This window comes from uncultured Microbulbifer sp. (assembly GCF_947498635.1).
Lineage (GTDB): Bacteria > Pseudomonadota > Gammaproteobacteria > Pseudomonadales > Cellvibrionaceae > Microbulbifer > Microbulbifer echini.
Genome location: NZ_CANMKV010000022.1, coordinates 1 through 57,671, shown reverse-complemented (window position 1 = coordinate 57,671; position 57,671 = coordinate 1). Strand labels below are relative to the sequence as shown.

Annotated in this window: 54 protein-coding genes, 3 tRNA genes and 1 pseudogene (1 of these 58 running past the window's edge); 18 read left to right on the top strand and 40 right to left on the bottom strand. The window is 50.3% G+C overall.

Translation table 11 applies throughout. The features are described from left to right. The 10 genes from Q1A69_RS12715 to Q1A69_RS12670 all read right to left on the bottom strand — a co-directional run. Positions 1-415, bottom strand: partial view of a GMC family oxidoreductase gene (locus tag Q1A69_RS12715; protein WP_299585850.1) — the 5' end (the start) only. The gene continues 1,382 nt to the left of window position 1, outside the view; only the first 415 of its 1,797 coding nucleotides appear in the window; the start codon lies at positions 413-415; its stop codon lies beyond the left edge, outside the window. A gap of 256 nt (positions 416-671) precedes the next feature. Next, complete coding sequence (locus Q1A69_RS12710) at positions 672-1,583, bottom strand: TIM barrel protein (protein ID WP_299585848.1); 912 nt, start codon at positions 1,581-1,583, stop codon at positions 672-674. Beyond that, positions 1,580-1,810, bottom strand: coding sequence for a twin-arginine translocase TatA/TatE family subunit (tatA, locus tag Q1A69_RS12705; protein ID WP_299585846.1), 231 nt, complete (start codon positions 1,808-1,810; stop codon positions 1,580-1,582). Before tatA ends, Q1A69_RS12710 begins: the two co-directional genes overlap by 4 nt. Positions 1,811-1,813: 3 nt before the next feature. Further along, complete coding sequence (locus tag Q1A69_RS12700; RefSeq protein WP_299585844.1) at positions 1,814-2,452, bottom strand: DUF1080 domain-containing protein; 639 nt, start codon at positions 2,450-2,452, stop codon at positions 1,814-1,816. Positions 2,453-2,602: 150 nt separating this feature from the next. Beyond that, complete coding sequence (locus Q1A69_RS12695; protein WP_299585842.1) at positions 2,603-3,610, bottom strand: LacI family DNA-binding transcriptional regulator; 1,008 nt, start codon at positions 3,608-3,610, stop codon at positions 2,603-2,605. Positions 3,611-3,666: 56 nt separating this feature from the next. Beyond that, complete coding sequence (locus Q1A69_RS12690) at positions 3,667-4,989, bottom strand: MFS transporter (RefSeq protein WP_299585840.1); 1,323 nt, start codon at positions 4,987-4,989, stop codon at positions 3,667-3,669. Positions 4,990-5,069: 80 nt separating this feature from the next. Further along, positions 5,070-6,131 (bottom strand): sugar phosphate isomerase/epimerase, encoded by a 1,062-nt coding sequence (locus Q1A69_RS12685; protein WP_299585838.1) that lies wholly within the window; start codon positions 6,129-6,131, stop codon positions 5,070-5,072. 222 nt (positions 6,132-6,353) lie between these two features. Further along, a complete protein-coding gene (locus tag Q1A69_RS12680) occupies positions 6,354-7,517 on the bottom strand; it encodes a Gfo/Idh/MocA family oxidoreductase (protein WP_299585836.1) in 1,164 nt (387 codons plus the stop codon). 293 nt (positions 7,518-7,810) lie between these two features. Next, positions 7,811-9,070, bottom strand: a complete 1,260-nt coding sequence (locus Q1A69_RS12675) for an FAD-dependent oxidoreductase (RefSeq protein ID WP_299585833.1) — start codon at positions 9,068-9,070, stop codon at positions 7,811-7,813. A gap of 70 nt (positions 9,071-9,140) precedes the next feature. Continuing rightward, the gene (locus Q1A69_RS12670) at positions 9,141-9,416 is read right to left on the bottom strand and encodes a hypothetical protein (protein WP_299585831.1); all 276 of its coding nucleotides are present in this window, start codon (positions 9,414-9,416) and stop codon (positions 9,141-9,143) included. A gap of 235 nt (positions 9,417-9,651) precedes the next feature. On the opposite strand from Q1A69_RS12670, the gene Q1A69_RS12665 reads away from it, so the two are divergent. After that, positions 9,652-10,194: a lipocalin family protein gene (locus Q1A69_RS12665; RefSeq protein ID WP_299585829.1), complete on the top strand. Its 543-nt coding sequence runs from the start codon at positions 9,652-9,654 to the stop codon at positions 10,192-10,194. 179 nt (positions 10,195-10,373) lie between these two features. Here Q1A69_RS12665 and Q1A69_RS12660 read toward each other — a convergent pair whose 3' ends face one another. Beyond that, positions 10,374-11,039 (bottom strand): tRNA-dependent cyclodipeptide synthase, encoded by a 666-nt coding sequence (locus tag Q1A69_RS12660; protein WP_299585827.1) that lies wholly within the window; start codon positions 11,037-11,039, stop codon positions 10,374-10,376. Positions 11,040-11,650: 611 nt separating this feature from the next. Here Q1A69_RS12660 and Q1A69_RS12655 point away from each other — a divergent pair. The 6 genes from Q1A69_RS12655 (at position 11,651) to arsJ (ending at position 17,977) form a co-directional block, all read left to right on the top strand. Beyond that, on the top strand, positions 11,651-13,750 hold the full coding sequence (locus tag Q1A69_RS12655; RefSeq protein WP_299585825.1) for a carboxy terminal-processing peptidase: 2,100 nt from the start codon (positions 11,651-11,653) through the stop codon (positions 13,748-13,750). A gap of 91 nt (positions 13,751-13,841) precedes the next feature. Continuing rightward, positions 13,842-14,657 (top strand): exodeoxyribonuclease III, encoded by an 816-nt coding sequence (gene xthA, locus Q1A69_RS12650; RefSeq protein WP_299585823.1) that lies wholly within the window; start codon positions 13,842-13,844, stop codon positions 14,655-14,657. A gap of 98 nt (positions 14,658-14,755) precedes the next feature. Next, positions 14,756-15,175, top strand: a complete 420-nt coding sequence (locus Q1A69_RS12645; RefSeq protein ID WP_299585821.1) for an arsenate reductase ArsC — start codon at positions 14,756-14,758, stop codon at positions 15,173-15,175. Between the two features lie 19 nt (positions 15,176-15,194). Further along, positions 15,195-15,539, top strand: coding sequence for a metalloregulator ArsR/SmtB family transcription factor (locus tag Q1A69_RS12640; RefSeq protein WP_299585819.1), 345 nt, complete (start codon positions 15,195-15,197; stop codon positions 15,537-15,539). 106 nt (positions 15,540-15,645) lie between these two features. Next, the gene (locus tag Q1A69_RS12635) at positions 15,646-16,653 is read left to right on the top strand and encodes an ArsJ-associated glyceraldehyde-3-phosphate dehydrogenase (RefSeq protein WP_299585817.1); all 1,008 of its coding nucleotides are present in this window, start codon (positions 15,646-15,648) and stop codon (positions 16,651-16,653) included. A gap of 79 nt (positions 16,654-16,732) precedes the next feature. Beyond that, on the top strand, positions 16,733-17,977 hold the full coding sequence (gene arsJ, locus Q1A69_RS12630) for an organoarsenical effux MFS transporter ArsJ (RefSeq protein ID WP_299585815.1): 1,245 nt from the start codon (positions 16,733-16,735) through the stop codon (positions 17,975-17,977). 380 nt (positions 17,978-18,357) lie between these two features. Here the strand turns inward: arsJ and Q1A69_RS12625 are convergent, their stop codons facing one another. The 8 genes from Q1A69_RS12625 to Q1A69_RS12590 all read right to left on the bottom strand — a co-directional run bounded on the left by Q1A69_RS12625 (position 18,358) and on the right by Q1A69_RS12590 (position 25,101). Then, entirely contained in the window at positions 18,358-19,131 is a 774-nt protein-coding gene (locus Q1A69_RS12625; RefSeq protein WP_366525580.1) for a polysaccharide deacetylase family protein, read from the bottom strand. A gap of 96 nt (positions 19,132-19,227) precedes the next feature. Further along, positions 19,228-19,818 carry a cytochrome b gene (locus Q1A69_RS12620; RefSeq protein WP_299585811.1) on the bottom strand — a complete coding sequence of 197 codons (591 nt, stop codon included), beginning with the start codon at positions 19,816-19,818 and terminating at the stop codon, positions 19,228-19,230. A gap of 140 nt (positions 19,819-19,958) precedes the next feature. Next, on the bottom strand, positions 19,959-20,621 hold the full coding sequence (locus Q1A69_RS12615; protein ID WP_299585809.1) for a hypothetical protein: 663 nt from the start codon (positions 20,619-20,621) through the stop codon (positions 19,959-19,961). A gap of 205 nt (positions 20,622-20,826) precedes the next feature. Beyond that, positions 20,827-21,252 (bottom strand): hypothetical protein, encoded by a 426-nt coding sequence (locus tag Q1A69_RS12610; protein WP_299585807.1) that lies wholly within the window; start codon positions 21,250-21,252, stop codon positions 20,827-20,829. 99 nt (positions 21,253-21,351) lie between these two features. Next, on the bottom strand, positions 21,352-22,641 hold the full coding sequence (locus Q1A69_RS12605; protein ID WP_299585805.1) for a DSD1 family PLP-dependent enzyme: 1,290 nt from the start codon (positions 22,639-22,641) through the stop codon (positions 21,352-21,354). 81 nt (positions 22,642-22,722) lie between these two features. Beyond that, a complete protein-coding gene (locus Q1A69_RS12600) occupies positions 22,723-24,114 on the bottom strand; it encodes a D-arabinono-1,4-lactone oxidase (protein WP_299585803.1) in 1,392 nt (463 codons plus the stop codon). A gap of 6 nt (positions 24,115-24,120) precedes the next feature. Continuing rightward, positions 24,121-24,510, bottom strand: coding sequence for a c-type cytochrome (locus Q1A69_RS12595; protein ID WP_299585801.1), 390 nt, complete (start codon positions 24,508-24,510; stop codon positions 24,121-24,123). A 246-nt stretch (positions 24,511-24,756) separates the two neighbouring features. Next, complete coding sequence (locus Q1A69_RS12590; protein WP_299585799.1) at positions 24,757-25,101, bottom strand: hypothetical protein; 345 nt, start codon at positions 25,099-25,101, stop codon at positions 24,757-24,759. Between the two features lie 494 nt (positions 25,102-25,595). Between Q1A69_RS12590 and Q1A69_RS12585 the strand changes: the two are divergent. Then, a pseudogene (locus Q1A69_RS12585) lies at positions 25,596-25,712 on the top strand (IS110 family transposase); the annotation flags it as partial. Positions 25,713-25,753: 41 nt separating this feature from the next. Here the strand turns inward: Q1A69_RS12585 and Q1A69_RS12580 are convergent. Continuing rightward, positions 25,754-26,137, bottom strand: coding sequence for a hypothetical protein (locus Q1A69_RS12580; protein ID WP_299585797.1), 384 nt, complete (start codon positions 26,135-26,137; stop codon positions 25,754-25,756). A gap of 126 nt (positions 26,138-26,263) precedes the next feature. Between Q1A69_RS12580 and Q1A69_RS12575 the strand changes: the two genes are divergently transcribed. Then, a complete protein-coding gene (locus tag Q1A69_RS12575) occupies positions 26,264-27,205 on the top strand; it encodes an IS110 family transposase (protein WP_299585795.1) in 942 nt (313 codons plus the stop codon). Between the two features lie 38 nt (positions 27,206-27,243). Here Q1A69_RS12575 and Q1A69_RS12570 read toward each other — a convergent pair whose 3' ends face one another. Next, positions 27,244-27,492, bottom strand: a complete 249-nt coding sequence (locus tag Q1A69_RS12570; RefSeq protein WP_299585793.1) for a hypothetical protein — start codon at positions 27,490-27,492, stop codon at positions 27,244-27,246. Positions 27,493-28,017: 525 nt separating this feature from the next. Next, entirely contained in the window at positions 28,018-28,863 is an 846-nt protein-coding gene (locus Q1A69_RS12565; RefSeq protein ID WP_299585791.1) for a S1/P1 nuclease, read from the bottom strand. A gap of 235 nt (positions 28,864-29,098) precedes the next feature. Between Q1A69_RS12565 and Q1A69_RS12560 the strand changes: the two genes are divergently transcribed. Continuing rightward, positions 29,099-32,236: a TonB-dependent receptor gene (locus Q1A69_RS12560; RefSeq protein ID WP_299585790.1), complete on the top strand. Its 3,138-nt coding sequence runs from the start codon at positions 29,099-29,101 to the stop codon at positions 32,234-32,236. A gap of 72 nt (positions 32,237-32,308) precedes the next feature. Here the strand turns inward: Q1A69_RS12560 and Q1A69_RS12555 are convergent, their stop codons facing one another. From Q1A69_RS12555 to Q1A69_RS12480, 16 genes are all read right to left on the bottom strand, one after another. Then, on the bottom strand, positions 32,309-34,519 hold the full coding sequence (locus Q1A69_RS12555) for a response regulator (RefSeq protein ID WP_299585789.1): 2,211 nt from the start codon (positions 34,517-34,519) through the stop codon (positions 32,309-32,311). 45 nt (positions 34,520-34,564) lie between these two features. Continuing rightward, the gene (locus Q1A69_RS12550) at positions 34,565-34,768 is read right to left on the bottom strand and encodes a DUF2788 domain-containing protein (RefSeq protein ID WP_152453643.1); all 204 of its coding nucleotides are present in this window, start codon (positions 34,766-34,768) and stop codon (positions 34,565-34,567) included. Positions 34,769-34,876: 108 nt separating this feature from the next. Beyond that, positions 34,877-35,149 carry a hypothetical protein gene (locus tag Q1A69_RS12545; RefSeq protein ID WP_020412888.1) on the bottom strand — a complete coding sequence of 91 codons (273 nt, stop codon included), beginning with the start codon at positions 35,147-35,149 and terminating at the stop codon, positions 34,877-34,879. Positions 35,150-35,394: 245 nt separating this feature from the next. Continuing rightward, positions 35,395-35,880 (bottom strand): type II secretion system protein M, encoded by a 486-nt coding sequence (locus Q1A69_RS12540; protein ID WP_299585787.1) that lies wholly within the window; start codon positions 35,878-35,880, stop codon positions 35,395-35,397. A 44-nt stretch (positions 35,881-35,924) separates the two neighbouring features. Continuing rightward, complete coding sequence (gspL, locus tag Q1A69_RS12535) at positions 35,925-37,253, bottom strand: type II secretion system protein GspL (protein WP_299585785.1); 1,329 nt, start codon at positions 37,251-37,253, stop codon at positions 35,925-35,927. Positions 37,254-37,266: 13 nt separating this feature from the next. Further along, the gene (gene gspK / locus Q1A69_RS12530; protein WP_299585783.1) at positions 37,267-38,280 is read right to left on the bottom strand and encodes a type II secretion system minor pseudopilin GspK; all 1,014 of its coding nucleotides are present in this window, start codon (positions 38,278-38,280) and stop codon (positions 37,267-37,269) included. After that, positions 38,280-39,053, bottom strand: a complete 774-nt coding sequence (gspJ, locus tag Q1A69_RS12525) for a type II secretion system minor pseudopilin GspJ (protein WP_299585781.1) — start codon at positions 39,051-39,053, stop codon at positions 38,280-38,282. Before gspJ ends, gspK begins: the two co-directional genes overlap by 1 nt. 5 nt (positions 39,054-39,058) lie before the next feature. Continuing rightward, the gene (gspI, locus tag Q1A69_RS12520) at positions 39,059-39,442 is read right to left on the bottom strand and encodes a type II secretion system minor pseudopilin GspI (RefSeq protein ID WP_299585779.1); all 384 of its coding nucleotides are present in this window, start codon (positions 39,440-39,442) and stop codon (positions 39,059-39,061) included. Further along, complete coding sequence (locus Q1A69_RS12515; protein ID WP_299585777.1) at positions 39,432-40,019, bottom strand: prepilin-type N-terminal cleavage/methylation domain-containing protein; 588 nt, start codon at positions 40,017-40,019, stop codon at positions 39,432-39,434. Before Q1A69_RS12515 ends, gspI begins: the two co-directional genes overlap by 11 nt. Before the next feature lie 21 nt (positions 40,020-40,040). After that, positions 40,041-40,469 carry a type II secretion system major pseudopilin GspG gene (gene gspG / locus Q1A69_RS12510; protein WP_299585775.1) on the bottom strand — a complete coding sequence of 143 codons (429 nt, stop codon included), beginning with the start codon at positions 40,467-40,469 and terminating at the stop codon, positions 40,041-40,043. A 269-nt stretch (positions 40,470-40,738) separates the two neighbouring features. Next, positions 40,739-41,956, bottom strand: a complete 1,218-nt coding sequence (gene gspF / locus Q1A69_RS12505) for a type II secretion system inner membrane protein GspF (RefSeq protein WP_299585773.1) — start codon at positions 41,954-41,956, stop codon at positions 40,739-40,741. Between the two features lie 2 nt (positions 41,957-41,958). Further along, entirely contained in the window at positions 41,959-43,455 is a 1,497-nt protein-coding gene (gene gspE, locus Q1A69_RS12500) for a type II secretion system ATPase GspE (protein WP_299585771.1), read from the bottom strand. After that, positions 43,452-45,473 carry a type II secretion system secretin GspD gene (gene gspD / locus Q1A69_RS12495; RefSeq protein WP_299585769.1) on the bottom strand — a complete coding sequence of 674 codons (2,022 nt, stop codon included), beginning with the start codon at positions 45,471-45,473 and terminating at the stop codon, positions 43,452-43,454. The genes gspE and gspD overlap by 4 nt, the downstream gene beginning before the upstream one ends. A gap of 57 nt (positions 45,474-45,530) precedes the next feature. Beyond that, positions 45,531-46,220, bottom strand: coding sequence for a type II secretion system protein N (locus Q1A69_RS12490; protein ID WP_299585767.1), 690 nt, complete (start codon positions 46,218-46,220; stop codon positions 45,531-45,533). Positions 46,221-46,440: 220 nt separating this feature from the next. After that, the gene (locus Q1A69_RS12485; RefSeq protein ID WP_299585765.1) at positions 46,441-47,370 is read right to left on the bottom strand and encodes an FAD-binding protein; all 930 of its coding nucleotides are present in this window, start codon (positions 47,368-47,370) and stop codon (positions 46,441-46,443) included. Continuing rightward, positions 47,370-48,119 carry an electron transfer flavoprotein subunit beta/FixA family protein gene (locus Q1A69_RS12480; RefSeq protein ID WP_299585764.1) on the bottom strand — a complete coding sequence of 250 codons (750 nt, stop codon included), beginning with the start codon at positions 48,117-48,119 and terminating at the stop codon, positions 47,370-47,372. Before Q1A69_RS12480 ends, Q1A69_RS12485 begins: the two co-directional genes overlap by 1 nt. Positions 48,120-48,472: 353 nt before the next feature. Between Q1A69_RS12480 and Q1A69_RS12475 the strand changes: the two genes are divergently transcribed. Further along, positions 48,473-50,110 (top strand): electron transfer flavoprotein-ubiquinone oxidoreductase, encoded by a 1,638-nt coding sequence (locus tag Q1A69_RS12475; protein WP_299585762.1) that lies wholly within the window; start codon positions 48,473-48,475, stop codon positions 50,108-50,110. 657 nt (positions 50,111-50,767) lie between these two features. Here Q1A69_RS12475 and Q1A69_RS12470 read toward each other — a convergent pair. Both Q1A69_RS12470 and Q1A69_RS12465 read right to left on the bottom strand, forming a co-directional pair. After that, a complete protein-coding gene (locus Q1A69_RS12470) occupies positions 50,768-51,334 on the bottom strand; it encodes a DUF1285 domain-containing protein (RefSeq protein WP_299585760.1) in 567 nt (188 codons plus the stop codon). Next, the gene (locus Q1A69_RS12465; protein WP_299585758.1) at positions 51,327-52,004 is read right to left on the bottom strand and encodes a TetR/AcrR family transcriptional regulator; all 678 of its coding nucleotides are present in this window, start codon (positions 52,002-52,004) and stop codon (positions 51,327-51,329) included. Before Q1A69_RS12465 ends, Q1A69_RS12470 begins: the two co-directional genes overlap by 8 nt. 386 nt (positions 52,005-52,390) lie before the next feature. Between Q1A69_RS12465 and Q1A69_RS12460 the strand changes: the two genes are divergently transcribed. The 7 genes from Q1A69_RS12460 (at position 52,391) to Q1A69_RS12430 (ending at position 57,597) form a co-directional block, all read left to right on the top strand. Beyond that, positions 52,391-53,239, top strand: coding sequence for an acyl-CoA thioesterase II (locus tag Q1A69_RS12460; protein ID WP_299585756.1), 849 nt, complete (start codon positions 52,391-52,393; stop codon positions 53,237-53,239). Between the two features lie 68 nt (positions 53,240-53,307). Continuing rightward, positions 53,308-53,384 (top strand) — tRNA-Pro (locus Q1A69_RS12455). Positions 53,385-53,728: 344 nt separating this feature from the next. Continuing rightward, complete coding sequence (locus Q1A69_RS12450; RefSeq protein ID WP_299585754.1) at positions 53,729-54,178, top strand: phosphate-starvation-inducible PsiE family protein; 450 nt, start codon at positions 53,729-53,731, stop codon at positions 54,176-54,178. A 345-nt stretch (positions 54,179-54,523) separates the two neighbouring features. Next, the gene (locus Q1A69_RS12445) at positions 54,524-55,738 is read left to right on the top strand and encodes a hypothetical protein (RefSeq protein ID WP_299585752.1); all 1,215 of its coding nucleotides are present in this window, start codon (positions 54,524-54,526) and stop codon (positions 55,736-55,738) included. A 492-nt stretch (positions 55,739-56,230) separates the two neighbouring features. After that, positions 56,231-56,304: transfer RNA gene (locus Q1A69_RS12440), tRNA-Cys, on the top strand. Between the two features lie 94 nt (positions 56,305-56,398). Next, a tRNA-Leu gene (locus tag Q1A69_RS12435) sits at positions 56,399-56,485 on the top strand. 215 nt (positions 56,486-56,700) lie between these two features. After that, complete coding sequence (locus tag Q1A69_RS12430; RefSeq protein WP_299585750.1) at positions 56,701-57,597, top strand: hypothetical protein; 897 nt, start codon at positions 56,701-56,703, stop codon at positions 57,595-57,597. Positions 57,598-57,671 lie beyond the last annotated feature (74 nt).

The following is a 57,671-nucleotide window of genomic DNA, read 5'->3' as shown; positions in this document are numbered from 1 at the left end:
CGAAACCGAGTCCATCCCGTGAATGGGGCTTAAAATCGTACTCCCCCATACGCAAGGAGATACGCCCCCAGTGATTGGTGCGGCCTCCAAGCATACGCGCGCGCCACCAATCGAAACGCCGACCTCGTTCGTTGGATGCCTGGGTGTAGGGCTCACCAGGCACCTGCCAACCACCGTCGACTGTCGCATCATAAAAACCAAACGGCTTTTCCGGTGTACTACCTCCGCGTAGAGGTGCGTCTTTGGGCAGATTGAACATAGGGGTTTCCTTGACTGGGTCATAGGATCGTCCCGCCTCCAGCATCAGTACTTTTAATCCTGCTGTCGCCAGTACATAGGCCGCCATACCGCCACCTGCGCCAGAGCCCACAATCAGCACGTCATACTCTTTTTTCTCGAAGTCATCCTTCGGCATCGCCTCTCTCCTACTTCCTAAATTATTTTTATATTGTCCGGTGAATTTTAATTATTACTCAAGATAAAAGTGTAACCGGTTACATCGAAGGCCATATTATTTGTCAATTTTTTTCATTTGTTGTGAATTCGTTGAATAATTAATAGTTATTCGCTGACTTTTCGACTTAAACGTATAAATTGCAACCGTAACCCCTCAATATTGACTATCATCCTAAAGTAACCGGTTACACTAAAAATCAACTTATATCTATTATTTAAGACAAGGCCGGCTCAATCTGTTGCGATAAGCGCAGTAGCAACTTTTGCGTGGCCTTAATTCCATACTCCTCATCACTGGAACCCTCGTACTCAATGCCGATATATCCCTTGTAACCGGCATCTCGTATTATCCGTAGCATCCGGGCAAAGTCCGTATTGACCTCGTTACCCCTCTCATCGAAAGAAAAACTCTTTGCGCTGATTCCGCGAGCAAAAGGCATTAGTTGCTGCACCCCGAGATAACGGTCGTAGTTACCGAAGTTGCCAAAGTCCGGTAGGCTACCGCAGTTCGGCATGTCCACTTTCCGCAGTAACTGAGATAGCCAAAGTCCGCTTGAGGAATAACCACCGTGATTCTCCACCACAATGTCGATATCAAAGTCCTGAGCAAATTCTGAGAGCCCGCGCAGCCCCTCTGTACACGCGGAGCCGACTTCCTCACTACTGCCCTGCCCCCCAGCATTTACCCTGATCGCGTGACACCCCAAGTATTTGGCGGCTTCAACCCATTTGTAATGATTCTCTACGGCTTGAAGTCTCTCGCGCTTGTCTGGATTACCGAGGGCTCCTTCGGCATCTACCATTATCAAAAGGCTCTTTACGCCGTGATCTACCGCGCGATCTCTCAACGCCGTCAGGAATTTTTGATCCTTGGCTTTATCGGCAAAAAACTGGTTTACATACTCCACCGCATCAATGGCAAAGGCTTTTTTTGCCTTGACGGGGAAGTCCAGTACCTTGAGAACACCACTGCGCAGCTGTCGATGTAGGGACCACTGGGCGAGGGAAATTTTGAAGAAGCCCCCCTTATCAGTACCGATGCTATGTCCACTGCTGCCAAATGAAGGGGTCGTCAAGGTAGCTGCGGCCAGGCCGGCACTGGCCTGTAAGAAAGTTCTACGCTTCATTCCTGTTCTCCAGCGTGCTCTCCAGACTGAATCAAATTACCAGAAAGATCGCTCTGAAATCCTACAGTCGATGTTGCCTTATCGCACTCCCGCAACGATCGGCGGAAGCCGCTGATTGCCCCACCGAGATCCTCACCCATGCGACGGATTTTACCGCTGCCAAACAACAGTAGCGCCAGTCCAAGGATAATTAGAATCTGCCAGATGCTCACGCCGGAAATCCCCATGGCCTACAGCTCCCGGATTCGGATATTGCGATACCAGACTTTGTCTCCGTGATCCTGAAGGGCGATAAAGCCGCTCTCGCTACGGGCAAAATCTGGATAGGCAGAAAACTTGCTGTTGGCCAGACGCCTATCCCAGTCTTCAGACCAGAGTTCATAGCGCACAACCATGCTGCCATTTAGCCAGTGCTCAACTCGGCCATCCTCAACACGAATACGGGTTTTATTGAACTCACCCGCCGGTTTCACCTCATCTTCTTTGGGGGCGTACATATCGAATACCGATCCCGCCGTGTGGCTGAGCTTCTCCAGATCGGGAAAGGCGCTGTTATCCAATACCTGATATTCCATACCAGACATCCAGACCGGTGCATTGCCACCCGCTACCCTATAAATAATGCCGCTGTTCCCCCCCTCAGAGATCTTCCACTCCAGCTCGAGTTCAAAGTCAGAAAACTGATCCGCAGTCACAATATCCCCAGCCCCGCCGGCGGTGAGCACCAGGTTGCCATCTATGACCTGCCAGGCTTCTCCCACCGGAGACCCACTTGCAGCAACCCAGCCCTGCAAGGTTTTACCATCAAACAAATATCGCCATTGCTTTTCGGCTTGGAAGCCACCGTGGGTATCCGTTTTTTCCGGCACCCTCTCACAGCCTCCCAGAGGGATTAGCAAAACTGCTGCTATGAGAAGTGAATATGGTTTTGTCTCTGTGAGTGTTTTCATCGTTATCATCTCCACATGAAATGGTCGTTATCTGTTCGGGGTATTACTGGTTTTACCGCCGAACTCCTGTCAATCCTGGTAGCGGTCCGTACTTCCACGTACGACCAGATCAAACGGCAAAATGGTCCGACTCGATTTCATTGGTTTCCCATCAATAATCTGGCGCAGGGTTTCCATCGCATATCGGCCTAGTGCTTCTGCTGGCTGGTCAACTGTGGTCAGGGGGGGATCGGTAAATTGCGAAAACTCGATATTGTCAAAACCCGCCACGGATACATCTGTGGGAATTTGTAGCCCCATCTTTTTCGCTTGATGTATGGCGCCAATAGCCATTTCATCATTCATACAAAAAATGGCGGTAGGCGCACTGATAGAAGAAAGTAGCTTTTGTGCGCCCTCGGCACCTGATGGCATAGTGAACTCTCCGTTGACAACTAGTTCCGTATTCAATGTAAGGCCATGTCTTTGCATTTCTTCTTCGAATCCGGCTAAACGATCACGCACAATTGGACTTTTCATTGGACCGGTAATCACGCCTATTCGGCGGTGGCCAAGCCCTATTAGATGTCGAGCCAGCGCCTGTGCTGCACCGCTGTTATCCAGCTCAACGACTGGATACCGGTCATCTTCAGCAATCCGCTCACAGGCATTCACCATCGGAACCGACGCTGCCAGGGCCGCATCTTTTTCCGCAAACGGATAACAACCACCCAGCTGTATCAAACCATCTGCCTGATTTGTCAGTGCCATGCCCGCATAAAATTGCTCGTGAGCGGTATCGCCCTTGGTATCCCCCAGTAACACTGAGTAACCCTGATCTTGAGCAGCTTTTTCTATTCCCCGGATAACCTTGGAAAAAAAGGGATTGGCGATATTTGGGACCAGTACCATCACCGCAAATGACTTACCAGAACTGAAGTTTCTCGCCAGTTGGTTGGGCCGGTAACCGGCCTCCTCCACGGCCTTCAACACCCGCTCTCTAGTTCGCGGAGAAACCATTTGCGGGTCTTTCAGAGCCCTGGACACGGTCGCGACCGAAACACCAGAGCGACGTGCAACTTCGCGAATGTTTGACATATATTCCTGCTAATTTTCGACTGGAAGTGGACTATTTTCGCACAGATCGAAACCATCTACGGGTTCCCCACTGTAATCACACTCTCTGTTTTACTGGCAGCCTGCCGGCGATCCCAAAGCCAGATAAACGCAAAAATGGGTAACAAAATGAGAGGGACCACTGCCAGCGATTGGAAGGACTCAACCGAGGCGGTTGCCAGTACTGCATCCAGTTCATCACCAGATAATTTTTCGAAGGCTTCCAGACCACCTGCAGCCTCGATCTTGGCATTGTCGAAAATGACTCCGAGTTTCGGCAGGACAAATTGGATAGACATACCACCGGCAAAACCCAGTAGCCCCAAAAAAAGCGCCCCGCCGCGCACAAAGCGTTCAGACACAGTGGCGAGCATGGTCGGCCACATATAACAGACACCAATGCCCCAGACAGTAGCTGCCAGGAGCGCCGTGACCGGGGTCCTGGCCATACCCAGGCTGTAGAGCCCTACCGCTGCAAGCAGACTGCTTAACCACAAAAGCCCAACAGAGGACAACTTCTTCGCTAACTGTCCAGCAAAATGACGCATCACAAACATCAACATGCTGACGTACACCAGGATAAGAATGCCCTTCATACCGACAACCCTTGAGAGGGTCAGATCCACCCATTGGCCCGGCGCCAGCTCTGTTGCAGCCGTCAGCCACATACACACCCACAGAAGGATAAACATGGGCTGTTTAAAAACTTCCTTAAGCATTTCGCCGTAACTGATACCGGAAGAAACGCGTTCAGTTACCGGGAAATCTGTTACGGCAACGAGCCAGGCCATGACTACTGCAGGTAAGGCGAGGACGATCAGATTCAACTGCCAGGGAAACTCGAGGGCAGAAATTGCCAGCCCTAATAGCCCTCCCACCACGATGCCCGCGGGCCACCAAGCATGCAGCACGTTTAAACGGTGTGTCTTATTCTCTGGATCGACAGCGGCAACCATCGGATTACTGGCGGCCTCCACTGCCCCCCAACCCAGTCCTGTGAGGAGCAGTCCAGCCATGACCAGATTTTCCACCCCCTCTCCCGGGGGCACCATGGAGGCTGTGATAATGAGCAGGCTGCCCATCACATAACCAATTGATGAAAGCAACAGCATTCTCTTGATGCCGACTAAGTCCACCAAGGCACTGCCAAACAGTAAGGTGAGTGCAAAACCGGTAAATGTGAAACCCAAGGCTTCCCCCAGCATGGCGGTGGAGTTGGCAAGGTCAATATGATCGTAAATATCAGACTGTAAGTTACCGGCAATCGAGGCCCTGACCGCGAATCCAAGGCCGATCATAAAGATCGAGAGATTGCCTACCAGGAAGATATTCCTGTGCAGGGTCTTTGTCTGTGTTTCCATTTATCCGGTCTCCGCATCAATTATTGTTATCGGTTGTGCAATGACATCAATCTCAGTTCAATTTCACCGGTTTACCATGGCTAATCCAGCCCTAGTATTCGGCGATTTCTGGCGCGATCTGTTTGCCCTCCAGCGAAATCATCAAAGGCCTTCTCGGCCACTGTGATCAGATGATCCCGAATAAACGGCGCACCCTCACTGGCGCCTTGATGCTGATCCTTGATACAGCATTCCCACTCCAGAACTGCCCAGCGGTCGTAGCCATACTGGGTCAGCCGGCTAAAAATTCCTCGAAAATCCACTTGGCCATCACCCAGCGAACGAAAACGGCCAGGCCGATCAATCCAGGGCGCATAACCGCCGTAAACACCGGCCCGCCCACTCGGGTGGTATTCCGCATCCTTCACGTGGAAGGCCTTGATACGCTCGTGGTAAATATCGATAAAAGCCAAGTAGTCCATTTGCTGTAAAAGCAGGTGGCTGGGATCGTAGAGAATATTCGCCCTTGGGTGATCCTCCACTTCGTGGAGAAAACGCTCGAAGGTCAGTCCATCGTGGAGGTCTTCACCCGGATGCAGTTCGTAGCAAACATCGACCCCTGCATGGTCAAATGCATCCAAAATGGGGCGCCACAAACGACCTAATGCTTGAAACCCCTCCTCCACTAACTGTGCGGGGCGCTGAGGCCAGGGGTAAAAAGTGTGCCAGAGTAATGCACCAGAAAAGGTTGCATGCGATTTGAGCTTCAGATTGGCACTGGCTCTGGCCGCCAAAACCAACTGGTTGCTCGCCCACTCAGCTCGGGCCGACAGGTCGCCGCGCAAGCTCTCCGGAGCAAAAATATCCAACATTTCCTTGTACGCAGGGTGTGCAGCTACGAGCTGTCCCTGTAAATGGGTGGACAGCTCAGAGATTTGCACGCCTGCGCTATCGCAGATTCCCAACACATCATCACAGTAAGCTTGGCTAGTGCTGGCCAGCTCCAAGTCAAAAACACGCTTGTCCCATGTGGGTACCTGTACACCCCGGTAGCCGAGCCCCGCCGCCCAACGCACCATCGACTCCAACGTTACTGGCTCTTTCGCAGGCGGGAGAAACTGGGCGAGAAAAATTCCGGGCCCCTGAATTGTGGGTGCCTTCATTATTGTTATCCTTTTTACTGCTGTACTTATGAACTCTGTTTAACTCTGCAATCCCTATGGAAATTTCTTGCGCTCGTCGAAAGGTGGCTGGCACTTGGCCGGCACCGGTACTTCCCTGTACCGTACTATCCGCCGTACTACCCACCCTGCCAGGGAACTTCCTACATCAGAGTTACCACGTATAAGAGGTGCTTGGTTTATAGAAAAAAGTACGTGTTTCTCTCACTCCCAATAAGGTGCCAACGTTACCCAGGAAGATTGCTGACAACTGCTTTCCAGGGCTCCGCGCACAAATGCCATTGCGCGAACACCTGCATCGATCCCCCCAACACAGTTACCACTCTGTACCGGAAAATCTCTCCGTTGGCTCCGCACCATCTGTGCAAAGTCCCGGTATATGTTGGCAAATGCTTCTATATAGCCCTCTGGGTGGCCCTGCGGAGTTCGACATAGGGCTCGAACCTTTTTATCCAGATATTCGCAATCAACACCAGCTTGAAGAGTGGCCTTCGGTTTTCCCCGGTATTTGATTTGCAACTGGTTTGGAGATTCCTGCTCCCAAAACAGCGATCCCCGCTCACCGTAAATGCTGATATTGAGGTTATTGCTTTCGCCTCCACAAACCTGACTAGCCGTCAAAGTACCGCGCCCCCCCCCTGTCAGTTTGAACAAAGCAGCACCATCATCATCCAGTGCCCGTTCATCGACTACTGACTGCAAATCTGCACAAACCTCAGAAATTCTTTCGCCAGTAACAAATTCCACTAAATAGTGAGCATGGGTACCGATATCGGTAAAGCAGCCACTTTCACCTGAGCGTTTAGGATCTGTCCGCCAGCCCGCCTGCTTACTGCCCTTCGTGTCATCCGCCAGGGCCAGCCAGCCTTGAGGATAGGTGACTGTGACCCGGCGAATGTTCCCAAGCTCCCCTCTGCGAAGAATCTCCTTTGCTTGAACCACCATCGGATAGGCCGCATAAGTATGAGTAAGACCATAGATTCGCTCGCTACGGACAACTTCTTGTTGCAGCGCCAGAGTCTCTTCCAAATTGCCAGCTGCAGGCTTGTCGGAAAGTACATGGAAGCCCGCACGCAAAGCTGCGATAGCGACCGGCAGGTGTAGATCATTCGGGGTGACAACCGCGATAAACTCAACGCGATCATCGACGCTGCGCTTAGCCTCCTCTGAAAACAGCTGCTGGTAACTCTGGTAAACGCGTTCGGGGTCGAGCCCCAGTTTCTCTCCAGTCATTCGCCCTTGCTTTGGGTTACTACTGAAGCAACCCGCCACCAGCTCAATCTCGCCATCCAGTGCAGCCGCCATTCGGTGTATGGCCCCGATAAACGCACCTTCTCCACCACCAACCATGCCCATTCTTATTTTCATACCCACACTACTTTCCATGGGGAGCGCACTATCGCCCGATAGAGGCGAGGCCCCTGACCTTTATTGTTATGGCTTTTATTTCGCCAAGTGCATACGCCCTTCATAGAGGAATACACAACATGGAAGAATCAGCTACAGTGAAATGTAACCGGTTACATTTCTATTTAAAATACAGAAAAAAGCAGCCACTGCAAACTATCAACGCGCAACATGGCGTCATATTCAACCAAGAATAGATTTTTGATGACGAGATGCGGCATTTGGAGACTTCAACCTACGATTTTGAGAGTGTGCTATTCATTGTGATAACCCACCTGCCGGGCAAACTCACCCCATGAATGCCATAACAACTCATCACTCTGCCAGCCATTTTGTATGGTATGTCCACTGCCGGTACCTGCTGGCAGCCCACTATTCGAACCTGGCTGGGGGTGGTGAGGCTTCAATTTGGAGCGCACCCACTCACCGGCATCATCCGCAACGTCCAGAGCCAAACCCCAGTGATTGGGCCAGACCGCCAGGAAATTTTTCAGACCAAAATCATCCAGTTGATAGGGCGTTGGATACTCCAGATGTACCAACGGATCACTATTAGGGCCTGGTGCATCCGTTTTCCAGCCAGCGTATACCGACCACTGGCACCCCTCGGCCCAGGCCGCAAAGCTGGGCATTACACTGGCAAGGCGCTTGAAGGATGCACAAAGCAGATCATTCTCAATTTCTGGAGGAATGCATCTATCCACAACACCCGCTTTAAACTTGGGCACGTCCGGGTTAAGGGTAAGAATCCAGAGGCCTTCCCCCTCCTCCAACGGGTGATGCATCACCATTAAGTCAATTAGGTAAGCAGAAACCTTTGGAATATCGGGGCCTCGGGCCAAAAGCATGTGTAGCGGCCTCACCATCTGAGAATTTTGCACCTGCTCCTCTGCAACACCCAACTGTCGAATTACCTCAGCATTACCCGCACCACAGGCGGAAATCACCAACTCTGGCTTTACTGCGCAAGAGCGACCGTCCATATCCAGAATTACTCGCTCAATATCTGAGCCCGCAAGCTGAAACGATGCCAACCGGCCACGATATATTTGCTGTCTCAAGGGCTCGCTGACACTGAGATAGGCTGCAGCGCCATCAAAAATAAGATCGCCAGGAAATCTGAACCTGCGATTTGGTGGCAAACCATCCGGATCAAAGATCCCTGGCAATTCCACCTCCTCAGAAGGGATAGCCGCTTCAGCCCAGTTACCTTCAACCATCTTTAAGAAGTCCGGAGTCAGCGCTGCATGGAAATCAGTTATTCGACTATTCACACCGCTAGTCGCAAGCTCTTTGTGCCAGCGTTGCGCGGCAGCCCTGTGAATCTCCGCAGCTTGCGGGTTGGCGGCATTCCAGCCAGAGGAGAAGTAACCGTGGAAATGCAGGGATTCAGCATCACCGAACTCGTCATCGACCAGTATCACCGAGTACTCCGGTATCAGCGCCCTCATCAGGGTTGCTCCCTGAATACCACCTCCGAGAATCAGTACATCAACGGGAATTTCCTGTGACATAGCATGGCCTACTTATTGGTTTGGCGAGAAGGCATGGTTTATTGGCAGAGCCATCAAAATGTAACCCAACTTATACTTGCTTGTTGCCACTCTCTTGTTCAAATATTTTCAGCTTTTGGCGGTTTTGAGAGCCGTAACCTCGCGAGAGGATCCACCAAAATGCAAGTACATACGAAAAAAAACCACCCAAGATACAAAGCAGGTACCAAAACCAGTTAGGAAACTCGTAACCCAGCTTATCTAGGGCGGAAAACGGCATGTATATCGGAAGATTGATAACGATCGCTCGCCAGCTAATCGCCCATGCCAATGAGACTACCGTCGATAGTGAAAAATTCTTCCTCATTATAATCTCCCTGATACAAGGCCAAGTAACGGGCGAATAGTTAAGGCTGCCCTTTTTGTCAAAAAAATCTGGCTAAATTCTGAGGGCAAAGCCGGCCATTCTTGAAGTTATTGTGAAGATCTTCCCCAAATCAACAATTGATTAATCCGTTCCAGCTTTCCTCTCGTAAAGAGTTTGCCATCGCACGGTTGGTACGGTGGAAAGTGACTCAATCAAATGACAAGGAAATTAGAACATGAAGGGATTGGTAAAAGGTTTTGGGGTTTTTCTACTGGCTTTTGGGGCTCATTTCTCCTGGGCCGATAGTGAGTCTGAACTTGAAACGGTACCCTATGTGGACGTTTATCAGTATGTTGGTAAGTGGTATGAAATAGCCCGTTTGCCACAAATCTTCCAGCCTGCTTGCACAGCGGTTACGGCAGACTATGGCCTCAACGATGATGGCACACTCAGTGTGTTCAACTTTTGCCGAATCCTACACCCGAAGTACGGTTTTCCAATCAGCGTACAAGGCTCTGCTACCCCCATAGATGAAACGAATAGCAAGCTTGCGGTTTCATTCTTCGATGGCAAAACCAATGGTAACTACTGGGTCTTGGAGTTGGATCCCACGTATCAATGGTCCTTGGTAGGCGACCCCGATCGCAGCAGTCTCTATCTTCTGAGCCGTACCCCTCAACTGGATGAGGCAATTATTGATGAACTGCTGGACCTCGCCGTGGTTAAACATGGCTACAACATCGACCACATCATTATGACTAAACAGCTACCTCTCTAAAGCTGAATGCAGGGGCGGATGCAGCAGCTACTGCATCCGTCACAAACCAATCTAGAATTTACTTTAACTTAAAATAATACATATTTTTCAATAAGTTAAAGGTTTTTTTTGATGTATCGTGTTAGGTTTAGACAGCTTAAATAGTCCACCTTGAGTAGGGGGAATGACGTTACGCGCGATTAAGAAAACTCATCATCATTTTTCACAATCACATAACCACTACGCCTCCCCATAACCTCTTCATCCCCTTCCCTAAATAAGTCATTTAGAAATTTGGGACAGCTGTGATAACAGAAGCATGCGGACTCACTTCCAACTATGTCTGCCGAGTGCAGAATCACTGGTAGCTCGGCTAGAAGATATCGAACAGCCATAAGCATCATATCAATGGTTACTTGGCCTTTCGCTGAGTGGTGCTCCAGTACCCACCGACTAGTTTCTAAACAACCCGCGCGGAAACTTTCATCCGAATTAAACTTCTGTTCCACCTCACAGTAAGTACTTGAATAGGATTCAGACTGTTCCAACCACACCGAATCCACTAACTCACTTTCTATCGATCCAGAAGCCACCACGCGATAGACTTTGTTGTGCAGGTAAGTACATTGACGCCGCGCTCTCTTTTTAGCTTTTCTCTCCTCATATCCAAGTGCCCGCTGAGTATATTCAGCCGCCCCATCCGGAATGAAGAACATCACCCTTTTAAAGTGACTATGTGCCCACTGAGCAAGTCGGGTTATTTGTCCCTCAGAAAAATAACTATTGAAAGGGCTTATACCAATTACAGCCAAATCAGCCATCTCATAAAGTTGTTGAGATCTGGTAGTTGCAAAGTCGACTTTCATACTGATGCTCCTAATTTGTAGTAATCGGAGTTCAGTCGAAGTGGCTTATTGCATCGATCTCGCTTGGTTAGTAACAAAAGCCTATGGAATGAAAACAGCCTGAGAGACTTCGCTTGGCCAATCTCTGATCACTTACCTCATTAGATGTGCAAAAGTGGTCACGACTCCCAAATTCAGTGGGTATCGCTCAGGATCAGACCCCCAATCCATCTATTGGTAGGGATCATTTGCGAGAAAATATGGAAAATCGGCGAATACCTGTCATGTTTATGCTCTCCCCATAACCATTCGATCACTTTTTCCCCTGTGTTAATTTTCATCACATTGCCTGCAAACTAAACGCAGACCTCATAGTCAACATTAGGTTGAGAGCGCCAAAAGCGATGGTGACCAAACATATCTGTCGCCTGAAATTGAGATGAAATGCCGTATAAGGTGGAGATCAGGGAAATATATTTTGCTAAATGTCCCCAAAGCGGGAAAGATCCATCTCTGATTGGAGGTATTTCATGCCCTTCGGAGCTTTCAGCCTTTATACTTGTCCTAAGCTATAGGTCGCCAAGCCATAAAGGCTGGTGGCCTATGAAGTAGGACGTATAAAGAGACTCCCTATGCTTACCAATCGGATCGCCGCACTATTTTCCGGCTTCTTGGTCATTGGCTTGCTTTCCACCACCTCTATGGCTGAGACCGAACCCTTGGTTCCCGAAAAGGATCAGGGCAGTACAGCCAGAGAGATCGTCGGCAAGCTTGAAATGCTGCACTACAACAAAATCAAGGTCGGGGACGAAATGTCTGAAGACCTGTGGGATGAGTACATCGATGCTCTAGACCCCACCAGGAGTTACTTCCTCTCCTCCGACATTAACGAGTTCCGTGAGTGGAAGACCACCATGGATGACCAGTTGCGTGCCGGGGAGGTCAAAGCGGGCTTTGAGATTTACAACCGTTTCCGCCTGCGCATGAGTGATCGCCTGGACAATATCCTCTCCCAGCTGGAGAAAGGCCTACCAGCCTTTGATTTCGAGCGGGACGAGTCTCTGGAGCTGGACCGCGAGGAGAGCCAGTGGCCCTCTTCCATCAGCGCCGCCGATGACTTGTGGCGCAAGCGCCTGAAAAGCAGCGTCCTCAATCTGCGCCTCACCGGTAAGACCGATGAAGAGATACGCGATCTGCTGGAACGACGCTACAAAGGCCAACAAAAGCGTCTGGAGCAGCAAAACAGCAATGACGTATTCGAGCTCTATATGAACTCGCTGACACGCCTCTACGATCCACACAGTAACTACCTGTCCCCCCGCTCCCTGGAAAATTTCAACATGAGCATGTCGTTGTCTCTCGAAGGCATCGGTGCTGTGTTACAGGGGGATGAGGAGTACACCAAGGTTGCCCGCCTAGTGGCCGGTGGTCCAGCTGACCGCACCGGCAAGATCAAGCCCAACGACAAGATCGTGGGCGTGGGTCAGGATCAGAAGGGAGAAATGGTCGACGTCGTCGGCTGGCGTCTCGATGATGTGGTGGATTTAATCCGCGGCAAGGCAGGCACCTTCGTCCGCCTGGAGACTATCCCCACTGGCGGTGACGGTACCCACAAGACCATCCTCATCAAACGCAGTAAAGTTAAGCTGGAGGATCAGGCCGCCAAGAAAGCTGTTTTTGAGTTCTCTGACGGTAAGAAGAGCTACAAGATTGGCGTAATCAATCTACCCACCTTCTATATAGACTTCGATGCCTACCGCCGTCGCGACCCCAACTACAAAAGCACCACCCGCGATGTGGCCAGGCTGCTCAGTGAACTGAAAGAAGAGAAGGTCGACGGCATCATTCTCGATCTGCGTAACAATGGTGGCGGCTCGCTACAAGAGGCCACCATGCTTACCGACCTGTTTATCGACCAGGGTCCGGTAGTACAAATTCGCCATGCGAATGAGCAGATCTCACGGCATAATCGCTCCCGCTCTCGTGCGATGTATCGCGGTCCGCTGATGGTGCTGATCAACCGTTTATCCGCATCTGCTTCAGAGATTTTTGCCGGTGCTATTCAGGACTACAACCGCGGCCTAGTGGTGGGCAACCAATCCTTTGGTAAAGGCACCGTGCAGACCATGGCTCCCCTCAAGGAGGGTCAGCTGAAAATCACCCAGTCCAAGTTCTACCGCGTATCGGGAGACAGCACACAACACGCGGGTGTTAAACCGGATATCCCCATGCCGCAACTGATCAATGCGGAGAGTGTTGGTGAGAGTGCCTACGATACGGCCCTGCCCTGGGATCGTATCCACGCGGTACCCCACGCAAAATACTTCAACTTGAAAACGCTGATCCCGAACCTGATCACCAAGCACAACAAGCGCACGGCATCAGACCCCGACTTCATCTTCCTGCGCGATCAGTTTCAATTTGAGAGCGAACGCGCCGATAGGAAGCACCTATCTCTGAATGAAGTAATGCGTGAGCAGGAACGAGAAAATGTAAATCAGCGCCTGCTTTCCATGGAAAACCGACGCCGCAGTGCCAAAGGCCTGGAACCCTATAAGGATTTCGAGGCTTATGAAGAAAGTGAGTCAGAAGAAGTCGCTACTATCGGCGGCCCGGTAGAGATCAAACTGGAAAAAGATCCAATTTTGAACGAAGCCGGCTATATAATGGCGGACTTTATCGGACTGGCCAACAAAACCAGCAAGGCACCGCCACAAGTCGCCAACTTCTAAATTAGCCGTTCTCCGGGTGCGCGATGCGCGCCCGGTGCACGCACCAACAGTTAGGTCGGGCTTCCCCGACCTTTTTTATTTGGGGGAAGAAATGAAAGTCGTTTCCTTTAACGTCAACAGCATCCGCACTCGCCTGCACCAAATGCAGGCCCTGGTGGATAGCCACCAACCCGATATTATCGGTTTACAGGAAACCAAGGTCACCGATGAGGATTTCCCGGTAGATGCCATCAGGGACCTGGGGTATGAACTGATCTTTTTTGGGCAAAAAACACACTACGGAGTCGCACTCCTATCACGCCTGCCTTTTATTGATCGTGAATATGGCTTCCCTACTGATGACGACAGTGCCCAGCGCCGTATGGTGATGGGGAAGTTTGATATTGGCGGTCCCAAACCACTTACCGTGATCAACGGCTACTTCCCGCAGGGGGAAAGTAGGGAGCATCCGGTGAAGTTCCCAGCAAAAGAAAAGTACTACGCAGACTTGGATACCTATCTGCAAACCACCTGCGAACCCGATGCTCCGGTACTGGTTATTGGCGATATGAACATTTCCCCGAGCGACCAGGATATCGGTATTGGCGAACCCAACCGCAAGCGCTGGCTTCGCGACGGCAAGTGCAGCTTCCTGCCAGAAGAGCGTGAGTGGCTGCAGAAAATTGAGGCCTGGGGCTTGGTGGACACCTTCCGTGCCATGCACCCTGAAACCGATGATGTATTTAGTTGGTTTGACTATCGCAGCAAGGGTTTCGACCGCGACCCTCGGCGCGGACTGCGAATCGACCTCATCATGGCGACCAATCCACTTCTGGAACGCTGTGTCGCCACCGGCGTAGATTACGATATCCGCGCCATGGAGCGCCCCTCAGACCACGCGCCGGTCTGGGCAGAATTTAAGCTCTAATCGTTTGTGAATAACCGGGACCTGTGCCCGGTTTTTTTAATCCTTTGAATATGCGATTTTCCATATATAATGCAGCCAAAGCCGAATGGAGCAGCCCCATGAAAAGGCGCATTCTGTTTGTCTGCTCGGGGAATTCAGCCCGTTCACTCATTGCTGAGGCACTATTGCGCTACTACGGGGGAGCGTTTTTCGAGGTATGCAGTGCCGGCACTGACCCTGCTCCAGTGGATGTTCGAGCTATTAGGGCGCTGCGACGCTGCGGCATCCCAATAAGTGGTCTCTACTCCAAAAGCTTAAAAGAAGTCTCTAATCGGTATTTTGACCTGGTTATTACTTTATGCGACAAGAGCCACAAAGAATATGTGTCCTCCCCTGGGCATGGAAAGTTAGCCTCTTGGGATTTTAAAGATCCAGCCAGTCGCCATTGTTTCAGGCCCTTTTACAAAACAGTATTAGAGCTCAGTACCCGGATCAAGCTATTGGTGTTGATCTACAGCAAAGCCGCAAAAGTGGCATAACTCGAATCTGAGGGAAACCTTGAACCCTGTACAATTTTATAAATGCCTGGCGGACGACACGCGCTTGCGCACACTGCTCTTGATCGTTCATGAGGGTGAGCTTTGTGTGTGCGAGCTAACCGCAGCTATGGATTTGAGCCAGCCAAAGATCTCCAGACACCTGGCCTTACTCCGCGGGGCCGATTTATTACAGGACCGACGTCAGGGTCAGTGGGTTTTCTACCGTATCAACCCTGCATTAGAGGGGTGGGCGAAATCAATTCTTCAGGAAACTTTGCAGGCAAACCGGCACTTTATTGAGGCGGATCTACGCAACCTGATCCAGATGGGCGATAGGCCGCTACGTGCCACACTGTGCTGTTGAGCAACTCAAGACCTCAACGGCCCCGTGGCGATAGGCGCTTTTACAGTAAAAATTTATCTTCATATATGTGTTTTTTCATATATGCGAATTACTCGGGAGAGACAAAATGGCTATCAAAGTCGGAATCAATGGATTTGGTCGAATCGGGCGTCTGGTGCTACGCGCGGCCTGGGACTGGCCAGAAATCGAGTTCGTCCATGTCAACGATCCCGCTGGGGATGCTCCGACACTTGCTCACCTACTGAATTTCGACTCGGTGCATGGGCGCTGGCAGCACAATGCCGAGGCTAGCGGGGACATGATCACTATTGATGGACGACAGGTGCGCTGCAGCCACAACCTGGCCATTGCCGATACGGATTGGAGCGCCTGTGATCTTGTCATCGAAGCCTCGGGAAAGATGAAGACACGTGCCTTGCTGGAGGGGTATCTGAAACAGGGAGTAAAACGTGTACTGGTATCAGCTCCGGTGAAAGAAGCTGGGGTGCCGAATATTGTTCTGGGAGTGAATCAGCATATTTATGACCCGGCAAAACATCGAATTGTTACCGCTGCATCCTGTACGACCAACTGCATTGCTCCAGTGGTTAAGGTGATTCATGAAAAGCTGGGCATCAAGCATGGCTCTATAACCACAATTCACGACATCACCAATACTCAGACGATTCTCGATGCGCCCCATGCAGATCTGCGTCGTGCCAGGGCCTGTGGAGCCAGCTTGATTCCCACGACTACGGGTTCGGCCACCGCCATTACCGCAATTTTCCCAGAGCTGAGCGGCAGACTGAATGGCCACGCCGTGCGGGTTCCGCTAGCCAACGCCTCACTAACCGATTGTGTATTCGAGCTTGAACGTGAGACGACAGTTGAAGAGGTCAACAGGCTGCTTAAAACCGCAGCCGAAGGTGCGCTGAAAAATATTCTCGGCTTTGAGGAGCGCCCTTTGGTTTCCGTGGATTATAAAACCGACCCGCGCTCCAGTATTGTCGATGCCCTCTCCACCATGGTGATTAATGGCACCCAGGTCAAAATTTACACTTGGTATGACAACGAATGGGGCTATGCAAACCGCACCGCGGAACTAGCCCGTATGGTTGGCACCGAGGGTCAATAGATTGAAGATCATTTGATCCCTTGTAAAACTGGCCTGGCTTCCAGGCCAAATTGAGCCCAAGTAGTAAGAGCCCGAATCAATGCCGTTCCTCTCCTCCCTCCCCCCCTCTGTGCGCCAATATTTACTGGTAACTGGAAACTATTGGTCTTTCACCCTCACCGACGGCGCACTGCGTATGCTGGTGTTACTGCATTTTCATACTTTGGGGTATACCCCAATGGAAATCGCCCTGCTTTTTCTGTTCTATGAAATTTTCGGGGTTATTACCAATCTGGTGGGAGGATGGCTGGGAGCACGCGTGGGGCTCAATCACACCATGAATATTGGCCTAACATTGCAGATTACCGCGCTGGCCATGCTCCTGGTTCCTTCGAGTCATCTCAATGTTCCTTGGGTTATGGCCGCTCAGGGGCTCTCCGGCATTGCCAAAGACTTGAACAAAATGAGCGCAAAAAGCTCGATCAAACTGTTGCTGCCTCCCTGTGCCCAGGGGGCGTTATATCGCTGGGTAGCCCTGCTCACTGGCTCTAAGAATGCGCTTAAAGGCATTGGCTTTTTCCTCGGGGGAGCCCTGCTGGCACTGCTGGGCTTTCGCGGGGCAGCATTATTAATGGCAGCGGGTCTCGCACTGGTATTGCTATTAAGTATGAGGTTTCTTCAGCGGGATCTGGGCAGATCCAAGGCTAAATCCCGTTTTAGGGATGTGTTCTCTAAAAGTCGGGCTGTAAATGTCCTTGCCGCGGCAAGACTATTCCTCTTTGCCGCGCGCGATGTATGGTTTGTGATCGCTCTACCCATTTTTCTAGCAAGCCAGTTTCATTGGAGCCACTGGCAGGTAGGTGCCTTCTTGGCCAGCTGGATAATCGGCTATGGGGCTGTGCAAGCCTTTGCACCTAAAATCACTGCAAGTTTCTCCCCTGCAGTTCCAGATGGTCGAACAGCCCTACTCTGGGGTGCCGCTTTGAGCCTGATCCCATTACTGATTGCCCTTGCCCTACACACCGGTACCCACACAGAGATCAGCTTATTAGTGGGCTTACTATTTTTTGCTATCTTATTTGCCGTCAATTCCTCTGTGCATAGCTACCTAATTGTCTCTTATGCCAGAGAAGACGGGGTTTCGATGGATGTGGGCTTTTACTATATGGCCAACGCCATGGGGCGCCTTGCCGGAACTTTGCTATCGGGTTGGATATTTCAAACGGCCGGCCTTCAAGCCTGCCTACTGGCGTCCACTGGCTTGCTACTTCTCACAACCGTAATATCTCTCGCATTACCTAAACACAGTGAAGATAACCGCCCGCTAATCAATGCTGCGAGCTGATTAGAGTGAATCTACGGAACTGGGGGTGAACGGCAACAGGTACAACTCTGTTTCTGCTATTCGTTGAAACTCTCTGGGAGGATCACAGCCTGCCAATAATGCGAGGGAACTGGACCATAAGACCCACGAAAAAACACGAAAACAGCTTTGCATAAATACCACTCGGGAACTGGCTTAAAGCAACCAGTCGGATAACGACTTCGGTGAGCGCCCAAACTGCCCGAGCACAAAGTGTTGGCTGCAGTTATGACCAACTGAAGCTTAGAAAACTGGGAAGTAAACCTCCATGCCAACTTGGCATCAAATTCTACCATTTCAGCGAAGTTAACCCTAACAAAGTGATCTTGATTCAAGCGAGCCAGTAAAGTTGGTATTCAGATTTACCTGGAAAGATCTCCGAAACGTGCACATACATCAATCGCCGGGACAATGTCGAAATCTAATGCTAAAGCCAGCTTTAATACTCTCTCAAGTGCGGACATACGTTCCGGGTTAATGCCCGTTACATGTGCATGGCAGATCAAGGTTATTAATCCATTACCTTTCGCTACCTTCCTGATCACTTGGCACCAGAAATCTGATAATGCTTTTGGGTTGCGTAAACCATTGCTAGCAAGGTTGTAGTGAATGGCATCCACCATGAACCACTGCCAGGAAATACAGATCAAGCCACTTTCCAGCTGCTGGATCTCATCTCCAGAAAATCCTTTCACGTCGCTGGGAATGCTTTTCGGTAGGGAGGTCTCTATACTAGAGTCATAAATGAAACCATCATCAACGAGAATCTGCCGGGTAAATTGCCCTACCTGGCCGCCGGGAGCCCGAAAGCCAAAAGGCTGTATACCGCGTAATTGCAGGGCCTTTAAACCATCATGGATGTACTGGCGAGCTGCACGTTGATCCAAGCTAGAAAAGCCTTCATGAATCCACCCATGCAGGCCAATTTCATGGCCGTCATTATAAATATTCTGAATCAGTTTCCCATAATGCAGAGCACTCCAACCTTCTACAAAAAAGGTCGCGTGTATTTTCAGGCGTTCCAATAGCCGTAATAATTGAGGAAATCCAATAGTGATTTCAGGGGCTTCCCAGTTGGGTACAGCAGATTCCCTAAGAAACACTTTTCTAGCCTCACCGACATTATCAAAGGTCAAGCAGAGAATCCTGGGCCTATGGTTCTTAGTAAGCAACGCCATAACAGGACCATTGTAATTATTGGTAAGTTGACGGCCTCAAAAAAAGCCTGCGTTTCACTTGTTACCGGTAGTCATTCTAACCAGTGTTCGATCTTTCTTTATAAAGTGATGATAAAGAGCCGCCAGGGCATGCCCGAGAATAAGCAACCAAACAAGCCATTCTCCCAGAACTTCCTTATGTATAAAATCGATAGGTTCTTCAAATTGCTTAAAGGTCATCCCCATTGTATTCTGCATAATATTCGTAAAAAATGACGTATCTGCAAACTGAGGGATTTCAAAAAGAAAAAAATATTCAGTATTCACCCCAGTCCCCAGATATCCGGTTAGTGGTGACAATATCATGACGACATACAGCAGAAAATGGCCTGTATGGGTGGCAATGTGCTCTAACCTTGAGCCTGGCTCCAATCTGGGGGTGGGGTTCGTGAGACGCCAGAATATTCGCAACAGCACAAGCGCTCCAATCGTTACGCCAATAGACAAGTGAAGCTGTAGGGCAATCCAGTTTTCCGGCGTCTCTTCTTGTGTAAACCATTGGCGGTAATAGACACTGATATAAGATCCCAGGAATAATAATGCGACACTCCAATGCAGCCACTTGGCAATAGAGCCATAGTCGTACGAATTGTTCCTAATACCCATTAGTCGCCTTCTCTAGAAGTTTAAAGCCTTATAAATGACAAACCTTGAAGGCGGACAAGCACCATAGATAAAACCACATGAAGCCCCCTCATATATAGTTAATGGGCAGATTTCAAATTCCCAATAGACCACACAAAGAATCACGATCGCTCTTTAATTTGAAAGGATTTGGCAACACCTACAAAAAAGAACAATACTCCCACCGCCTGCACCAAATGATAAAAACTATTATGACCAAGCACCCAAACATAAACAATTTCCTCTTCAGCACTCAGCTGAAAAATCCCGGAAATTACGGAAACAATGGCACCCAGAACCATATACCAGGAGCCTCTCAGCTTATTAGCCAATCCCAGCCAGGAATAACCAATGATAACAGGAATCATTATAAGAATCTGGCAAGTAACAAACACAACAAAGCCATTGACTCTAGTCGCCGCTACCCAAAAAAATATCAAGCTCGCCAGACAAATATAGGGCAACCCTTTTTTTGACAAACTCTCACCTAAAAGATCATTCATAACTGCGACGACAAAAGATGCCAGAAAAGCGCCCAACAGGAACAAAAGTATATACCATAAGAAAACTTCGATGTTTTCAGGAATCTGCAGCCCATGTATCAAGCCAGCCAAAAAGGAAACAACAACTAACAAACCATAGAAAAAAATCCAGGAATTTCTTTTCCATCGTGGTTGAAGCTCAGGACGACATAAATAAATCAGGATTATCACTGCAGCTATAGTAAGGATAAAATCCGTTATAGCCGACATCTGCTGAGCGGGAACATCTGTAAGTTTAATCACCAGATTCAGGCCCCTTACCCCCAAGGTTCTATTTGGACGGGTAATATTGTAGTGCGTTGATATAAATGATAAGGAATCTTAACAGGGGGCAGCCTACCCATCAGGCTTGAGGGTGTTCAGCAGCCACTTAAAACCACACAACCCCAAAAGTCCACCTATAAGAATTCAATTGCGGCAGATAATACCTCTGCCGCTGAAGCCCTCACTACAACCAATACCAAAGAGCCGCTAACAGGTTAATCATCATCATTGCAAAGTCCATCACAAAAATAAACCTCATAACGCCCCTTACTTTCCAAGCTCCACCACCACTGCGATTCTTAAGTGCAACAGGCAAGTTATAAATAAACTGCGAGCCATGTGTAACCGAAAAAGTAAAAAGCAGAACAGCTCTTTGTATATCACTAGAGAAAGAGGCGTGGTTAATTAGCAGTAAAATGTTGAGCAACGCCAGAGAAAAGTTAAACCCTCCTAGAAACTTGCCCGATTCAGCCAATATACCAAAGACGGGGGTATCCCTTTGCTCTCTGGGGACTAGCAATTTGGCAAATACCCTACCGCGCAATGAGAACACATTAAATCCCATTAAGAACCAAATACAATTTAACACCAGGATTGCTTCAAAGATCACACCAGCCTCCAATAATTATTCTTGTGAACACTTATATTTCTTATGTGGCCAAATATACGATGGCGCTTTACGCCTTAAATTACATAATCCGCCATTGATTCAGGTGTTGCTGAACACCGGCCAGCGCTCCACGATTTCGCCCTGGTCATACACAGCAATATCCCCGAACTGAAGAAAGACTGATTCACTCTGAGTAGGGCGAAAGAAAACCCAGTCATCTTCTGCAAGAGTAACTTTACTGGACGCATTCAACATTTCCTGATTAGTGGAGCGCCCATAGATTGGATTAATCGAGAGACCTTTTGGGGATTCTGGTCGAGCCTTCCAATACCCACCAGAGACGAAGTATGTTTGGGCTCGATTGGGGTTCAGCCAACGCATGACTGTAGTCATCCCCTCCAAACCGGGAATCTGCGTATGGGGAAGCTTCTTTAAAACTGGGCTTGCAATGAATGCTGCTGCTACATGATCTTCTAGGGTAGGAATATCAAAGTCTAGGGGCTTAACCAAGCATGATCCTGCCGCTAGTTCATTACAGGGAGCCCTGCCAGCTCGACCTTTATACAACTGGTAAGTAGGGCTACCGGCCCCATTCAATGTCGGGTTCTCGGGAAAATGCTCCCCCAACAACTGCCGGGCTTGCGCTAATCGCTGCGAGTATATGTCGAGACCGCGATCAATCGCCTTCTCTGGCCCCCCCAGAATTCCCGGCATTTTAGCCGCATGGGCGTCATACCCCATAAAGCCTGACAGCTGAAGCTGGGATTCTCCCTGAATAATATTGAGCATTTTAGTAAGGCTTTGCGCATCACCTATTCCGCCTCTGTGTAATCCTACATCCAATTCGATGTTGATACGCAGCCTTTGCCCCAGGCCATTGGCCAGCTCTGCGTACTGCTGCAAGCGGCGCGGGCTGTCAATAAGCCACTGAAGTTGAGATGCGGGATCAAAACCACTTGAAGGTAAGCTCTTGTAAAAGCTCTCAGCAGCGGCGATCGGGAAAGGCTTACCTAAGAGGATATCCGCCTCGGGTTGTGATTGTGCCAACTGCTGCAAGAAAGGCAGGTGAAACACCATAATTCGCTGGGTGCCAGTTTGTTTGGCTACAGTCTCTAGCAAGCCCAGGGCAGGAAGGGACTTGGCTACGATACGGTAATCGTAATGCCCCTGTAAGTGCCGCGAAAGTACCCCAGCATTGGCCTTTAGTCGCCTTAAATCGACTACCATCGTGGGGCCCGATATTCCCGCCGAATGCAATGCCCTGGAGACGCCCGCAAAATAATCATCATGCCCCCCCTGCCCCATGGGCTCGGGCCTTAATAGTGGCAGTGACGCTGCAGCAGCCAAGGCTGTGCCACCCAGTATAAATTTTCGCCGCCCTCTATCCACAGTGCTCCCCTCTAGTCCCACCAAGTATTTGCCGAATAGCCATCCAACTGCTCAAAGGTACCGCGGCTCGCCGCATAAAGATCAGCCAGTGAGCTTTTTCAGGTAGGGGTTCAAGAACTTCCCCATCGGGTCGAGTGAACGCCTAACCTCTAGATAGTCCTGCCAGCGGGGATAGAGTTTTGCGAAATCCATTTTGCCCAACGTATTGAGCTTGCCCCAGTGTGGTCTGCCACCATACTTACGCATAATCGGTTCCAATGCCTGAAACAGGGGCTGATAATCTTCCTCAAAATAGCGGTGCACCGCGATTGAAACAGAGTCCTGCTGGTAGAAAGGACTCAACCAAATATCGTCCCCCTTTACAAAACGAACTTCGATCGGGAAGAACACGTTTAGGTTGTTCTCTTCGATGGCTCGTCGTAACTCTGCAAAAGCGGCCAGCCCCGCTTCCCGAGGCAGGTGATATTCCATTTCATTAAAGCGTACATTGCGTTCACTGGCATAGTTTCGCCAGGAGGACTCCACAACCACTTCCTTTTCGATATCCTCTATAGCGGATTTCAAGGCAAATTGTCGAAGTTTCGGGGACCAGCCGAGCCAATCTCGCACTGTTTTAAGGGTCATTACCGCTTCGTTGGTATCTTCCCGCTCGGTTGAAAAAATCTCTTCATCCGTCAGTTGATGGGAGTCCGCCATGCACATACTGGAAAATGGAATGTAGTAGAACTCAAAATTTCGGTTCGAATCAGCCAAAGATTCTGCCTGCTCAAGCACCTCTTGTAGAGGTGCCACCCAGGACTCTCTGCGAAGTCGATAGCTTGGCTGATTTTGCATACGTACCTTGGTCATCAGCCCCAGGCTCCCGAGGGAAACCTTTGCCGCAGAGAATACTTCAGAGTTTTGTTGCATATCACACCAAAGTGTATCGCCACCCGCTGTCACCAACTCTAGGCCAGTCACATAACTAGACATACAACCCAGACCGGCCCCTGTTCCATGAGTGGCCGTCGCTAAACAACCGCCCAGAGTCTGCTCGTCGATGTCCGGTTGGTTAATTAACGCTTGCCCAATATCCTCTAGTGGTTGCCCTAGGTCTGCGATACGAGTGCCAGCGTAAATCGTGGCCTCGGCTGTTTCTTTACTGTGATCCAGCACTCCGCTAATACGCCCAAGCGAGATGATCGTGTCATCCGTGGGTACTAGAGGCGTAAAGGAGTGCCCAGCACCTACGGCTCTAATAGTGCCTTTGGAGTCGGCTACGCGTTGTTGTAATTCAGCTATTGTTTTTGGCGCGAGGCGCTCACTGGGCAAACACACTTGAGAACCGGACCAGTTGCGCCAATGGATACCCTTGCGTTTTATTGGCTCGGCGGCTTGTACCAGAGTACGGGCAATAGACGAAACTGGGGCTGCGGCGAGAGCGGTGGAACCTGCAGCGATAGTGGCAATAAAACGACGACGTGACTGATGCATAATCCCCTACTCCGCAGTGGCCATAAAGGCAATCAACTGTTCAAACTGTTCAGGTGAACACTCAAAGCAAAGTCCCAGAGGCGGCATCCCCTGAAAGCCATTGATTGCGTTATCTACCAGCACATCCATCCCCTTATCCAGACGTGGCTCCCAGGTTGCAATATCCCCAGTTAAAGGCGCGGCACTGGCACCAGTACTGTGACAACTACGACAGGTACGTCCATAAATTTCAGCAATTTCAGGATCTGTAGGGGTTAATGAAAGGGCTCGCTGAGTCAAAGCCAAGCGATTTTCGGCACTCTCTTCAGGGAGGTCCGAGCACCCACTTATCATCACGGCAAAAAACAAGGGGGCACAGAGGAGCCTTACGCTCCGGCGAGGTCTTACCGGTTCCATGTATGTACACCTACTACATTATTGTTAATATTTCTCAGGTGCTTAAACCTGAGGTTGGCGCTGTGTACTTAAACTTTAAGTATTGTTAAACAGGCTGGCAGTTAAGACAACCAGCGGAACCAACCAGTCTATTTGTAATCCTGTTTATCAACTTTTTGGGTACCAGTTAACAGAGACTAAACAGATATTTTTTATTAGTATTGATTTTATCTAATATAAATTTCTCAGCGGGTTCCTATTAAATATCTAACGTTCAGTGTTGTTAGATATCGTTGATGGGTTGGATAAACCCTCTTCTGTTCGTAAGTAGGTGATATCCCCGACCCATTTCTGACTCGGCGCTTCAGCATTGAAGTTCTGCTCGAGCAGATTTAGAGCCACTGGCAGGCCATGTTTTGAGTAGATTGTGGCTTTATATCTCTTAGCTGCTTTGGCTCGCAGGCCCTGTCGACGCATACTGGCAGTAATTGTTTTTTGTTTATATTTATTACCTTCACTGGTCAACTCCTTCGTCAGGCGAGGGGCGCCACTACCTTCTTTACTGGCTATAAAGCGCTGCTGGAGCTTGGATTGGCCGACCGATCTTGACACCCGGTTGCAAAGCCCTCTGCGAGATCTGCTCAACACCTCAGCCACCGCTTTGATGTGAACTCTTGCCTGTGCTTTTGTATGAAGGCGTACCGCATTTCAGGCTCTTTGCAAAGTAATCAGCGGTCTTTTTTAAGGTCGTCAGTACTAGGGCATCTTTTCTATATTTCTCAGAGTATTTTTTACGAGCAGTTTTGGTTGATTTACTTGGTCTTATCATAGAGCACCTCTGCTGCGTGGTTTATCGCTTTAGAGAGTGTCCGTCGTTGGTGGATAGGATCAGATCGTGTCATAGGGCACCTCTGCTGCGTAGTTTATCGCTTAAGAGAGTGTCCGTCTTTTGTGGGTAGGATCAAATCTCCCCAATGAATCCTGATAGCGGCAGATTCCAAAGCAAGCTATTATTCGTGGTGGGCGGCATCGCGTACGCACAGTTCTGTTTTTTTCATCATGTAGGCTTACAACATCATCTCAAATTAAAGCCGATGTGTAAGCGATTAGTCGACGCTGGTAAACCTAAAAAAGTCGCTCTCATTACCTGCATGAGAATGCAACTTAGCATCCTGAATATTATGATGAAAAAAAACACCTACTGGAATGAAAATATGGCTTAAAGCTTGATGGGTAACTATAGTCACCTGCTATAGGTTAAGATTCATAAAAATTCAACCTTGCGTGCTCCCGCTGCATACGCCATTTCACCTAGACACCGCTGCTCAACCTCAGATAGGCCGCCCTCAGACATTTCTTTAGCTTCTAAATGCAGTATCGGCTTAGGTTTGAATAAACCGGTAGCCCCAATTTCTTTGAGGCCACCTTTAAGGCATTCGACTGCGAGAAGAAATGTACCAACCAATAGGCGAGTTGTTGTGTATGGCTGTATTGGTTTCACGACAACGTTTTGGGTGTCCGGGCGACCAAGGGGCAATTGCTGCGGCTTGTATGGTTGTTCTTGACCGATTCTGATGTTGAAAATCATTTTCGTTAACGGGTAAATTGAGACCCACCTTCGGCGGCCACCGAAGGCCTTGTTTGTCACAGTTCGTTGCTGCGCCGGTTTATAAAGACCGTTAACAAGTAGGAACGTGACAGACACTCACTAGGCATAACTCGAATAGTCATGTGGGCCTCGAGCCCGAATAGCAAGGCGGAGATAGCTTATCTTATGGAACCTCAAGAGATCAATGTCGGTATCGATACCAGCAGTAAACAACTCGATATTTATGTGAGACCTACTGGCCAGTTTTTTAGTGTTGCCAATGATAAAAATGGCATTAAGGATGCCATTAAACAACTACAACCTCTTAAACCTCAAAGAGTATTAATAGAGTCTACGGGAAGACTCGAGTTACAGTTTGTTTGCGCCGCCGACAAAGCAGGATTACCTATTGTTGTTTGCAATCCTTCGCAGATAAGAAGCTTCGCTAAATCCGCAGGTCGCCTCGCCAAAACTGACAAGCTAGATGCAATGGATATTGCACATTTTGGTGAGGCCATGAAACCAAGGCTGTCGACGCTAAAAACAGAAAAACTTAGGGAGATCAGTGACTTACTTACTGTAAGAAGCCAGTACTTAGAGATGAGCACAATGCAAAAAAATCGGCTTCAGCGGATGCCTAAATCAGTACACAAACCTATCCAGACCATTTTAAGCACCATTAAAAAAGAGTTACAAAGTATCGACAAAAAACTGGATAAACTTGTTAACAGTGTGTCTGAGTGGCGGCAAAGGCGCGACCTATTGTTGAGCGCTAAAGGAGTCGGAAATGTATTGGCTTATACGCTGATGAGTGAACTTCCTGAGCTCGGAAAATTGAACCGTAAAGAAATCGCTGCACTTGTAGGTGTCGCCCCAATGAACCGTGATAGCGGCAGCTTCCAGGGAAAGAGATATATTCGAGGCGGAAGGCATCGTGTACGTACGGTTCTATTTGTTTCCATCATGTCGGCCATACAACATCATCCCAAACTAAAGCCAATGTATAAGCGATTAGTCGACGCTGGCAAACCTAAAAAAATCGCTCTGATTGCCTGCATGAGAAAGCAGATTACGATCCTGAATACGATGGTAAAAAATAACACCTACTGGGATGAAAGTATGGCTTAACAACTTGACGAACAACCATAGTCACTTGTTATGAATTTTTAAATGCATACTGTACAAATGAGTTGATATAAATCCTCTCGATTTGGCATGCTTGATTTTGGAGAAGACTTAATCGCCTTATCAATCTCATATAAAAAACCTTTACCTGGAGGGAAGGCTCCAGTTTCAAGGCCGTCAGCGATGATGCTTAACCATTTTTCCTGCTGTTCAGCTTGCATGTAATAGGAGGCGAACTTCGCCATTGCCTGATAGCAGTCTACGTCACTGGGCCAATCCATAACTTTCACTAATACTCATAACAGTTAATTCAAAAGAGGCGTCTTTACATCATTCTTCTATATATTTCTGTCCCACCTAGCCAAGCCGACCTCAAAAATCGTCCAATATCAACGGTTAGAGTCAATGGCATGATATTCTATAAATAGATATACAGCAGCTGCTCTATATCTACATGATTTTTCTGCTTTTGATAATATTGGCAATCCCTTAAAAGTCAGTGGATTAGCTCATTTTCACTAGAAATAGAAGAAGCCTTTTTTGAATTCTGATATTGAAAGCAGTACAAAACAATAAAAACTGTATATTAAAACAGTTCAGGGACAATTGCATGGACGACATTCACCACAGACTACCAAATATCCTGAGCATTTTATGGCCATCTTTCGACATAAAATCCGAAAACAATGACTACCGCACCAATTCAAGGGCTTTGCTGATGCCTGTGGTACGGGTTGAGCTCCCATAAATAGCTCGGATATAACAAGTAAGGCCTCCAAGGACTAATATGATTACCAGGGGCACTGGAGAGGTCATTAGCAACTTCCTGGCTTACATTCGTTATCCGCTAGATTAAGCCCTCTTTTTCGCAAAGCTTTATTCAAGACGGCTGCGAGGCGGACGCCACCTTGTTGTAAGCGTATTTCCACAGAGTCCTGACTGCGAAGGAAATACTTTTCCCCCAGTTGAATTTCATTGGTATAAGCCAGGTTGTGAGCAATCTGGTGGGACTCCCGCGCCCACTCTTCCACTGTAGTGGACTGCCATAGTTGACGTTCTCCTGGGCGGATTATTTCCGTTTGCCGCTGGGCATAGTCCTGCCAATCAGCCACTACACGAGAGACGAGCTGGATATCCCAAAGGGCATGTAGATTTGTTTCTTCACCAAAAAACTGAACCTGTACATCATTACCTCCCCGGTCTGAATAAAGGCCAGTATGAAGTGGCTGATGCAGGTCGCCAACAAAATGTGCAACAAACATTAAAGCCTCTGCCCGCGCGCTTTCCGGGCGGCTGCGATCCGCGAGAACTGCGGCAAACTGTTGGATGGCATTGAGGATACATCCCGCTGGTGGGCAATCTCGCGCGGCCTCATAGCTACGCCACCCGCGAGAAAGGTTGATATAGTGCATGGGCGCAGCCCAGTCATATTGCGCATTTGAGCGAATGCGATCTGCCCAGGTTGCCGACTCGGCCAAGTGAGGTTCCCCCACCTCTTCAAGAAGAAGTCCCACTTCTTTTGCTACGTCAGGACTTAAGTAGTGCCAGGCGATTTCACCGATTACTCGATGACCATCATCGCCCCAGGCATAGGCCTTAAGTACACTGAAGCATCCTATCAGAACAAAAATCAACCGAATGATTGCTTGCGACTTATTCATTTCAGCCACCTGTTATAGAAATTTAACCACTAACTCTAGTGAGAATTTGTGACAAATCACCTTTCATAAACTCCTTGGGTGTATCGCTCAAAAAATGTAACAAATCGTTCATCAACTCTTCAATTTCATCTGCTAAAAAGCACTCTGACCGAGATTTGGGAAAGTGTCTCGGAAACTAATACCACCAGTACTCTCAAAGTTACGTTGTTGGCTTTTTTAAGACCAGGACCAAGCTATGAAACCATCTCTATTTCCACGCGTGTGGTTATCTGCTGCTATTCTCTCATCGATTAGTGCGACCCCGGTTTCCCTCGCTCAGGAAACGGCCGCCGCCATTCGCGGTGCCATTACCGGTAGTTCTGGCGAAGTTATCCATGCAGCGCAAATTACGGTGGTACATACGCCCTCCAACAGTCGGCGGGTAACAGAAGTTGGAGAGTCCGGTCAATTCAACCTGAGCGGCTTACGTGCCGGCGGGCCCTACACCGTCATCATAGAATCCGATCAAGGGGATCGTACCTTTGAAGATATCTACCTCTCTTTGGGTGATAGCCTGCCTCTAATAGTATCTCTGGATACCGCCAATATTGAAGAGGTCAATGTTCTCGGTCGAGCTATCAATACCTCCCGCCAAGCAATGGGCCCGGCATCACATTTCAATAGCGATGACCTTGCGAGCGCCCCCGCCATCAACCGCGATATCAAGGATTTGTTGCGCTTGGACCCGCGAATTTATATCGATGAAGCCAATTACGATTCCATCCAATGTGCGGGAGCCAACCCTCGCTTCAATAGCCTGACTGTTGACGGCGTGCGTATGAATGACAACTTTGGTTTGAATAGTAACGGCTATCCAACTGAACGTATGCCATTCTCCTATGACGCTATCGATCAGGTAGCCGTCGAGCTGGCACCATTTGACGTACAGTATGGTGGCTTCAGCGCCTGTAATATCAATGCAGTGACCAAGTCCGGCAGCAATGAGTGGCACGGTTCTTTTTTCTATGATTATACCGATGATGCTTTTCGCGGGGACTCGCTAGAAGGAGAGGACATCAACGTAGCCAAGTTTGATGAAAAGCGTTACAACGCAACCCTTGGCGGCGCCATTATCGAGGATAAGCTTTTCTTTTTTGCAGCCTATGAGAAACTCGATGGTATCGCTACTTTTGACCGGGGCCCAGTTGGTAGCAATGCCGCTACTGAAGTCCAGGGCGTATCCCAGGCTCAATTGGACGAAATTGTACGAATTTCCAACGAGGTCTACGGTTACAATCCGGGCAGCTTACCCAACAGCCTTCCGGAAGAAGATGAGAAACTGCTAGTCAAGTTCGACTGGAATATTTCTGAAAACCATCGCGCCGCATTTACTTACAACTACAACGATGGTTTTTCTATTGCCGAGGCCGATGGCGATCCCGATGAGCTGGAACTGTCCAATCATTACTATGAGCGCGGGGCAGAGCTGAACTCCTACGTCGTGCAGTTATTTTCAGACTGGAGTGACATCTTCTCTACTGAAATAAAGATTGGTTATTCCGAGCTGGATAACCATCAGATTTCGCTGGAAGGGACTGATTTTGGTGAAGTGCAAATCAGCACTTCCTACGATCACGACAACGATGGCAGTGACACAGGTGCTACTGTTTATCTCGGTGCAGATGACTCCCGTCACGCCAACAAGTTGAGCTACGATAACCTGACCTTTAAACTCGCGGGCAAACTGCTTTTGGGTGAGCACAACCTAACTGCCGGCTACGAGCACGAAAATTTCGATATTTACAATCTGTTTATTCAGGAAGCCGCTGGTGAATATCGCTTTAGTAGTATTGAAAATTTTGAGCAAGGCGTTGCCGACTTAATTATTTATGAGAATGCTATTGGTACCAACAATATCTTGGATGCCGCCGCTGAATTTGCATACGATATCGACACTCTCTACGTGCAGGATGAGTACACTTTTGCCGACGTCGACCTCACCGTCGTCGCCGGCCTACGCTACGATCGTTACAGCAGCGATGACGAGCCTGTAGCCAATACAGATTTTACAGCAGCTTATAACTTCTCCAATCAGCACACCATAGACGGTCTCGGCCTACTGCAACCCCGACTGGGCTTGAACTGGAATGTCGATGATAACCTTGAGCTGCACGGTGGGGTTGGCCTCTACTCAGGTGGCAATCCGAATGTGTGGATTTCCAACAATTACTCCAATAACGGCGTTATACAAATTGAAGCCACTGATACCAGCGGCACTCCTTTGTTTGATATGGATTGGACTGGTAACGGCACTCCAATTTTCGACGTACCACAGTCCCTCTACAATCAAGTTGCTAGTGGAGACGGCTCTTTAGGTGGCGTAAACATGATGGACCCAGACTTTGAGGTTCCATCCGTTTGGAAATATGCACTTGGGGGGAGCTATGAGTTTGAATCTGGTTATCTAGTCACTGTAGACTATCTCTACAGCGACTATAAAGATGCAGCCATAATTCAAGACCTATCTTTAGAGCAGGCTAGTGCCGCAGCCGATGGCCGCCCGGTTTACGCCAACGCTAATGGCCGCAGGGGGGACTACATGCTCACCAATGTTAAGGGTGATTCCGGTTACTCCAGTGTTATCTCATTGGGGCTCAGTAAGTCTTTCGACTTCGGTCTGGATGTAGCGGTGGGATACGCCTATACCGATGCTAAAGACGTGAACCCCATGACCAGTTCAGTGGCCTATTCTAACTACACCACTATCGCCACGGTAGACGCTCAAGACCCAGGTACGGCGACTTCCAACTACGTGGTGCCACACCGTTTTACACTGAAGTTGGACTATGCCCGCGAGTTTCTAGCTGGGTATAAAACTCGCTTTACGCTCTTCGGTAGTGCAAATGAAGGCGTTCCCTATTCCTACACCTTCTCCAATTATATCTTTGGTGATGGGGGACGAGGGCGTGGCCTGCTCTATGTTCCGACAGATTTAGACGATGCCAATGTTGTCTTTGGGGAAGACTTCGATACCGACGCATTTTTCGCATGGATCGATTCTGAAGACCTAGATAGCGGCACTATGGAGCGCAACTCCCTCAGCAGCAATTGGTGGACCAAATTCGACCTGCGTGTTGACCAGGAGCTACCAGGCTGGCGCGCCGACGACAGACTCAATGCTTTCTTTGTCATCGAGAACCTTGGCAACCTGCTAAACGACGATTGGGGAGTAATGTACGAGGGTGCCTTCCCACGCTTCCAGGCTGCTGTAGATGCGAACATTGATGAGCAGGGCCGATTTGTATTTAACGAATTCAACGATCCAGCTGGTCAAACCCGCTTTACAGCGGCTTCCCTTTGGAGCGCCCGTATGGGAATACGCTACGAATTCTAAGTACAAAAAAGCCGCGGCAATTGCCGCGGCTTTCCTATTTTCAAACCTATAAATAGGCCTGCTCAAACGAATTTAAGCACTACCCAACCAACGGGCTAAAGTCTCCCGTAACAAATCCTTACTCAAGGGCTTGGTCAGAAAATCGTCCATTCCCGCCGCCAAACAGCGCCCTTCAAACTGCTCTTCCGTTGTGCTAGTCAGGGCAACAATTGGCAATCGATCATCCGGTCTGTGCTCGGTCTCCCATCGACGCAACATCTCAATAATTTCAGCACTGTGATCAGTATTTTGCTGACAATCCACCAGCGCAAGGTCGTAGTGTCCCTCCGACAGTCGGACCATGGCCTCCTCACCATTACCGGCAATATCCACTTGATAGCCAAGTGCCTGCAGCATTTCCTCAGTTACCCATTGGTGCGGACGCGAATCCTCAACCAACAGCAGGGAATATTGCCGCGGGTGATCGGCACCACCGGTGACCACTCGACGGGTGGTTCTCTTGGTTCCGCCAACGGTTCTCTCCACCAGGGTATCGTGCAACTCTTTGCGAGTTGCCGGGCGCCCCAGATAAAGCGCTGAGGGCACAAGCTGCTGGAGCTGTACGAAAGCAGACTTCTGGCCAAAACCACCGAGGCAAATCAGCGGACAATCCCTATTTTCACTGTGGGCCTGTTCAAAAAACGGGGTGACAGAATTAAACAGCGTGTCATCCCCCATGGCGGGCACCAGTAACACTAACTGACCACGCTCCAGGGCCTGCTGGAGAAGCTGCTGCACCTCACATTCACACCCCTCACACCAGCGCAGGGATTTAACGTCCATCCCAAATGAGCGAAGCACCTGTACAAGACCAGAAATAAACAGGCCCTTTTGGTGTATCAATAAAACTTCGCTATCTTGCAGCCGTCGATCCGGAGTGAGATAAGTGCGCTGGTTGGGTTCCATACTGAACTTAACCACCACCTGATAGCGATTGCCGTCCTGGTTGGAATGCAGTTGCAAATAGCCGCCCATAGCCTCTGCCAGACCTTTGGCAATTGAAAGACCGAGCCCAGTGGTCACCTGGTTGGTGTCCATCCTGGAAAAGGCTCCAAACAATTCGCTTTCATCGGGAAGGATTTCACCCCGCCCATCGTCCCTCAGGGTAATGTTCAGCTGCCCTTCAACGGATGTGATTGGGGTAAAACTCACTTCGCCCCAAAGTTCGCCGCGCTGGGCGATACCGGTGGCAGAATCCACCAGGTTACGGATGAGTTGTGCGGTTTTTCGGTTATCACCAGTCACCATCACCGGCAGGCTGTCATCAATCTGGAAATTAAATTCCAGAGACTGACTGTGAGCAGCGCGCGCGGCGAACTTAAAGGACTTCTCGATGGTTTTTACCAGGTTGAACGGCCCCTGGCGCATACGGATATCCTTACGCGCAACACGGGTAAACAAACCAACATTGTCGACAAGCTTAAGTTGTTGGCTGCTGGCTGTTTTGGCCAACCCAACCCACTCTTTCTGTCGCTCGCTGAGAGGCTCCGCTTCTAACAGCGATAGGGCCCCCAATGCATCGGATAACTGGCTGCGAAACTCCTGACCGATATTGACAATAAACTCATTGGTCAATTCTACGGCTGCTTCAGAGTGCTTGCGCGCGGCGGCAAGACTACTGGCACGCTGTTGCAACTCTTGCATCGCTGAGAGCCGCTCCCAATAATTTTCCGACTCGCGTCGCCCCTGATGAGCGGTCAACCAGATAAAGGCCAGAGTCAAAGTGCCGTAGATGGTACCGAGAATCATGCCGGAGAAAAGGGCCATTAGTGCAGCAGGTAACAGAGAGGTGGCGGTAAACCAGGCAAGAAAGCGGTGGTACGGTGAAAATACCGTCGTCACACTCGAACAAAAAATGACAGAGTAGATCCACAGGAAGTGGGTCTCGGGAGCAAACCCCATCAGGTAAACGAAGTAAAATAGGATCAAGCCCCACCAGATCGAACCGAGAATCGAAATAAAAAAGTAGTGATTTCTCCAGCGATTTGGCCCTGCGCTGTAAAGGTGACTAAAGCGAAAAACGTAGTAACCGCGAATCAACGTAAGTACCACCAGCCCAGCCCCAAGGATGAGCAGCAGGCGTGGAGCCTCAAGGCGCATGTCGCCGATGGTGGCCGCAATTAGGAAGGCACAGAAGGAGAGTATCATCCCCCGCCGACTGTACTTGGCAATGCGCATATCGGTGGCACGACAAATGCGCCTATCCTTCTGCACTTTCAGTTCAGGGCGATCAAATAACGTCATGGCGACCTTCCCTGAAGCATTGGGTATCCGGTGACATAAGGGCCCCTAGCCTATCCCAAGTACTTCAACCAGTACTGTTTTTATAATAAACCCGAGCAAGCCCAGGCCCAGCGCCGTAAACAGGATAAAGGTGCCGAACCTACCCGCCTTGGAGTCCTTGGCCAGGTTCCAGACAATAAACACCATAAATAGGATAAGTGCGCCGATCCCCAACCATAGGGAATACTCTTCAAACTGCTCAAAAGTCATGCAATTCTTCGCTTAGAAAATTGCCGCGCATTGTACAGTGCTTGCCGGCTACTGGTAAGACTTGGCCGAATACTGTCGGTCAGCATACCAACTCACATGACTGGCAGTTCAAGCACCCTGATAATAGTCCCCATCTTCCTGGGCGTGAGTACCACATCGCAAACGTCGTACTTCCTTCTCACGGTAGCGGCTATCGTGCCAACACCTAGGCAGTGGCTCTCCAGACAGAAAACACAGGTCTGTTTTATCAAAGACCTCTGGATCTTGGATCTCTTCGCCCCATAAATAGCGGCCAACCACTGTCAGCTCATAGGGATTAGAGAGTGTGACGACATCGGCCACCTCAACCAAGTGCTTGGTGGTTACATCTTTGAAAAGCATAGTGGCACCTTTTTCCACTTCCTGACTTCAGTATAGGGCTTTCGGCGACAATTCTGGCGAAAACTGGGGGCTAGTGGCATGGATGGTATAGAGGCCGCGCATCCCGCTATTAGGCAGCACGTAGTCTTTGATAAAGAAGAGTTCTTAGGAAAAATATGTACAAACTGACAAGTGATCGTCAAAGGGGAACCGGTTTCTACACCGTGTCTCCCCAATGGGAAGCGAGAGGCTCAGCCCCTCAACTCTCAGCCCTCTATAGTCAGGCGAGCAGAAACCATACCCTGCTCCGATAATGCATCGAGATTAATGGTGCGCACTCCCAACTGCTCTTTCATCAGTTGGTTGAGCCATGGCTGCAGGTCCTGATAGCGCACTTCCTCAACCCAAAGACGGATACGATTCTCCCCCTCCGGTTCAAAGCGCTTAATGGTGACCCGATTTTGCTTGGCCGCGTTAGTCACTCGTTGCAGAAGAGTTCCCGAGGCTTTGCCACCAGCCCCATTAGGCTTGATACGAGAGAGGACGGGGCGCTGGGACTCCATCCACTGTACCAGTTCCCTAGATTCTTCCGCACGGGTACGGGACTCATCGAAAAAGCCCTTCGCCGGGCTGAATAGGCCGTAGACGATAAAAAGACCACCTGCAAATAGGCCAAGGGCACCGAGGGCGCGTTGGTCACTGGATGACAGTGCGTGCCATTTCTGTTTCCACTGCGCGATTTGTTCTTTCATATCTCAATAACCACCAAATTCTCTCTGCCATTTGCCCGGTGCGCCTAGCGCACACGGACCCGCCCGGAAACACCCTTCTTCAGCTCATTGGCCCCGAGCAGATCAGCGCGTAAACCACTACTGGATAGCTTGCTAACAAAGGTATCCAGGTCTGAAAGGCTTTGTGCCTTCAACTGCAGTACCATTTCGCCACGCTGACCGTCAAAACGCAGAGATTGCAACTTCAGCTCTTTACCCCGCTGCTCTGTCCACACTTCACTCAACTGCTGCATGTGAGTGGTAAAGGTACCGCCCTGATTACCGGCGCCTTTCAAGAAACCATTGAGCTGCCTGCGCAACTGGGCTGAAGGGCGAACATTGGGAAACAGCTCGGTGAACATGGTGCGCGCTTGCTCTTCCGCTTGCTCGGCTTGCCAGTGGTAAAAGGCTCCCGCCCCAACAAAAAAGAGAAGTTGAGCAGCGAAACAGAAAGCGGCCACTTTAGCGGGTTTCACCCACCATACAGAGTTACTTTCCCCTGTGGAAAGCTGGTAATCACCACTGAGCAGATTGGCGAGGATACCCGGCTTATATCGCTCCAAAAAAATGTCTTCAGGGGGGCGCTGATTACTCTGTAGTCGATCGTCGAAGAGGGATTCCAATTCGGCCACGATAAGGCCATCCCCTTCTCCCGCGCCCAGCAACAGTAAGCTCTTCCCCTCCGGCTCTTCGCTGGTGTTTTCTTCAGGTGCATCGCCCTCACCGAGCAGAGAGCCGAGTAGAGGCTGGAGATATTCACGACGAATTGATAACCCTTGGCCACTTTTCTGCCAAATATGGGCCTGCTCACCTTCTAGCCATAGAGAGAGGTCACTCTCGAGCAGGTCCAAGAGCTGGTATTCAGGCAGCGCCGCTATTAGCGACCAGTTGAGCCGCTCCAACTGGCTGTGCAAGATGTCCATCTTGTCTTTGGCAATCGCATAAATACTGCAAATATCACCATGACGAGGCGAGCAGACAAAGTGTAGATCTTCTACATCCTCGGCTAGCTGCTCTTCCACCATATAACCAATAGCGTTTGTCTGGCGCCTGGCTGCTTTTGGAATAGCTTCAACGCCACTCCAAACCCAGTTGCCGGGCAGCAGTAGGAGGGCTTTGCTTCCCTCAGGTAAATTCAACGCTGGGAGAATTTCACTCTCGGTGGCCGTTTCAAATTCAGGGTCAAAAGCCGAAAGGAATGCATCATCCAGTGCCAGCTGCCGCCACTCACCCCCCTCCCACTGGTGCAGGGTGAGCTGATCATCGCTATTTTCAGAGAGCCGCAGCATGACCAAAGCGGGCTTCGGTGGGGCTGCAGGCATGCCGATTTCATTTACGCTTTTCTTTTTAAACATACAATCTTATTGGCTATCTACTATCTTCACCCGCTACGGTACCGTCGTAGTCGAGTAACTCCTGCATCATTGCACCAGAAAAAGTGCGGCGCTGGCGCTGCACTACTTTAACCGCTCCATCTCCATCCTCATCAAGCCACAGGGCGGTCTCCCAATACTGACGGTAATCTTCACTATCCCCCAGTTGGACAGCAATGCGCGCCAAAAAGTGCTGGCTGTGAAAACTAAACGGGTCTGTTTTGGTGATGTTGTAGGAGGAATAATCCCCCGACTGACTCAAGATGCCACCAGATTCGCGGAACTGCAGCAACTTAGCCACACTCGCGGAGGGGTCTACCGCCTCAACCAGCTCCTGTGAAGCTAAATTGATATTGATCTTGCTTTCGGTCTCAGGCAGGGCGCAGAGAAAAGGGGCGAGTTTCTGCCAATCCTCCTGTTCCATCTCCTGTACCGCTGACAGCTCGGATACATCGCTGATCAGGGTGTCAGGGGTGCGGTGCGCAACCTCCCTGCCGAGGTAGCCATCGTCCTCCGTTGCCGACGTGCGCGGGGTGTCATTGTCATCAATCCAATCGGCAATTGCTCCGGCCAAATCAGATTTTCCGGTGACATTACTCACCAGCCTTCGAAAAATATCAAACTGATCATTGGCGCTGGCCTCAGCCAGATTATTAACGTTAAAACAAGAGTTTAAGTCTTTGATATTTATGCGTATTTTGCCGTTGTCGGGATTGAATTGCAGCGCTGGGGAAGCCCAGGCCTCAAGTGCGTGATCGGCGGGCTCATCAGCTTCTTCATCCTCTTCGAAATCTTTGAGCAGCGCTACCCGGCTCCAGGCCTCTGCCCCGGCGACAAATTCGGCTAACTGAGTATTGGCCAAGAGCGCGCCACTGCGGGTGATGGCAATCTGATCGCGGGTAATCGCATGGGAAACCAGCGCAATAGCAATCACCATAACTAACAGAACGGTGATCAAGGCTACACCCTGTTGGCAGTGCAAAGCCTTTGGTGATTTACCTGCCTTCATCAATTACCATTTCCCCCGGTGTTAGTACTCCCCGGATTACGATTTAACCCAGGATTACCGTTTGGCGATCCCCCCCCGGAAGAACTGTAATCCACTGAGGAGAAAGAAAAGACTCGGCGAATTTCCCCGTACTGGTGGGTGAGCAAGACAAGCTCAATCGCTTTTGGTAACCGACTGTTGGCACTTGTAGGGGGTGTCGGAGAACCGGCCGGCGGCCACTGAGCCACCCAGGCATCGGAATCCGAATCAAAATACCTGAGGGTCAGGCTCTCGACCCCCGCTAGCAAAGGCTCGACAATAGGTTCTGAATCCGGCCCGCGGTCCAGTACCTGCCAGCGGCTGCGCAACAATAATGCGCCGGTGTCTTCTTCCTCGCTGAACGAGCTACGTTCATCGCTCTCTGGGTAGCCGATGCTATAGCCCAGACGCTGTATCTCCCCTCGAGGCTCCCCGGTGAGATTTGCCGCTCCCAGACGAGTAAATTCGAATTCGTCCTCATCTCCACGGAATGCGGGCTCATAGCCTGTATAGGCATTCTTTACCGGCCTCGCTGTAACCTGACGCAAGTCATCCTCCAGGCGGTAAAGCGCCATGGAGAAGCGGCGCAGCTCTTCGGCACGCCGCTCAACGATATTGTCCGTATTGTGAAAAACATCCAAAAGGGAAAAAGAGCCGACACTAATGATCGCCACAAGGACCAGTACGACGAGCACTTCGACCAGGGTAAAACCGGACTGAGCCTTCAGTGGCGGGATGTGTGTGGGGATCTTCATCGAAGCTACTCCTGCGCCGCCCAGGCATCGAGTGTCAGAGTCGGGTTTTCCGCATCGGGATACCCTACCTCGATCGTGATGTGGCGCAGACGCTCTTCGCTGGTAGCCTCTACACGGGCGGTCACTTCCCAGTCCCTCGCGGCAAAGGCCACCTCGTCCTTCTTTTCCCCAATTGGCGGCCAAGGGGTTTGTAGGCGCACCTGAGAAAGTACTTGTTGCGCCACCCAGTTCGCCGCGAGCCGTTCTTCCATCACCCGCTGGCGCTGCACACTGCTCTGCATAGTTCGCAATACACTGGCCGCGATAACCCCAAAGATGACTAGCGCGATCAATACCTCAACGAGGGTAAAGCCTCTCTGCACAGATGGGCGTAGGTATCTATAAGTCATCGGCCTGCCACTCTAATTGCAAGCCGTAGAGGCTGCTGTAGGAAATAGTCGCGCCGCGAGCAAAATCGCCATCTTCGATCAGGAAGACCGCCAGTTTCACCGGTAGGACCTCACCGCTGGAGAGGGCAACAAATTGTGGCTTGGTATCTTCCTCGTCACTCTCCTCTTCGGCAAACTCGGTGGATTCAGTTGAGGGAAGATCCGCCCCCTCCAGCACCTCGAGACGCACGTTGGCGGGAAATTCATGGGTCGCAAAGCGCTGACTGCGCCGGCTGGCCGAAGCCATATCGGGCGCCTGCCAAGTCATTGAGGAGGGATCAAACCGCACAACGATGTAAGACTCAGGCTTTAGCACCACGCCATAGTGGGTTTTGTCAATCAGAGCCCGATCGGCAACCAGCTGCAATAGCGCGGAGAGACGCTGAGTCTCGCCCTCCCATACACGTACCCCGGAACTGCCCAAAGACATCATAGCCATACCCGCTAGGCTGGCGATTATCACAATAACCACCAGAATCTCTACCAGGGTGAAGCCGCGATTGCGCTGGAGCCCTACCTGGGCTGATCGTTTATACATCAGGTATTGTTTGATCTGGGCTTACAAATCGGCAGCAAAAATATCGGCGGCCTCACCCTCTCCACCTGGCTTACCATCGGCACCCAGGGAGAACAAATCGAAGGCGCCGGAGCTGCCAGGGCTAATGTATTGGTAGAGATTACCCCAGGGATCTTTCGGTGCCTTTTTCAGGTAGGGCTCAGTCCAGTTTTTAGCTTCGGGGAAACCGGAAGGACGGGCAACCAGTGCCTCCAGTCCCTGATCGGAACTCGGGTACACGAAGTTATCCATACGGTACATATCGAGGGCAGTTTCGATAGCGCGAATGTCCACGCGAGCGGCCTTCATACGGGCTTCGCCCGTTTTTCCCAGGACACTGGGCACCACCATGGCGCCAAGCACACCGAGAATCACAATTACCACCATGACCTCAATCAAGGTGAAACCACCACTTTTGCGTAGATTTCGCATTTTTTTCTCCAAGTTCAGCTGAAAGCTGGGAACCCCCAGGGTCACGAGAGATATCGTGACCCCAATTTAAAAAATTTTCGCTTGTTTTAAACAGAGATATTGATCTTTACACTCAAAGCAGTAGGAAGCCGAGCAACCCGACAGCGCCGAGGCCAATGAGCACTTTAGATGCCTCTCTCAAGGTAAAACCGCGGCTTTTCAGTAAGGATTTCATTGTCCCCTCCTAAATAACCAGCGTCCCAATTCTATGGACTACACCTCTTTGAGCACTACATGGCTAGTTCGTTCATGCTCATAATTGGCATCATAATGGCCATCACGATAAATAGTACGATAGCTGCCATCACAAGTAACATGAGTGGTTCAAACAAACTCACAAAAGCGGTTACCGCACCCTGTAAATCTTGCTCCTGAGACTCCGCTGCCCTCTGTAACATCTCGTCCAAGGTACCAGAAGATTCACCGCTGGCGATCATATAGATCATCATTGGAGGGAAATAGCCGATATCTTCCATGGCGCGGTGCAAGCTGCCACCCTCACGCACGGTTTTCTGAGCGGTTTCCAGGCGATCCTTAAGGAACTCATTGGTCATTACACCTCGGGCAATACCCATGGCTTGTACCAGAGGAACACTACTCCCGGTCAGGATTGCCAGGGTGCCCACGTAGCGGGCACTTTGCGCACCGCGAACCATCCAGCCAATCACCGGCAGTTCCAGTAGCCGATGATGAAACTTGTACTTGATTGCCGGGCGGCGTAACAAAATCGCAATACCGGCAATGGCCGCACCCAGCGCGGGGGGTACCAGCCAGCCCCAGACGGCAATAAAGTCACTCAGTGAAACCAGTACTCGAGTGGGTAGCGGCAAAATCTGTCCGGTACCGGTAAAGACCTCAATAACATCCGGCACAACATAAACCATCAACCCTGTGACCACGAGGACACAGATAAACACCAGCACCAGAGGGTAAATCAGCGCCAATTGCACTTTCTGCCGAAATTGCTGCTGACCCTCGGTGTAGTCACCCAGGCGCTCCAATACGGCATCCAGGTGTCCAGAGTGCTCACCAGCCTCGACGGTGGCGCGGTAAAGTTTCGGGAAAGCCTTGGGGAAACAACCCAGGGCTTGCGCAAAGCTGTGCCCTTCCAAAATCTTTCCGCGCACAGCCAACACAACGCGGCGAATTTTTTGGTTGCGGGTCTGATTGGCAATTGCCCCCAGGGTTTCCTCCAGGGGAATGCCTGCACGCAGCAGGGTTGCGATCTGTCGGGTAAGTAGGGCCAGGTTTTTAATACTGAGTCCCGGGCTTCCCGACATAAAGCCACTGGCACTCTTTTCAGATTGCTCAGCGGCCGGGGCAATATCCAGGGGCACCATCCCTTTGGCGCGCAATTGTTGGCGCGCAGAACGGGCACTGTCCGCCTCTAGGGTACCTTTGCTTTTCCGACCGGATGCCGCGAGGGCTGTGTACTCAAACGCTGCCACGATCAGGACTCCTGGGTAACCCGCATAACTTCTTCAAGGGAGGTTCTCCCCGCCAGGATCTTGAGGATTCCATCATCGCGAATACTCGGCCCAACCTTGCGCGCTTCCGCCACCAGCTTGCTCTCCGAGGCTCGATCGTGAATCAATTGGCGCATGGTTTCATTCAAGGGGACTAGCTCGTAAATGCCGATTCGGCCCACATAGCCGGAATGGTTACACTGATCGCAGCCATTGGGGTTGTAGATGATCGCCTCCTCTCCAGGGGCGACCCCCAGCATTGCTCGTTCACTCTCATCAGGCACATGTGGCTGCTTGCACTCGGGGCAAAGTACCCGCACCAGGCGCTGGGCCAGGACCCCAATCAAGCTTGAAGACAACAGGAATGGCTCGATTCCCATATCTACCAGGCGGGTTACCGCACCCAGGGCAGTGTTGGTGTGCAGGGTTGAAAGGACCAAGTGCCCAGTCAAACTCGCCTGAATGGCGATCTGCATGGTTTCCAGGTCACGGATTTCACCGACCATCACCACGTCTGGGTCTTGGCGCAAAATAGCGCGCAACCCACGGGCGAACGTCATATCCGCCTTGGTATTCACCTGAGTTTGACCAACGCCTTCCAGGTTGTACTCGACCGGGTCTTCCACGGTCAGAATATTCTTTTCCAGGCTATTGATACTGCCTAGACCCGCGTAGAGAGTGGTGGTTTTACCGGAACCTGTTGGGCCAGTTACCAGGATGATGCCATGGGGATGCGCGAGCAACTCTGTCATCACACTGAGATCCCTGTCCGCCATGCCCAGTTTACTTAGGTCCATCTTACCTGCCTGCTTATCGAGCAGACGCATCACCACCCGCTCGCCGGCGGACGAGGGCATAGTAGATACACGGACATCCACTTCCCGCCCCGCCATCAGGAGAGAGATTCGACCATCCTGGGGAATACGCTTTTCCGCGATATCCAGCTTGGCCATAACTTTGATACGAGAAACAAGCAGAGGAGCCAGGGCGCGTCGGGGCTGGAGTACTTCACGCAGTACACCGTCGACCCGGAAACGCACCACCAAGCGCTTCTCGAAGGTTTCAATATGGATATCAGAGGCGCCCTGCTTCAGAGACTCCGCAAAAATCGCATTGATCAGCTTTACGATAGGCGCATCGTCTTCCTGCTCAAGTAGATCTTCGGTTTCCGGAAGGGAATCCACAACTGCGGCCAGATCCAAATCATCGCCGAGCCCTTCGACTCCAGAGAGGTTTCCCCCCTCACGATTTTCGTAGAGGCGCTGCAGGGCCATCTGGAATATTTCATTCTCTACGGCCTCCAAGCGCACCGCACCGCCGTTAACACGTTGCACCTCGGCAATGGCCGAGGGGCTCAGCGGTGCGACATATTGGCATACCGGGCGCCCCTCCTGTTCCAGTAGCAGGACCTTGTGGCGCTTGGCGAAAGCATATGGAAGGCGGCGAATTGCTGGTGTCCCTGTTCCTGTATCAACCGTCATTTATATTCTTCGACCTCCAGTACCTCAACCTCTTCCGATACGCCTTCCAAAGCGTCTTCCAGATTATCAACGGCATTGATAGAGCCATCCACCGGGGCCGGACTCTCGTTGTAGGTGCCTGTTGGCGGCATCAGGTCTGGCAATGCATCACCACGGTGCCAATCCCACAGCAGACTCGTTCTGTCTTTGAGGAAGATCTGCTTTTGCTGCATATCCATGTAGCGCTTACGAGTTTCTTCATAAGCGGCCGTTTGGGTACTTAAGATCTTCGGTTTCAGGAATACCATCAGATTAGTTTTGGTAACATTTTTTGTATTGTTCCGAAACAACCTGCCGATTCCTGGAATGTCACCCAGTAACGGTACCTTCTGAACAGAATCTGTCACTTTATCTTCGATCAATCCACCCAGCACCAGGATCGCGCCATCATCAATCAGGACCTTCGTGCGAATTTCGCGTTTGCTGGTAATAATATCCGAGGCCCCTACAGCTTCATCAGCTGCTGCCGAAAGGAGATCTTCAACCTTTTGCTCAATTTCCAAAGTCACGGAATTGTTGTTGTTCACCCTCGGCGTCACTTTGAGGGTGGTACCAATATCTTCGCGCTGAATGGTGGTAAAGGGGTCGCCGTTGCTACCGGAAAGCAGTTGCTCACCGGTAATAAAGGGCACGTTCTGACCGACCAAAATCTCAGCTTCTTCGTTATCCAGCGCCATAATGGTCGGCGTGGATAGGATATTCGTATTGCCAGCTGTTGCCAGGGCGTTAACCGCAACCCTCAGGTCGGTGCCACTAAAATAGCCCAAACTCAAGGTGTTTAGCTTGCTGACACTGTCGAGGGGAAGGGAGAAGGGATTAATATTCCCATCAGCATCGATTGATGGCTGATTATTCCAACCCGCGACAATACTCTCGTCCGCACCAGCGATCCAACTGATCCCTAAGTTATTTTTGGTATCCTCTTTAACCTCAACAATCACTGCCTCGATCAATACCTGAGCGCGACGCACATCGAGACGTGCAATAACGCCCTTCATCGTTTCCAGTAGTGCCGGAGGAGCGGTAAGTACCAGGGCGTTGAGCGATTCATTCACCTGAATGCTGACTTCTACGCTGGCTGCCTGCTGGTCCTTCTCGGTATTTTGGATACTTCCACTCATCCCTTCCAGAATCGGTTTCAAGTCCGCCGCATTGGCGTACTGGATATACACCACTGCAGTATTGCCATCGCCATCCAGCGGCTGGTCCAAACGGCCAATAACGGTTCGAATTTGCTGACGGGTCACCGGGTCTCCCGTCAACAGTACACTGTTTGAGCGCTCATCCACCGCAATGCGCAGTGGCTGAACCTCCCTGCCCGCACCCTTGCCCCCGCTGGCTTGCAACAAGTCATTGAGGATTTGCTTAACCTCTTTGGCGGAGGCAAACATCAGAGGAACAACCTCGATATCAATGGCACCAGCGCGGTCAAGTTGTTTTACCAAACGTATGATTTGATCAATATTCGCTGCACGGTCGGCAATAATCAGGGTATTGGTATCGGCATACGCAGCGAGATGGCCGGTCTGCGGTATCAGTGGGCGCAGCATAGCGATCAGCTGGGAAGCAGAAATATTTTCTACGCGCACGGTGCGCACAACCAGAGATTCGGCCGGTGCTCGAGTGTTCTCGTCGGCCACTGGAATTGCTTGTTGCTTGGCGAGGGCATCGGGCACCACTTTCCAGGTACCGCCCTGCTCTACCAGGCTGAAGCCATTCACCTGGAGTACAGACATAAAGACATCAAAGGCTTCATCGTGTGTCATAGGGTCACCGGCAACAACGGTGACTTTCCCCTTAACATTGGGGTGAACAATAATATTTTTGCCGGTGAAATCGGCTGCCCAGTTAATCAGGTCACGAACATCGGCATTGTCGAGAGAGAGGGTAACCCTCTCCGAGCCTTGAGCCAGCGTTGCAGTAGACACAAAAAAACCAAACCCGACCGCAATCAGCCGTCGATAAAACATCTTCATCATTATTTATCTGGCTCTAGTAAATGTTCAAAAAACTCAAAACAATCTAGTTAGACAGTTTTATTGGGGCTGGCGCTGAGCACGGCGCTCACGAGCCAATTCACGGAGCTTTTCCATCCGCTCTCGAATGCTTTCCTGGCTCGCTTCACGTCTTGCGGTACTTTTTGTACCACTCTGCCTGGACTTGCGCGTCAGGCTTGAATAATTCTTCAGTGGAACATTCGGGCGACCGTCCACTTCTGGATATGTCAGCTTTTCCATCCTGCCATTACGACGAAGAACCACATGGTCTACCTCAACAGAATAAAGTTCTGCGCCACCAGGTAGTGAGTCCCCCACAAAGAGACGCTTTGCCGCTTTGCCTTTTTCGGCGACCAGTGCACTGGCTTTATTCTTATCCGAGTTATCTAAAACGCCAGAGAGAACGATATTCAGCTGGGTTACCGGGATACTAGAGAGATCGACCTCGGGAGTAGCTTCTTGTTTCTTGGCTTCGGCATAGCCAAAGAAGGGGGTGTTGGGAATTGAAGACGCCTGTGGAGCACCCAGACGGTTATCTTTACGTTCGGCCAGCAGAGACTCTTCCGGCTCCGATGGCATGAGTAGGGAACCGTAGGCAAGCAAGTTGCCCGATACCCAAAGCAGCCCCACCGCGGATGCCGCCATGGTGCCACGGGAAAACGCTCGGCGCGCATCACCCTGACCAAAGCCATTATTAACTGAGCCAATGGCTCGCCTTAATGGGGACATGAACATACCCACTTACAAGTTCAACTTTTCTAGGTTATTGGTTTTTGACGCCTATTTTGTTGCCTTATCCTAGGAAAGGCAACGCTCCTGCCCAGTTAAACGTTGCAAACCATCACTTCGTCCCCGAAATTGCACACTAGTTCCGTAGATCAGATCGCCAAAACAAGAAAAGGCGGCAATGCGCCGCCTTTTCAATACTGAGTAGTACAGCAATCAAGGATTACAGTTTTGCTTCAAACTCAGGAACCGCCTCAAACAAATCAGCCACCAAGCCGTAGTCAGCAACCGAGAAGATTGGAGCCTCTTCATCCTTGTTGATCGCCACAATAACCTTGGAGTCTTTCATGCCGGCCAGATGCTGGATAGCGCCGGAAATGCCTACCGCAATATAGAGATCGGGAGCAACGATCTTGCCAGTCTGGCCAACCTGCATATCGTTGGGAACAAAACCGGCATCTACCGCGGCGCGGGATGCGCCAACCGCTGCACCGAGCTTATCCGCCAGTTTGTACAGCATTTCGAAATTTTCACCGTTTTGCATGCCGCGCCCACCTGAAACCACCACACTAGCGGCGGTAAGTTCAGGGCGGTCGGATTTGGCGAGCTCTTCGCCAACAAAGGAGGAAACTCCAGCATCGTCGGCAATATCTACGGATTCAACAGCGGCACTACCGCCCTCGGCAGAAACGGCATCAAAAGCAGTTGCACGCACTGAGATTACCTTAACGGCATCTGAGCTCTGCACGGTTGCAATAACATTGCCGGCATAGATTGGACGCTTAAAGGTATCAGCGCTCTCAACAGAGATAATGTCGGAGATCGGCTGAACGTCCAACAGGGCTGCGGCGCGCGGCAGCATATTCTTGCCGGTGGTGGTAGCGGGAGCCAGGATATGACCGTAGTCTTTCCCCAGGTCGGCAACCAACTGGGCTACATTTTCAGCCAGCTGATGCTCATAGGCGGCATTGTCAGCCAACAATACTTTGTTAACACCATCAACTTTGGCGGCAGCGTCCGCCACAGCGGCGCAACCGGCGCCAGCCACTAGTACGGCGATATCGCTACCGATCGCCTTGGCCGCGGCAATGGTATTGAGCGTAGCGCCCTTCAGTTCGGCGTTGTCGTGTTCAGCAATAACCAGAATGCTCATCAGATTACCTTCGCCTCGTTTTTCAGTTTCTCTACCAGTTCCGCAACGTCAGCAACCTTAACACCGGCTTGACGCTCTGCGGGTGGCTCGACTTTCAGCGTTTTAGTGCGAGGAGTGATATCTACACCCAGCTCGTCTGGAGTGGTGGTGTCGAGAGGCTTTTTCTTCGCCTTCATGATATTCGGCAGAGACGCATAACGCGGCTCATTCAGGCGCAGGTCCGTGGTTACGATAGCCGGAAGCTTCAACTCTACCGTCTGCAGGCCGCCATCAATTTCACGGGTCACTTTTACAGTGTCACCGGCTACAACCACCTCGGAAGCAAAGGTACCCTGCCCCATTCCGGTCAAAGCGCCCAGCATCTGACCGGTTTGGTTGTTGTCGCCATCGATAGTTTGCTTGCCGAGAATCACCATTTGCGGCTCTTCTTTCTCAACAATTGCTTTCAGGCATTTGGCTACAGCAAGCGGCTGCAGTTCGGCATCGGTCTCAACCAGAATGCCTCGATCGGCGCCCAGCGCCAGGGCTGTGCGGATTTGTTCCTGGCTCTGCTTGGGGCCCATGGAAACGGCGATTATCTCGCTGACAACGCCTTTTTCCTTCAAACGCACCGCCTCTTCAACTGCAATTTCGCAGAAGGGGTTGATAGACATTTTGACGTTGGCGATATCAACGTCAGTGCCGTCCGCCTTAGGGCGAACCTTGACGTTGTAGTCGACAACGCGCTTCACAGCTACAAGAACTTTCATGGAAATCCCGTCTCAAATATGCTTTTTAACAGCCGCGACTGACGATTCTCATCGCGAACGGATACGGTGTTCTGGTCAAACAGGTGTTTGAACGGCGTGTATGGTGGCGGTTCTATACGGCAAAATCAATAGTCAAATAGAAGTGACTGCTGCCATTCACGCAATCTATTTCAGAGAATAGAGACCATCTATTCAGTCCCCCTAAGCTGTTGAAATACAGCACATTTGCCATAGCAATTGAATAGTCATGCAATTGGTAGGGTTCAATAAAGGCCTATATAATCCGCCATCTATATAAATGATAAGGCCGGAATGGCCGTAAAAAGTTGAATACAACTGCTGAGGAGAGTGCCGTGGAACGCGAATCAATGGAATACGATGTAGTGATCGTGGGTGCAGGTCCAGCCGGACTAGCAGCGGCCTGCCGTATTCGCCAGCTAAATGAAGACGTCTCAGTTTGCGTTGTAGAGAAAGGCTCCGAGGTCGGCGCCCACATTCTCTCAGGCGCAGTTTTTGAGCCAACCGCTCTGAACGAGCTTTTCCCCGACTGGAAAGAGCGCGGTGCTCCTCTGAACACCGAAGTCAAAGGCGACGATATTTACGTTCTGCGGAGCGATGAAAACGCCATCAAAGTGCCCAACCTGCTTGTGCCGAGCACTATGCACAACGAGGGTAATTACATTATCAGCCTAGGCAACCTATGCCGCTGGCTGGCTGAACAGGCAGAAAACCTGGGAGTGGAGATATTCCCAGGGTTCGCCGCAGCTGAAGTTCTCTATAACGAAGATGGCTCAGTAAAAGGTATAGCCACAGGCGATATGGGTATCGGCATGAACGGTGAGCAGAAGGACTCCTACATGCCCGGTATGGAGCTGCACGCCAAGTACACCTTGTTTGCCGAGGGTTGTCGCGGACATTTAGGCAAGCAGCTGATCGAGCGCTTTAAGCTGGATGCCGATGCAGACCCCCAGCACTACGGTATTGGCATCAAGGAAATTTGGAAAATTCCCGCTGACAAACACCAACAAGGTCTAGTGGTCCACACTGCCGGCTGGCCCCTAGAGCAAAGTGGCACCCACGGCGGCGGGTTCCTATACCACCTGGAAGATAACCAGGTCGTTGTAGGGCTGATCACCGACTTGGCTTACAGCAATCCACACGTGAGCCCCTTCGATGAATTCCAGCGCTACAAGCACCACCCGGTCATTAAGCAATACCTTGAAGGCGGTCAACGTGTCGCCTACGGTGCGCGCGCAATCATCAAAGGCGGATTGCAGTCCCAACCAAAGATGACCTTCCCCGGCGGCCTGCTGATCGGCGACAATGCCGGCACTCTGAACTTTGCCAAGATCAAGGGCAACCACACCGCCATGAAATCCGGCATGATCGCTGCTGAGTCTGTGGTGGAAGCCCTGGCCGCTGAGCGCAACAATGCTGAGCTGACTGAGTACACTACCAAGTACCGCGACAGCTGGGCCTGGAAGGAACTGCACGTACAGCGCAACTTTGGTCCTGCACAACACAAGTGGGGCAATATTCTCGGTTCCGCCTATGCCTTCGTGGATATCAATATATTTAAGGGCAAGCTGCCCTGGACCCTACGCGACACCAAAGCGGACCACGCCCAACTGAAACCCGCCGCGGACTGCGCCAAGATTGACTACCCCAAGCCCGATGGCGTGCTCAGTTTTGACAAGCTGTCCTCCGTGTTTATCTCCAACACTAACCACGAAGAAGATCAGCCTTGCCACCTGACGCTGAAAGACTCAGAAATCCCGCTGAATCACAACCTGCCTATCTACGATGAGCCGGCACAGCGCTACTGTCCCGCAGGCGTCTACGAAGTTATCGAGGACGCGAACGGCAAGCGCTTCCAGATCAATGCACAGAACTGCGTGCACTGTAAGACCTGTGACATTAAAGATCCGACTCAGAACATTGTCTGGATCACTCCGGAAGGTGGCGGCGGCCCCAACTACCCAAATATGTAAGCAGTTTGCTTTCTGGCGCCTTCGGGCGCCATTTTTGTATGTGCCCTACCCACTTAGCCCCCCATGAAAGAACAAAAGTAGAAGGAATCCCTCCGCGAAGATCGCAGCGGAATGTAGTCGCTCGCAAACCAAAAATTGTAGTGCGCATTCGGAACGAATGCCTGCCAAACCTCCTCTCAAGTAAATTTGACACCACCACACTCAGGCGCATTAGATCCACCGGAAAGCTTTGCACCCCAGCACTTTTTAATCTCTCATTATAAAAACTGGCAATCTTTTCAAGATCGACATTAATAGTCCCCCTTGCTTACATTGCCGTTACTGGGACAGCCTCCAGCTGGGCACCCAAACGCGCTGTCTGATTTTTCGTCTGAGCAGCACAAACTCCCCAATCTTTTATTTCCTTTCAGAAACGCACACAAGAAAGATCCAAACTTTCATATTTTTAATATTTGTTGAATTCGACGTGTATATGCCCCCATCAAAACGAAGGAACATCAAGACAAATTAGATCGCGCCGGTTACACAAAGCTACAAACCAACCCGATCAAAGCATTAGAAAAAACCGCTTTAATCAGGTATTTTTCAAAACGGGGGGCGCTATAAGCGGTAGATGCGCCTGGGTTTACAAAGTACAACCCAGGCTTTTAGGAGAGATCAATTATAGGAGCCTAATAGAAATTTTTTGCCTGCGCTGTGAATACACAGTTGTCCTGAGCCATTTGAGCCCTGACGCTCCTCTTCCGCCCATTCTATGAGCTGATAAAAAACATTGCGGGAAACCCTGGCCATCAACCCCTTGCGAACCTCGAAATAAGGGATAAGTTGAGAGGGCGTGCCAAATTCCAATAGCTGCCAAATACTCTCATCATCCAGCTCAACAACATCCCCCACATTCGTGGTAAATAGCAGCTTTTGCGCATTCTCATCGGTGGAACTACGGGCGACCTGAGTAGCTACAAAAGGCACGTCTTCCACCTGAATCCGCAACTTCTCAACAGGAGTCACCAAAAAGTATTCATCAGCCTCTCTCTTCAAAATGCTGGCAAACAACTTCACCAGTGGCTGCCGCTGAATTTCTGTGCCCTCATGGATCCAGTGGCCATCACGCTTGATAACCATATCCATATCACCACAGAACTCTGGGTCCCACCGGTCTACCGGCGGGTGACCGTGGAACTCCTTTTGCAGCTTTTGCAGTTGCTGAAACAATGGCTCAGCCAAAAGAGGACCCCGCAGTTTCACCAGACTGGTCACCCTCCAGGGGCTTGCGCGAGGAGGTATCACCAATATGAACACCCACATCCATAATGAACTCCATTAACCCCTCCCGATCCTCAATCACATCAGAGAAGGATTTGGAGTGATAGAGCTCCACAGCACCCTGCACAAGGGCCCAGTAGGTTGAGTAGTAGTAATACGCTGGTACCTTCTTCAGCATGCCCTGCTCTATCCGGCGCTCAAAGACACGATTTAAGGCGGAAGTGTTGGAGTTACGGATAGCGTGCAGCTCAGAAATCATCTCTGCGGCCAGATTGAGAGATATGATCTTCTCCTCCAGGCGCTGGAAAAGACGATCCTTGCCCGGATCGGCCATGCGGGATTCAAAGTAGGCTCGGGCAGGCGCCGTAATATCACCCTTTTCCGCATTCTCCACAGCGACCTTGAGGCGCTCCGCCAGGGACTTTTCATAGTCCATGAGTAAGCGCATGTAGATTTCTGTTTTTGAAATAAAATGCTTGTAGATGGTGCCTTTGCCGATATCTACACGCTCAGCAATCTGCTCGACCGTGACCTTTTCTTCACCGTGCTCCAGCAGAAGCTCCAGAGCCGCATCCAGGATGCGCTGCTCTCGCGCGCGAAACCTCTGAACCTTCTCTTTTGCCTTATCCATACTTCCGACCTTCTCTGCCCGTAATGTTGGGGACTGAAATTGACTATTCATTCATGAATGATAGGCAATTCGAGTCGCTTGGAAAAGTGAATCGAGAAATTAGCCTAGAAATTACGCCCATAAGGAGATCACTCTGCCTAAATTTTGTACTTTCAGACCCATTTCCCCTCTCCCCAAGCTCCCAACAGAGTGAGATGCGAATCACAACCCAAGTGCAAACCCGGTTAATCAATCGCCCCAGGGCCTACTTGTAAAGCTAGCAGTGAAATCAGTGACTAATAATGGTCTTTACGTCATGTGCTGCTATTATCGCCCCTCTGGACAAGCCCCCAATGCCAGTCCAGGCAAACCCGACTATCACTAATAGGTAACAGGTAGAGTCGTCCATGTTGGAAAAGCTGAGCAAACTTCTTGACGTCGAAGAGCTTGATCGCAATCTCTTTCGCAGTCGTCATCACGTCGAAAATTATCGTAAAGTTCTTTTCGGAGGCCAGGTGCTTGGGCAGGCTCTTATGGCTGCTACTCGCACCGTCGAAGAACGCTTACCCCACTCCCTACACGCCTACTTTCTTCGCCCCGGCTCCAGCGAACTGCCCGTTATCTATGAGGTAGACCCGATTCGTGATGGGGGAAGCTTTACCACTAGGCGCGTGGTTGCCAAACAACGAGGCCGCGCCATTTTTAATATGTCAGCCTCCTTTCAGATTAAAGAGGCCGGTTTTGATCACCAAGCGGATATGCCCAGCGGGGATATACCGGCGCCAGAAGGGCTGAAAAATACCCAGCAACTGGCACTGGAGGCAGGGCTCGTTAGTCCTCAATACGACCAACGCCGCTATATGATTGATTTTCGCCCCGTCGATCCTCAAAGCTACTTTGGTGCCGAGACTCGTGAGGCCAAATGTATGTTCTGGCTTCGTGCAGAGGGAGAGATGTCTGACGACCCAATCGAGCACCGCGCAGCACTTTGTTACGCCTCAGACATGGGCCTGTTGGGGACCTCCCTACAGCCCCACGATATTTCCCTATTCGATCCACACCTAATGCCCGCCAGTGTGGACCACGCCATGTGGTTCCATCGAGATTTTCGATTGGATCAATGGCTCTTATACGTCACTGACAGCCCCTCTGCGGGAGGCGCCCGTGGATTTACGAGAGGCCAGATTTTTACCCGCAACGGTGTGCTGGTTGCCTCTACGGCCCAAGAGGGCCTAATTCGACAAATTAAAAGCTAAATCAATAGTTTACAGTGAAAAAATGGCTGCTATAATGCCGGCCTCTTCGCTGATCCAGCGGAATAAATCGGTGAGTAGCGCAGCCTGGTAGCGCACTTCGTTCGGGACGAAGGGGTCGGAGGTTCGAATCCTCTCTCACCGACCAAAGATTCTAAAAACCCGCCTCAAGCGGGTTTTTTTGTATCTATAACTTTACTAATCCAGCCCCTGGCAGCTCCACGAACTGCCCCACTCCTGCCAACTATACTTGCAGCACACGCTAACGTGTTCGGTCTCCTTGGCAATTTCGAACACGCTTATCTAGAACAATTTTGAGTTCCCTCGCCCCCACCAAGGTCATCATTAGCTAGCTCACGGGCTTCACAGTGCGGTTTGATGCCACATTGGGCCTCACCTCTTCTACCAAGGGTGGCTGCATAGCTGGTCGGCAAGTTTTGACATATATTCAAGCTAAAGAAACCTCAGGCCACCAGGGGCAAAGCGAGGCAAATGAAATACGAAGAGATACATGAGGACCATGAAGACCCCCTAATCAACCAGTTACATCGCGCGATCAAAATAGCGGTTAAATTCCTTGCGATCCTGATGGTTTTGGTGATTTTTTGGACTATCGCCGACGTGATCTACGTGGTTTTTGAGAACCTGAGATCGCCACCGCGATTTCTACTGGACATGGAAGATATCCTCGAGACTTTCGGTGCCTTTTTGGTGGTACTGATCGCAATAGAGATTTTTACCAATATTCGGCTCTACCTGGGTACCAACGTCATTCCCGTTCAGTTGGTTCTCGCAACAGCTCTTATGGCGGTCGCGCGGAAAGTCATTGTTCTAGATCTTGAGTTAGTTGGCGCAGAGCATGTGGTGGGCATAGCGCTTGTTACCATTGCGCTAGGAGTCTCCTACTGGCTGGTTCAGGAAAAAAGCAAGCGCTCGGCGTAAGTGCCTACAAATCACTTAGCTACTTCGTATGGCTTTTGCCAAACAAGAGCCTACCCATCTGACCACTCCTTCAGCCTCTACAGATTATCGCGCTACCGGGCTTGAACATATCTTGCTACCTGAACAACAAGTACGGGAGATATGTTTGTTAAATATTTTGCATATATGATAACGGCTTTATAAGTGTATTCTTTTATTTTGATTTTCTGATTACCAAACACTTCCGAACCGGCATTTCGTAAATCCCGCCTTCTTCTGTGACCAATTTGCTTGAAGGCGACTTTACGGCACCTGTAGGCTTGGATGCTGTCATAACCGCAACTTGTTGGATTTAATGCCAGGCATATGATGCTTTTAAGATTTTTCGCCCCGCTTCTGCTCGCCACTACTCTATCAACCTCTACCTGGGCGTATGAGCTGCTCTACACAGTCGAAGTTGACCCCGATTCAAAGCTCGCCCACGTTGAAATAACGCTGAGTGGCGAGGATATACCCAGTAAGCTCAAATTGAATCTGAGCTCTGGACGATACAGGGATCTGGAAAGTAAGTCCCCTCTTGAGGAAAAGGGAGCTTCGGCGATCTGGCGCCCCGAGGGTGAAAGGGCCGAATTAAGCTATAGCTTCGTTATTAATAATCAGAGAAAGAATGGTGGCTATGATTCCAGGATCACCGACGACTGGGCAATCCTTCGCAGCGATAAGCTGATAGCGCCAATCTCTGCAACCAGCCGAGGGCGCTCCGACGCACGCTTGAAATTGGTGATGCCTAAAGGCTGGTCTTCAGCCCTGCCCTACCCTGAAATCGAGGACAACCTCTATCAGCTATCCGACCCCAAAAGACGCTTTGTGAGGCCCAAAGGGTGGATGATTGTGGGCAAGATCGGTAGTCGTCAGGATTATATTGCCGGCACGGATACACGAGTTTCCGCTCCAAAGGGACAGGATACACGCCGCCAGGACGTGCTCGCCTTTCTCAACTGGAATCTTCCAGAACTAAAAAAAATCTTCCCACTTTTCCCCGATCACTTACTCATCGTTAGCGGCGATGACCCCATGTGGCGTGGCGGACTCTCTGGTACACGCTCGTTGTTTATGCATGCCGATCGCCCTCTAATTAGCGGCAACCGCACCAGCAGCATGATCCATGAGCTTGTTCATGTCGGTACAGGTATACATGGTGATGAGCAAAGCGATTGGATTGTTGAGGGGCTGGCCGAGTTTTATTCACTCGAAATTTTGAGAAGAACTGGTGGTATTAGCGAAGACCGCTATCAGGAAGCGATGGATAAGCTGGTGCACTGGGGCGAAGAGGCTCCCACTCTTTTGGTCAGGCGCTCTTCTGGACCGATCACCGCACGCGCAGCCGGTGTTATATCTGAGCTGGACAAAGAAATTCGCAAAGCCAGCAACGGGAAAGCCGGGATCGACGATGTGGCTCGGGAACTCGCAAGCACTCGCGGTGAGATCACCTTGGAACGATTCCGGAAGCTTTCCGAGCAGGCCGCAGGCAGGCCGGTGAAGACCCTGGCTCAGGAAAACCTGACCGAGAAAGCACAGTAAACCGCAAAATTACAGGTAAAAAAAAAGCCCTGACGACGGGGGGGGAGAGCGTCAGGGCCAAGACCATTAGGAGTGAAACTTGGAGGATTTCATCCTTGCTACACATCGGGCAAGTACCATCCTGGTGCGCCCTACCAGCGTTACTAAACACGTTTTGGGGGAGACGTGTTAGCCAGATAAAGACAGTATCGAACACCCTCAATGGATTGCCAGCAGCCCCCAAAATAAATTAAGAACAAATGGAAATAGGTTCATCGACTGCAGTACTAAAAGTTATTACGCCTGCTGCCATACGGTTATGCGTGAACTTTCCAGACTTTTTTCCTCAACTTTTGCAAATTGTTGAAATCAACGCTTGACTAATCTCCGTGAGACCATAGAATAGCGCCCTCTTACGCAGCCAAGGGCACGTAAGTATCAGAAAACGCTAGGATTTTTCAGGTTTATCCGATAGAATTTACTGCGTTTTCAACCGCTAAAAAGCGGTGTGTTGGCTAGGTGGCAGAGTGGTCATGCAGCGGACTGCAACTCCGTGTACGCCGGTTCGATTCCGACCCTAGCCTCCATTTTCCTTTCCATTGCAGAATCCTGTGAGCTGCAATGGGAGTGAGGATGTAGGGCAAAGCAAAATTGCTAAAGCCCCACCTCGCAAGGGGACCTGCCCGGGTGGTGGAATTGGTAGACACAGGAGACTTAAAATCTCCCGGCTTAACGGCCGTGCCGGTTCAAGTCCGGCCCCGGGCACCACACACCCCTTCAGAATCAATAAGTTAGATACCTTTTGGTGCATATTTGGTGCACGCATTTTAAACTTGATTCATTAATAATTGCTCCCTACCCTCACGTGTCACTTTATTTAAAACTCACCCAGCTCCGTAATCACATTCGCCAAGTAGTCTAACCACTAGACATCAATACTACCCAGTTTAATAATTCACCGATGTCAAAAAATGGAAAGACGTATGGCTGAATTAGGCTTAAAGGCAGCATGGGCAAGGCTTGCAAACTGGTGGTCGCCGAAGAAACCCATTGAGGAGCGCACTCTTTGGCAGATAGGCTTGTTTAAGACAGCTTTCTTCATCCCTCTATTACTTGCAATAATCTCCGCTTCCTGGATAGCCGCTCGGCTTGACCTTCCCATGGAACCAACTTATGTTGGTTTAAATCGGCTCTTCGACATCTATAAATTCCCTATCGCTCTTTTTTCTCTTGCGCTGCCATTTACAGCATTCATAGCGACAAACCATAGATCAGCTCAGTCTGCCGAGAGTCTAAAAAGAGCGGAACTCCAAAACTCTTTCTCGAATTATTTTACCCACAGAAAAGAATTCTTCGATTTACTTTCACAACTTGAAACAGAGCTCAAGATTACATTTTCTGATACGGGCGCACTCTATCAGAATTGCTTTCCAAGAAATAAAAAATCCGATTTTAATATTGATCCTGCGGGCCTTAATGAATATACCGCCCAACCTTACCTGCTCCATTTAGATGAAGAATTCGAAAGTGTCGAAATGAAAATTGCCTATCCTGAGGTACCTTTTACTCAAGAAAAAGTAATAGAAATTTATGGTACCTACTCAGCATTATCAGACCAGCTATTTTTTCAAGTAAAAGATGGGGTCGAGATAAACAATGGTGCAAAGATAGGATTTTCTAACGAAGATCCTTTAACCCACAGACGGTTAATTAGTAAAGTATTGATCCAACTTGGAAGATTTTCTGATATTGACTGTTTTAATGCCCGCAAAACCCATCACTGTACAGATTTTGATACTGCTGCCAGGATATACTTCAAACCAGAAAATAATTATCACTCCCAAGAAAGCAAACCCATAGACACCCCTGTTGAGGGTTGATCCTACCCACAAAAGACGGACACTCTCTTAAGCGATAAACTACGCAGCAGAGGTGCCCTATGACACGATCAAGT

Bases quoted from the DNA above. Each gene is read 5' to 3' on its own strand.
- gspL (WP_299585785.1), bottom strand. From the start codon at position 37,253: ATGTTTAAAAAGAAAAGCGTAAATGAAATCGGCATGCCTGCAGCCCCA.
- Q1A69_RS12540 (WP_299585787.1), bottom strand. From the start codon at position 35,880: ATGAAAGAACAAATCGCGCAGTGGAAACAGAAATGGCACGCACTGTCA.
- Q1A69_RS12445 (WP_299585752.1), top strand. From the start codon at position 54,524: ATGATGCTTTTAAGATTTTTCGCCCCGCTTCTGCTCGCCACTACTCTA.
- Q1A69_RS12710 (WP_299585848.1), bottom strand. From the start codon at position 1,583: ATGAAGCGTAGAACTTTCTTACAGGCCAGTGCCGGCCTGGCCGCAGCT.
- arsJ (WP_299585815.1), top strand. From the start codon at position 16,733: ATGCCGTTCCTCTCCTCCCTCCCCCCCTCTGTGCGCCAATATTTACTG.
- Q1A69_RS12660 (WP_299585827.1), bottom strand. From the start codon at position 11,039: ATGAAAGTCGACTTTGCAACTACCAGATCTCAACAACTTTATGAGATG.
- Q1A69_RS12645 (WP_299585821.1), top strand. From the start codon at position 14,756: ATGAAAAGGCGCATTCTGTTTGTCTGCTCGGGGAATTCAGCCCGTTCA.
- Q1A69_RS12515 (WP_299585777.1), bottom strand. From the start codon at position 40,019: ATGTATAAACGATCAGCCCAGGTAGGGCTCCAGCGCAATCGCGGCTTC.
- Q1A69_RS12595 (WP_299585801.1), bottom strand. From the start codon at position 24,510: ATGGAACCGGTAAGACCTCGCCGGAGCGTAAGGCTCCTCTGTGCCCCC.
- Q1A69_RS12555 (WP_299585789.1), bottom strand. From the start codon at position 34,519: ATGACGTTATTTGATCGCCCTGAACTGAAAGTGCAGAAGGATAGGCGC.
- Q1A69_RS12465 (WP_299585758.1), bottom strand. From the start codon at position 52,004: ATGGATAAGGCAAAAGAGAAGGTTCAGAGGTTTCGCGCGCGAGAGCAG.
- Q1A69_RS12685 (WP_299585838.1), bottom strand. From the start codon at position 6,131: ATGAAGGCACCCACAATTCAGGGGCCCGGAATTTTTCTCGCCCAGTTT.
- Q1A69_RS12550 (WP_152453643.1), bottom strand. From the start codon at position 34,768: ATGACTTTTGAGCAGTTTGAAGAGTATTCCCTATGGTTGGGGATCGGC.
- Q1A69_RS12680 (WP_299585836.1), bottom strand. From the start codon at position 7,517: ATGAAAATAAGAATGGGCATGGTTGGTGGTGGAGAAGGTGCGTTTATC.
- Q1A69_RS12430 (WP_299585750.1), top strand. From the start codon at position 56,701: ATGGCTGAATTAGGCTTAAAGGCAGCATGGGCAAGGCTTGCAAACTGG.
- Q1A69_RS12460 (WP_299585756.1), top strand. From the start codon at position 52,391: ATGTTGGAAAAGCTGAGCAAACTTCTTGACGTCGAAGAGCTTGATCGC.
- gspG (WP_299585775.1), bottom strand. From the start codon at position 40,469: ATGCGAAATCTACGCAAAAGTGGTGGTTTCACCTTGATTGAGGTCATG.
- Q1A69_RS12670 (WP_299585831.1), bottom strand. From the start codon at position 9,416: ATGAGGAAGAATTTTTCACTATCGACGGTAGTCTCATTGGCATGGGCG.
- gspE (WP_299585771.1), bottom strand. From the start codon at position 43,455: ATGACGGTTGATACAGGAACAGGGACACCAGCAATTCGCCGCCTTCCA.
- gspI (WP_299585779.1), bottom strand. From the start codon at position 39,442: ATGACTTATAGATACCTACGCCCATCTGTGCAGAGAGGCTTTACCCTC.
- gspJ (WP_299585781.1), bottom strand. From the start codon at position 39,053: ATGAAGATCCCCACACACATCCCGCCACTGAAGGCTCAGTCCGGTTTT.
- Q1A69_RS12545 (WP_020412888.1), bottom strand. From the start codon at position 35,149: ATGCTTTTCAAAGATGTAACCACCAAGCACTTGGTTGAGGTGGCCGAT.
- Q1A69_RS12560 (WP_299585790.1), top strand. From the start codon at position 29,099: ATGAAACCATCTCTATTTCCACGCGTGTGGTTATCTGCTGCTATTCTC.
- Q1A69_RS12665 (WP_299585829.1), top strand. From the start codon at position 9,652: ATGAAGGGATTGGTAAAAGGTTTTGGGGTTTTTCTACTGGCTTTTGGG.
- Q1A69_RS12485 (WP_299585765.1), bottom strand. From the start codon at position 47,370: ATGAGCATTCTGGTTATTGCTGAACACGACAACGCCGAACTGAAGGGC.
- Q1A69_RS12655 (WP_299585825.1), top strand. From the start codon at position 11,651: ATGCTTACCAATCGGATCGCCGCACTATTTTCCGGCTTCTTGGTCATT.
- Q1A69_RS12565 (WP_299585791.1), bottom strand. From the start codon at position 28,863: ATGAATAAGTCGCAAGCAATCATTCGGTTGATTTTTGTTCTGATAGGA.
- gspD (WP_299585769.1), bottom strand. From the start codon at position 45,473: ATGATGAAGATGTTTTATCGACGGCTGATTGCGGTCGGGTTTGGTTTT.
- Q1A69_RS12480 (WP_299585764.1), bottom strand. From the start codon at position 48,119: ATGAAAGTTCTTGTAGCTGTGAAGCGCGTTGTCGACTACAACGTCAAG.
- Q1A69_RS12600 (WP_299585803.1), bottom strand. From the start codon at position 24,114: ATGCATCAGTCACGTCGTCGTTTTATTGCCACTATCGCTGCAGGTTCC.
- Q1A69_RS12695 (WP_299585842.1), bottom strand. From the start codon at position 3,610: ATGTCAAACATTCGCGAAGTTGCACGTCGCTCTGGTGTTTCGGTCGCG.
- xthA (WP_299585823.1), top strand. From the start codon at position 13,842: ATGAAAGTCGTTTCCTTTAACGTCAACAGCATCCGCACTCGCCTGCAC.
- Q1A69_RS12635 (WP_299585817.1), top strand. From the start codon at position 15,646: ATGGCTATCAAAGTCGGAATCAATGGATTTGGTCGAATCGGGCGTCTG.
- Q1A69_RS12450 (WP_299585754.1), top strand. From the start codon at position 53,729: ATGAAATACGAAGAGATACATGAGGACCATGAAGACCCCCTAATCAAC.
- Q1A69_RS12620 (WP_299585811.1), bottom strand. From the start codon at position 19,818: ATGGGTATTAGGAACAATTCGTACGACTATGGCTCTATTGCCAAGTGG.
- tatA (WP_299585846.1), bottom strand. From the start codon at position 1,810: ATGGGGATTTCCGGCGTGAGCATCTGGCAGATTCTAATTATCCTTGGA.
- Q1A69_RS12490 (WP_299585767.1), bottom strand. From the start codon at position 46,220: ATGTCCCCATTAAGGCGAGCCATTGGCTCAGTTAATAATGGCTTTGGT.
- Q1A69_RS12675 (WP_299585833.1), bottom strand. From the start codon at position 9,070: ATGTCACAGGAAATTCCCGTTGATGTACTGATTCTCGGAGGTGGTATT.
- Q1A69_RS12575 (WP_299585795.1), top strand. From the start codon at position 26,264: ATGGAACCTCAAGAGATCAATGTCGGTATCGATACCAGCAGTAAACAA.
- Q1A69_RS12690 (WP_299585840.1), bottom strand. From the start codon at position 4,989: ATGGAAACACAGACAAAGACCCTGCACAGGAATATCTTCCTGGTAGGC.
- gspK (WP_299585783.1), bottom strand. From the start codon at position 38,280: ATGAAGGCAGGTAAATCACCAAAGGCTTTGCACTGCCAACAGGGTGTA.